Annotated in this window: 52 protein-coding genes, 1 tRNA gene, 2 pseudogenes and 1 other annotated feature (1 of these 56 running past the window's edge); of the genes and pseudogenes, 35 read left to right on the forward strand and 20 right to left on the reverse strand. The window is 47.2% G+C overall.

Going from position 1 to position 57,671, the window contains the following annotated elements:
* Positions 1–601: 601 nt before the first annotated feature.
* The 3 genes and pseudogenes from ACWP87_RS09650 to ACWP87_RS09660 form a co-directional block, all read right to left on the reverse strand.
* The gene (locus ACWP87_RS09650) at positions 602–2,011 is read right to left on the reverse strand and encodes a 3'-5' exonuclease (protein ID WP_005684271.1); all 1,410 of its coding nucleotides are present in this window, start codon (positions 2,009–2,011) and stop codon (positions 602–604) included.
* Between the two features lie 223 nt (positions 2,012–2,234).
* A pseudogene (locus ACWP87_RS09655) lies at positions 2,235–2,387 on the reverse strand (type II toxin-antitoxin system mRNA interferase toxin, RelE/StbE family); the annotation flags it as partial.
* 60 nt (positions 2,388–2,447) lie between these two features.
* The gene (locus ACWP87_RS09660; RefSeq protein WP_005684270.1) at positions 2,448–2,720 is read right to left on the reverse strand and encodes a type II toxin-antitoxin system RelB/DinJ family antitoxin; all 273 of its coding nucleotides are present in this window, start codon (positions 2,718–2,720) and stop codon (positions 2,448–2,450) included.
* Between the two features lie 112 nt (positions 2,721–2,832).
* Between ACWP87_RS09660 and ACWP87_RS09665 the strand changes: the two genes are divergently transcribed.
* The 4 genes from ACWP87_RS09665 (at position 2,833) to ACWP87_RS09680 (ending at position 5,440) form a co-directional block, all read left to right on the forward strand.
* Complete coding sequence (locus ACWP87_RS09665) at positions 2,833–3,126, forward strand: ArsR/SmtB family transcription factor (protein ID WP_005684269.1); 294 nt, start codon at positions 2,833–2,835, stop codon at positions 3,124–3,126.
* Positions 3,127–3,207: 81 nt separating this feature from the next.
* Complete coding sequence (locus tag ACWP87_RS09670; RefSeq protein ID WP_005684266.1) at positions 3,208–4,371, forward strand: MFS transporter; 1,164 nt, start codon at positions 3,208–3,210, stop codon at positions 4,369–4,371.
* A gap of 153 nt (positions 4,372–4,524) precedes the next feature.
* A complete protein-coding gene (locus ACWP87_RS09675; RefSeq protein WP_014569140.1) occupies positions 4,525–5,100 on the forward strand; it encodes a DNA-3-methyladenine glycosylase I in 576 nt (191 codons plus the stop codon).
* Between the two features lie 121 nt (positions 5,101–5,221).
* Positions 5,222–5,440: an AbrB/MazE/SpoVT family DNA-binding domain-containing protein gene (locus tag ACWP87_RS09680; protein ID WP_014569141.1), complete on the forward strand. Its 219-nt coding sequence runs from the start codon at positions 5,222–5,224 to the stop codon at positions 5,438–5,440.
* Positions 5,441–5,568: 128 nt separating this feature from the next.
* Here ACWP87_RS09680 and fba read toward each other — a convergent pair whose 3' ends face one another.
* Complete coding sequence (gene fba, locus ACWP87_RS09685) at positions 5,569–6,450, reverse strand: class II fructose-1,6-bisphosphate aldolase (protein ID WP_005684263.1); 882 nt, start codon at positions 6,448–6,450, stop codon at positions 5,569–5,571.
* 587 nt (positions 6,451–7,037) lie between these two features.
* Between fba and ACWP87_RS09690 the strand changes: the two genes are divergently transcribed.
* Positions 7,038–8,771: a pyruvate oxidase gene (locus ACWP87_RS09690; protein ID WP_014569142.1), complete on the forward strand. Its 1,734-nt coding sequence runs from the start codon at positions 7,038–7,040 to the stop codon at positions 8,769–8,771.
* A gap of 213 nt (positions 8,772–8,984) precedes the next feature.
* On the opposite strand, the gene ACWP87_RS09695 is transcribed toward ACWP87_RS09690, so the two are convergent.
* The 3 genes and pseudogenes from ACWP87_RS09695 to ACWP87_RS09705 form a co-directional block, all read right to left on the reverse strand.
* Positions 8,985–9,272: a hypothetical protein gene (locus ACWP87_RS09695; RefSeq protein ID WP_005703610.1), complete on the reverse strand. Its 288-nt coding sequence runs from the start codon at positions 9,270–9,272 to the stop codon at positions 8,985–8,987.
* Positions 9,273–9,510: 238 nt separating this feature from the next.
* Positions 9,511–10,488: pseudogene (locus ACWP87_RS09700) on the reverse strand (serine hydrolase domain-containing protein).
* 893 nt (positions 10,489–11,381) lie between these two features.
* Entirely contained in the window at positions 11,382–12,449 is a 1,068-nt protein-coding gene (locus tag ACWP87_RS09705; RefSeq protein WP_005684258.1) for a mandelate racemase/muconate lactonizing enzyme family protein, read from the reverse strand.
* 183 nt (positions 12,450–12,632) lie between these two features.
* Here ACWP87_RS09705 and ACWP87_RS09710 point away from each other — a divergent pair, with 183 nt between their 5' ends.
* The 3 genes from ACWP87_RS09710 to ACWP87_RS09720 all read left to right on the forward strand — a co-directional run bounded on the left by ACWP87_RS09710 (position 12,633) and on the right by ACWP87_RS09720 (position 14,734).
* The gene (locus ACWP87_RS09710; protein ID WP_005684257.1) at positions 12,633–13,367 is read left to right on the forward strand and encodes a class I SAM-dependent methyltransferase; all 735 of its coding nucleotides are present in this window, start codon (positions 12,633–12,635) and stop codon (positions 13,365–13,367) included.
* A 104-nt stretch (positions 13,368–13,471) separates the two neighbouring features.
* Complete coding sequence (locus ACWP87_RS09715) at positions 13,472–13,837, forward strand: hypothetical protein (protein ID WP_005684256.1); 366 nt, start codon at positions 13,472–13,474, stop codon at positions 13,835–13,837.
* Positions 13,838–13,981: 144 nt separating this feature from the next.
* Positions 13,982–14,734, forward strand: a complete 753-nt coding sequence (locus ACWP87_RS09720; protein WP_005684255.1) for a gamma-glutamyl-gamma-aminobutyrate hydrolase family protein — start codon at positions 13,982–13,984, stop codon at positions 14,732–14,734.
* A 129-nt stretch (positions 14,735–14,863) separates the two neighbouring features.
* Here ACWP87_RS09720 and ACWP87_RS09725 read toward each other — a convergent pair whose 3' ends face one another.
* Complete coding sequence (locus ACWP87_RS09725) at positions 14,864–15,139, reverse strand: hypothetical protein (protein WP_005684254.1); 276 nt, start codon at positions 15,137–15,139, stop codon at positions 14,864–14,866.
* A 296-nt stretch (positions 15,140–15,435) separates the two neighbouring features.
* Between ACWP87_RS09725 and ACWP87_RS09730 the strand changes: the two genes are divergently transcribed.
* From ACWP87_RS09730 to ACWP87_RS09740, 3 genes are all read left to right on the forward strand, one after another.
* Entirely contained in the window at positions 15,436–16,779 is a 1,344-nt protein-coding gene (locus ACWP87_RS09730) for a glutamine synthetase family protein (RefSeq protein ID WP_005684252.1), read from the forward strand.
* 210 nt (positions 16,780–16,989) lie between these two features.
* A complete protein-coding gene (locus ACWP87_RS09735; RefSeq protein ID WP_005684250.1) occupies positions 16,990–18,132 on the forward strand; it encodes an amidohydrolase family protein in 1,143 nt (380 codons plus the stop codon).
* A 36-nt stretch (positions 18,133–18,168) separates the two neighbouring features.
* Positions 18,169–19,524 carry an APC family permease gene (locus ACWP87_RS09740; protein ID WP_005684249.1) on the forward strand — a complete coding sequence of 452 codons (1,356 nt, stop codon included), beginning with the start codon at positions 18,169–18,171 and terminating at the stop codon, positions 19,522–19,524.
* Here the strand turns inward: ACWP87_RS09740 and ACWP87_RS09745 are convergent.
* On the reverse strand, positions 19,521–19,658 hold the full coding sequence (locus ACWP87_RS09745; RefSeq protein WP_155404103.1) for a hypothetical protein: 138 nt from the start codon (positions 19,656–19,658) through the stop codon (positions 19,521–19,523). The genes ACWP87_RS09740 and ACWP87_RS09745 overlap by 4 nt on opposite strands.
* Positions 19,633–20,058 carry a MerR family transcriptional regulator gene (locus ACWP87_RS09750; protein ID WP_005684248.1) on the reverse strand — a complete coding sequence of 142 codons (426 nt, stop codon included), beginning with the start codon at positions 20,056–20,058 and terminating at the stop codon, positions 19,633–19,635. The genes ACWP87_RS09745 and ACWP87_RS09750 overlap by 26 nt, the downstream gene beginning before the upstream one ends.
* A 177-nt stretch (positions 20,059–20,235) precedes the next feature.
* On the opposite strand from ACWP87_RS09750, the gene ACWP87_RS09755 reads away from it, so the two are divergent.
* On the forward strand, positions 20,236–21,102 hold the full coding sequence (locus tag ACWP87_RS09755; RefSeq protein WP_005684247.1) for an aldo/keto reductase: 867 nt from the start codon (positions 20,236–20,238) through the stop codon (positions 21,100–21,102).
* Between the two features lie 525 nt (positions 21,103–21,627).
* Here the strand turns inward: ACWP87_RS09755 and ACWP87_RS09760 are convergent.
* On the reverse strand, positions 21,628–22,650 hold the full coding sequence (locus ACWP87_RS09760) for a zinc-binding alcohol dehydrogenase family protein (RefSeq protein WP_005684246.1): 1,023 nt from the start codon (positions 22,648–22,650) through the stop codon (positions 21,628–21,630).
* Between the two features lie 103 nt (positions 22,651–22,753).
* Between ACWP87_RS09760 and ACWP87_RS09765 the strand changes: the two genes are divergently transcribed.
* Positions 22,754–23,098, forward strand: a complete 345-nt coding sequence (locus ACWP87_RS09765; protein ID WP_005684245.1) for a winged helix-turn-helix transcriptional regulator — start codon at positions 22,754–22,756, stop codon at positions 23,096–23,098.
* A 73-nt stretch (positions 23,099–23,171) separates the two neighbouring features.
* On the opposite strand, the gene ACWP87_RS09770 is transcribed toward ACWP87_RS09765, so the two are convergent.
* A complete protein-coding gene (locus ACWP87_RS09770) occupies positions 23,172–23,924 on the reverse strand; it encodes a sulfite exporter TauE/SafE family protein (RefSeq protein ID WP_014569147.1) in 753 nt (250 codons plus the stop codon).
* A 225-nt stretch (positions 23,925–24,149) separates the two neighbouring features.
* Between ACWP87_RS09770 and ACWP87_RS09775 the strand changes: the two genes are divergently transcribed.
* The 10 genes from ACWP87_RS09775 (at position 24,150) to ACWP87_RS09820 (ending at position 37,148) form a co-directional block, all read left to right on the forward strand.
* Positions 24,150–25,289 carry a hypothetical protein gene (locus ACWP87_RS09775; protein WP_014569148.1) on the forward strand — a complete coding sequence of 380 codons (1,140 nt, stop codon included), beginning with the start codon at positions 24,150–24,152 and terminating at the stop codon, positions 25,287–25,289.
* Between the two features lie 125 nt (positions 25,290–25,414).
* The gene (locus tag ACWP87_RS09780) at positions 25,415–26,149 is read left to right on the forward strand and encodes an ABC transporter ATP-binding protein (protein WP_014569149.1); all 735 of its coding nucleotides are present in this window, start codon (positions 25,415–25,417) and stop codon (positions 26,147–26,149) included.
* On the forward strand, positions 26,142–27,758 hold the full coding sequence (locus tag ACWP87_RS09785; protein ID WP_014569150.1) for an MFS transporter: 1,617 nt from the start codon (positions 26,142–26,144) through the stop codon (positions 27,756–27,758). The genes ACWP87_RS09780 and ACWP87_RS09785 overlap by 8 nt, the downstream gene beginning before the upstream one ends.
* A gap of 206 nt (positions 27,759–27,964) precedes the next feature.
* Complete coding sequence (locus tag ACWP87_RS09790; RefSeq protein ID WP_014569151.1) at positions 27,965–28,645, forward strand: response regulator transcription factor; 681 nt, start codon at positions 27,965–27,967, stop codon at positions 28,643–28,645.
* Positions 28,633–29,757 carry a HAMP domain-containing sensor histidine kinase gene (locus ACWP87_RS09795; RefSeq protein ID WP_014569152.1) on the forward strand — a complete coding sequence of 375 codons (1,125 nt, stop codon included), beginning with the start codon at positions 28,633–28,635 and terminating at the stop codon, positions 29,755–29,757. The genes ACWP87_RS09790 and ACWP87_RS09795 overlap by 13 nt, the downstream gene beginning before the upstream one ends.
* Before the next feature lie 191 nt (positions 29,758–29,948).
* On the forward strand, positions 29,949–30,848 hold the full coding sequence (locus tag ACWP87_RS09800; protein WP_014569153.1) for an ABC transporter ATP-binding protein: 900 nt from the start codon (positions 29,949–29,951) through the stop codon (positions 30,846–30,848).
* A 12-nt stretch (positions 30,849–30,860) separates the two neighbouring features.
* Positions 30,861–31,988 carry an ABC transporter permease gene (locus ACWP87_RS09805; RefSeq protein ID WP_014569154.1) on the forward strand — a complete coding sequence of 376 codons (1,128 nt, stop codon included), beginning with the start codon at positions 30,861–30,863 and terminating at the stop codon, positions 31,986–31,988.
* Positions 31,948–32,577, forward strand: coding sequence for a hypothetical protein (locus ACWP87_RS09810; RefSeq protein WP_014569155.1), 630 nt, complete (start codon positions 31,948–31,950; stop codon positions 32,575–32,577). Before ACWP87_RS09805 ends, ACWP87_RS09810 begins: the two co-directional genes overlap by 41 nt.
* A gap of 326 nt (positions 32,578–32,903) precedes the next feature.
* Positions 32,904–35,438: a M1 family metallopeptidase gene (locus ACWP87_RS09815; protein WP_014569157.1), complete on the forward strand. Its 2,535-nt coding sequence runs from the start codon at positions 32,904–32,906 to the stop codon at positions 35,436–35,438.
* A gap of 261 nt (positions 35,439–35,699) precedes the next feature.
* Positions 35,700–37,148 (forward strand): amino acid permease, encoded by a 1,449-nt coding sequence (locus ACWP87_RS09820; protein WP_014569158.1) that lies wholly within the window; start codon positions 35,700–35,702, stop codon positions 37,146–37,148.
* A 248-nt stretch (positions 37,149–37,396) separates the two neighbouring features.
* On the opposite strand, the gene ACWP87_RS09825 is transcribed toward ACWP87_RS09820, so the two are convergent.
* The 3 genes from ACWP87_RS09825 to ACWP87_RS09835 all read right to left on the reverse strand — a co-directional run bounded on the left by ACWP87_RS09825 (position 37,397) and on the right by ACWP87_RS09835 (position 40,409).
* Positions 37,397–38,776 carry an MFS transporter gene (locus ACWP87_RS09825; protein WP_154241425.1) on the reverse strand — a complete coding sequence of 460 codons (1,380 nt, stop codon included), beginning with the start codon at positions 38,774–38,776 and terminating at the stop codon, positions 37,397–37,399.
* Positions 38,777–38,890: 114 nt separating this feature from the next.
* Positions 38,891–39,391, reverse strand: coding sequence for a DUF1440 domain-containing protein (locus tag ACWP87_RS09830; RefSeq protein ID WP_014569161.1), 501 nt, complete (start codon positions 39,389–39,391; stop codon positions 38,891–38,893).
* Between the two features lie 124 nt (positions 39,392–39,515).
* Entirely contained in the window at positions 39,516–40,409 is an 894-nt protein-coding gene (locus ACWP87_RS09835) for a LysR family transcriptional regulator (RefSeq protein WP_014569162.1), read from the reverse strand.
* 322 nt (positions 40,410–40,731) lie between these two features.
* Here ACWP87_RS09835 and ACWP87_RS09840 point away from each other — a divergent pair, with 322 nt between their 5' ends.
* From ACWP87_RS09840 to ACWP87_RS09880, 9 genes are all read left to right on the forward strand, one after another.
* Positions 40,732–41,598, forward strand: a complete 867-nt coding sequence (locus tag ACWP87_RS09840) for a sugar phosphate isomerase/epimerase family protein (RefSeq protein WP_014569163.1) — start codon at positions 40,732–40,734, stop codon at positions 41,596–41,598.
* Positions 41,599–41,668: 70 nt separating this feature from the next.
* On the forward strand, positions 41,669–42,502 hold the full coding sequence (locus ACWP87_RS09845; RefSeq protein WP_014569164.1) for an SDR family NAD(P)-dependent oxidoreductase: 834 nt from the start codon (positions 41,669–41,671) through the stop codon (positions 42,500–42,502).
* Between the two features lie 282 nt (positions 42,503–42,784).
* Positions 42,785–43,654: a shikimate dehydrogenase gene (gene aroE / locus ACWP87_RS09850; RefSeq protein WP_014569165.1), complete on the forward strand. Its 870-nt coding sequence runs from the start codon at positions 42,785–42,787 to the stop codon at positions 43,652–43,654.
* A gap of 186 nt (positions 43,655–43,840) precedes the next feature.
* On the forward strand, positions 43,841–45,058 hold the full coding sequence (locus tag ACWP87_RS09855; protein ID WP_014569166.1) for an MFS transporter: 1,218 nt from the start codon (positions 43,841–43,843) through the stop codon (positions 45,056–45,058).
* 15 nt (positions 45,059–45,073) lie between these two features.
* Complete coding sequence (locus ACWP87_RS09860) at positions 45,074–45,985, forward strand: shikimate dehydrogenase (RefSeq protein WP_014569167.1); 912 nt, start codon at positions 45,074–45,076, stop codon at positions 45,983–45,985.
* A gap of 377 nt (positions 45,986–46,362) precedes the next feature.
* Positions 46,363–47,190 (forward strand): homoserine O-succinyltransferase, encoded by an 828-nt coding sequence (locus ACWP87_RS09865; protein ID WP_014569168.1) that lies wholly within the window; start codon positions 46,363–46,365, stop codon positions 47,188–47,190.
* Between the two features lie 12 nt (positions 47,191–47,202).
* Positions 47,203–48,132 (forward strand): cysteine synthase A, encoded by a 930-nt coding sequence (cysK, locus tag ACWP87_RS09870; RefSeq protein ID WP_005684226.1) that lies wholly within the window; start codon positions 47,203–47,205, stop codon positions 48,130–48,132.
* Between the two features lie 143 nt (positions 48,133–48,275).
* Positions 48,276–48,347: transfer RNA gene (locus ACWP87_RS09875), tRNA-Arg, on the forward strand.
* Positions 48,348–48,575: 228 nt separating this feature from the next.
* Positions 48,576–49,349, forward strand: a complete 774-nt coding sequence (locus ACWP87_RS09880) for a hypothetical protein (RefSeq protein WP_014569169.1) — start codon at positions 48,576–48,578, stop codon at positions 49,347–49,349.
* Positions 49,350–49,636: 287 nt separating this feature from the next.
* On the opposite strand, the gene ACWP87_RS09885 is transcribed toward ACWP87_RS09880, so the two are convergent.
* From ACWP87_RS09885 to ACWP87_RS09900, 4 genes are all read right to left on the reverse strand, one after another.
* Complete coding sequence (locus ACWP87_RS09885) at positions 49,637–49,837, reverse strand: hypothetical protein (protein ID WP_014569170.1); 201 nt, start codon at positions 49,835–49,837, stop codon at positions 49,637–49,639.
* A 61-nt stretch (positions 49,838–49,898) separates the two neighbouring features.
* A complete protein-coding gene (locus ACWP87_RS09890) occupies positions 49,899–51,035 on the reverse strand; it encodes a trans-sulfuration enzyme family protein (RefSeq protein WP_014569171.1) in 1,137 nt (378 codons plus the stop codon).
* 94 nt (positions 51,036–51,129) lie between these two features.
* Positions 51,130–51,942 (reverse strand): transporter substrate-binding domain-containing protein, encoded by an 813-nt coding sequence (locus tag ACWP87_RS09895; RefSeq protein ID WP_014569172.1) that lies wholly within the window; start codon positions 51,940–51,942, stop codon positions 51,130–51,132.
* 26 nt (positions 51,943–51,968) lie between these two features.
* Positions 51,969–52,682 (reverse strand): amino acid ABC transporter permease, encoded by a 714-nt coding sequence (locus tag ACWP87_RS09900; protein ID WP_014569173.1) that lies wholly within the window; start codon positions 52,680–52,682, stop codon positions 51,969–51,971.
* Positions 52,683–52,824: 142 nt separating this feature from the next.
* Positions 52,825–53,070, reverse strand: a binding site (T-box leader).
* A gap of 346 nt (positions 53,071–53,416) precedes the next feature.
* On the opposite strand from ACWP87_RS09900, the gene ACWP87_RS09905 reads away from it, so the two are divergent.
* The gene (locus ACWP87_RS09905; protein ID WP_014569174.1) at positions 53,417–54,325 is read left to right on the forward strand and encodes a hypothetical protein; all 909 of its coding nucleotides are present in this window, start codon (positions 53,417–53,419) and stop codon (positions 54,323–54,325) included.
* A gap of 165 nt (positions 54,326–54,490) precedes the next feature.
* Here ACWP87_RS09905 and brnQ read toward each other — a convergent pair whose 3' ends face one another.
* The gene (gene brnQ, locus ACWP87_RS09910) at positions 54,491–55,882 is read right to left on the reverse strand and encodes a branched-chain amino acid transport system II carrier protein (RefSeq protein ID WP_014569175.1); all 1,392 of its coding nucleotides are present in this window, start codon (positions 55,880–55,882) and stop codon (positions 54,491–54,493) included.
* A gap of 911 nt (positions 55,883–56,793) precedes the next feature.
* On the opposite strand from brnQ, the gene ACWP87_RS09915 reads away from it, so the two are divergent.
* Positions 56,794–57,456 carry a WxL domain-containing protein gene (locus tag ACWP87_RS09915; protein WP_014569176.1) on the forward strand — a complete coding sequence of 221 codons (663 nt, stop codon included), beginning with the start codon at positions 56,794–56,796 and terminating at the stop codon, positions 57,454–57,456.
* A 64-nt stretch (positions 57,457–57,520) separates the two neighbouring features.
* Positions 57,521–57,671: the beginning of a DUF916 and DUF3324 domain-containing protein gene (locus tag ACWP87_RS09920; protein WP_014569177.1), read on the forward strand. It continues 872 nt past the right edge of the window; the window shows 151 of its 1,023 coding nt (coding positions 1–151); its start codon is at positions 57,521–57,523; its stop codon lies beyond the right edge, outside the window.

Genomic DNA, 57,671 nt, shown 5'->3' on the forward strand with positions numbered 1-57,671 from the left:
ATTAGCAAAGTCAAATGTCGGAATGAAATTGGCTTCAGACAATGCGGATCTGATTTAGTCACTGTGATTAACTCTTTAAACCCAGATTTTTGCGCAGTGAATTGCGGTAAGTGGAAGAGCATGCGGTTTAACTTACCATTATTGACTTGAGCGTTATTTATTATAAATGCTCATAAAACTACGTGAGCGATTTATACACTGAGCTATCCCCTTAGCGCGTCAGAAATCAATTTATAAGCAATGACGATCAAAATGCAAAAACTACCAAGGCCGAAGATTACCGATATCGCAAGGATCGCACCACTGCCAATTTTCGCATAAAGTAGGCCGAGAAATAAAGCTGCCAAGAATGTTACAAATTCTATAATCCATAGTTTTAGCAAATGTATCCAACCTCCAGTGTTACTTTGTAAACAAGCTGTTCTATGCTATACGGCATGAACAGTTGAAATTGATCATGGTGCTAATTTTAAACTAGATCACCGGTAATATGAATGACTTCTGAAACTTGAGTTATTTCTGACGCGCTCAGACATGATCAAAAGCGGCTACGTAAGGCATTTTTCTGCAATTACAAAAATGTCTTACGTAGCCGAGTAGTTCACGATTTCGGATCAGACTTTTGATCCGGTTCTGGGTCATTAGCGCGTTCTGGTGGGCGTTGAGAAAAACCGATATCACGAGTGATGAGCGGGTGGCCTTGCCAGATGAGGTGTTCCAGCAGCGCCATGGTGGTTTTGGCATCACTGAGCGCGGTGTGGGAGGGCAGGTCGATTCCGAGTGCTTCTTTGTAATGTTGCAGTGACGGGGTGTGTTTTTTGCCGATACCGAATGTTTTGCGCGCCAACACCGCAGCATCAAACGCTTGAATGGGGTCAACTTTGATGGCTAGGCCGGATTGCAGGGCACGAAGATCGTTGCTTAAGGCGAACCCGACAACTAATTCATGCCGCAGCAGCTGTTGCAGTGCAGTTTTAACAAGTGGCAGAGATTGGCCGTATTTTGCCAATAAGTCGTCGGTGATGCCGGTGATTTTAACCGAGAATGGCATGACGTGATGGCCGGCTGGCAGTTGCGTGAAAATATCGAATGTCTGATCAATCCGATGTTGGCGGACGCGCAATAAGCTGATTTCGGTTAAGTCAAGCTGATTGCGATCGGCGACGAATTCGGTGTCGATGACGACATAGTCACCGTGAGCAAGGCGGTCTATGACATCGCGCTGGGTTGTCAACGCTGGCTGATCTGAGGCAAGCTCGGTTACTAAAGTGGGGTTAAGTTGTAATGATTTAGCTGCACGACGCTGGGCTGCTTGAACTAGGGGCATCTCTTCGCGGGCGAATTTTGCAGCAAGCCGCGCCATCAGTTGATCTGCTTGAACTTGCCGCTGATGTTGTAGTGAGACCAGCGATTGATCCGCCGTGCCAAGGGTAATATCAAATAGCCGCGCGAGCCAGATTGCTGCATCAGAAGCCGGAGCGGTAGTGACATACACCCCGTTTATATCGGACAGTGCGAATGCCACTTGCCCGTTTTCCGCCCAGTTGGTTAACCCCAAGGCGAGTAGATGAACCCAATCGCGAAAAGGCCGCATGAAGGCAAACAACTGGCGCTGGCGGTCTAACCGATCTAGACGCTTAGCCGCGGCGGACACAGCTGCGGCCAATTGCAAGGCGAGGCTTTTGCGATGATTGCCAAAGTCTTTGAGCTTAAACTTGACTGGTAAAATGGCACTGCGCGGGCGCAACATATAACGGAGACGGCCACCTTCCGGGAACCAGCGGGCTAGATCAAAGCTGACATCGCCACGAGGAGAGACCTGATTAACGGTGGCCGGCTGTTTAGCAGTTGGGGTACGATGCTGGAGAACCGCCATCAGTTCGTTGAGTCGGGTGCGAACCTCGGCGGCGTTGCGCGGCTTGGTAATCGGATCACGCAGTAAATGATTCAGCTGCCGGCGAGCTTGACGTGGTGAGTGATTTGACTTGCGATGTGGTCTGGACTGCGCCATGATGACAGCCTCCTTTCTTAGCGAAATTAAAGCTAAGAACAGTATACCAAGTGTGGCGGGGATTTACATTTTTGGCTCTTGAGTGATGGTTGAGCAGACACAATGAAAGTACAGATTGGTTTTGCGTATGTTAAAACAAAAACAGCCATCTTCGAACTGAAAGTGAGTCGCGGATGGCTGTTTGGATTGTCTCGTAAAGTTTAAATGTTTGACGAGTTTGATCTTACTCAATGTTCAATGTATCGCGGTGTGTGCCTGTTGCAAGAAACATTAAAATTAACGCTTCAGCATCGACTTTATAAACGAGAAGCCAATCAGGAGCAACATGCAATGCTCGTTCGCCGCTGTGAGCACCCTTTAAAGCATGGTCGTGTAAAGAAGCTAATTTTACACGATCTTGACGCTACAAAGTTGTTGCCTGTCAATATGCATGCAGTTAACCGTCAACATCACTGTATAAATCCTTCATCAAAGCACCAACAGTCTTGAAGCTTTTTATTCGCCCCGCTTTAACATCTGCTTCTGCAAATCGAAGCTGATCGGCGAATGACATTTCAAGTGTAAATGGCAATGCACCGGTGTCACCAATCCGTTTCCAATACATGTTAATAGCCGAGAATCTCTCTAGTCCCAGACGATTAAGAACATGGAGAGCTCGTTTTCTGGTTATTGTGTTAATCCAATTGCGGATACGGGATTCTTTTGCCATGATGATTATCTCCTCCGGGTTATATTACATGAATTGTCGCCAATGAGCTAACATTTTTATCTGACTAAAAATCTCCCTTGTATTGAACCCAAAATTATGCGATAACTGTTGTATGGATATCAAACAATCAGTCATTACCGAGAATTTTAAACAACGGTTGTTCTTTGCGCTGTCTGATCCCGGTCGATATAAAATTGTCCGCATGCTTTACCACGTGGGCCACGAGATGGGCTGCAACGAGTTGAACGAACACGTGGAGATTGACAAATCAACGATGTCATATCATTTGCGAACACTTCGAGAAATCGGCATGATCACCACGCGAACGCAGGGACGGCAAAAGTTTGTCACGTTGAATCGAGAAAAAATTGAAGCAGCGTTTCCGGGATTACTGGAAAGGCTTTAAAAATAAGCAAATCAATGCTTATTTTTTAGCGGTAATTGTTTGATATTTTTAAAACTATAAAATGAACTGGGGGCTTTTTGCATGAAACATCGTCAACTATCTTTACTTTTCTTCTTAGTCATGTTTGTGATCGGGACGGACACTTTCTTAGTTTCACCGCTGTTACCGACACTGACACGTTATTATGGCATTACGACCAGCCTTTCCGGGTTTATTGTCAGCGCCTATGCCATTGGATATATGCTGTCAGCACTGTTGATCGGCCCGATTTCGGATCGCCATGATCGTAAAAAGATCCTGGTTGGTGGATTAGTCGTCTTCACCGTGGCGACTGCGAGTTGTGGATTGGCGAATACCTTTGCGTGGATGTTGATCACGCGCTTTGTTGCCGGAATTGCCGCTGCGACTGCCGGGCCACAGATTTGGGCTGCGATCCCTGTTTTATTCCCGCGTCAGCAAGTGGTTAAAGTGATGGGCTATGCGACCGCTGGCTTGGCAGTGGCGCAAATCGTTGGCGTCCCTTTAGGCAGTTACTTAGCAGTTTGGTCTTGGCGGTTCCCGTTCTTTTTCGTCGGAGCCATTGCGTTGATCCTGACGCTTTTGGTTATGCGCCTAATGCCTAGTTTGAATGACGCAAAAGCCGCACCGGCATCCGAGAGTATTTATCGGCAGCTCATCGGCAATCACCCGGTTATGAAGTTGTTAGCGGCGTACTTATTGTTCCAAACGGCCAATTTCTGCGGCTTTGCGTTTATCGGTACGTGGTTTGCTAAAAGTTTCAACTTATCCGTTGGCGCGATTGGCAGCTTTATTCTGTTAATCGGCGTTGGTCAGTTTGTAGGCAGCCTTCTTGGCAGTCGGCTTGTGACATGGTTAGGTCAACCTCACGCCTTTTTACTTGAATTTATCTTGTTTATCATCGGTTATGTGGTGCTACCGTTTGCCAACTCACCACTTGCGGCCACGATTATTCTGGCGCTCATTTATACTATTGGCGGGGCTTTGTTGCCGCTGTTTATGAGCACGTTACAGGAGCATGCCGGTACAGCTCGCAGCACGATCTCAGCGTTGGCCAATGCGGTGATGTATTTAGGCGAAGCAATTGGCGGCGTCATCGGTGGCGTTTTAATCAAGCAGTTTGCCGGTTTTTCCGGAATCGCAACGTTTACGGCAGTGGTCGCGGTGTTGGCAATGCTGTTATATGCACAGCAGGGATATTTTAAGCAGTTACAGACAAGCAGATAACTTAACTTGCATTGGAAAATAATTCGTCAAGCCCGGTTTCGACATCATTGTTTTACAAATCACGCGTTGACAAGTTGGCGTTGTTTTAACCTGACAGAGATTGTATAATTACAAGGTAGAACATACGTTTGTGTCTTGAGAGGGGAATGTCAATTGCCAGCTAATAAACAAAGATGCGCGTGGGCGGATACCACCAATGATTTAATGCGTCAATATCACGATACCGAATGGGGACGCCCGAGCCATGACAATCGTCACTTGTTTGAGCTGTTGTCACTTGAAATTATGCAAGCAGGATTGAGCTGGCAGACCGTATTAAACAAGCGGGCAGCATTTAAGGCGGCGTTTGCTGATTTCGATTATCAACAAGTCGCACAAATGACGCCGCAAATTCCTATGCTTTTGAAAAATGATCAAATTATTCGGAATCGAATGAAAGTGACGGCGATGATCAAAAATGCCAATGCCGTTGAGCAGTTAGTGGCCAATGGTACGGATTTTGACCATTATGTTTGGAATTTTGTCAGTAACCAACTCATTCAACATCATATTGAGCGGCATGAACAGGTACCGAATACAACCGATTTGGCCAAACGGATGAGTAAGCAGATGAAGAAGGATGGCTTTGCGTTTACCGGTCCGGTGGTTGTGTATTCGTTCATGCAAGCGGCGGGGTTGGTTAATGATCACGAAATAGGTTGCTTTGTTTATCAGCAGCTTGGCCAATAACCGGGCATTCAGATTTTGGATTGACGGAACCATGATTTCACAGCCTTCAAACGGGGAGCGTATTTGATTAAAATACAATAACCCATTTATACTGGTCTAAAACCAAAAAGAGGTCTGATCAATGGAAACGACAATTTGTAAGATTGGAGATTCGGTTGGCGTCATTTTTCCACGAGCATTACAAGCTGAAGTTGGCAAAAAATATAAGATTTCTAAAGTTAAGGATACATTTGTGCTGACACCGCTGCGATCTGATTTATTTGCCGCTGCCGCTGATTGGCAAGGATTCAGAGATGCTGTGACTGATGAAGACCGAGCATGGGATGAGATAGAGGACTAAGCTTACGTCATCCTAAATTCAGTCACAGCGGCAGCACTTATCCTTAACAGCTCAAGTAACGAGAGACGAAAAGAACCCACTCGCAATTTTCAGCGAGTGGGTTCTTTAAATAGTCTTTGATTAAAAAATTAAAGTGCTTCAGGAACCATCTTAACTGGCTTGTTGCCAATCCAGCCGGTGATTTCCTTGAAGGTATCGGTGATCGCATCGGTGCCTGGCTTGAGCATCTTACGAGGGTCAAAGCCCTTGCCTTGTTGATCCTTACCAGCTTCGATGTATTCACGTGTTGCCTTAGCAAAGGCAAGTTGGCATTCGGTGTTGATGTTCAACTTGGAAATGCCCATGGTGATCGCCTTTTGAACTTGTTCTTGAGGGATACCGGAACCACCGTGGAGAACGAGCGGCATCTTAACGGCATCGTTCAATTCTTGTAAGCGGTCGAAGTGCAGACCTTTCCAGTTGTCTGGATATTGGCCGTGGATGTTACCAATGCCGGCTGCCAGGAAGTCGATCCCGGTAGCTGCCAAGGTCTTGGCTTCTTCAACGTCAGCTAATTCACCTTCGCCGACAACACCGTCTTCTTCACCGCCGATGGAACCAACTTCAGCTTCAACGGAAATGCCCTTGGCGTGGGCCAGCTTAACGATTTCCTTGGTCTTTTCCAAGTTATCTTCAAAGTCGAGGTCGTGGCCGTCAAACATAACTGAGTTGTAGCCAGCAGCAATAGCTTCCTTGGCTGCTTCATAGTTACCGTGGTCCAAGTGAATCACAACAGGAACTGTGATGTCCATGGCTTTAACGGCAGCTTCGATCATGGTTTGGCAAAATTCATAGCCACCCATGTACTTAGCAGCACCCATGGAAGTCTGGATGATAACCGGAACGTTCAATTCTTGAGCGCCGGCGAGAATGGCACGAGTCCATTCCAAGTTGTTGGTGTTGAAGGCACCGATACAGTAGTGACCTTTATGTGCAGCTTTTACAAGCTCTGCAGCGTTAACTAATGGCATGTAGATATCCTCCTACGAAATATACAATTCACAACTGTTGTATTCTACCATAAATGACAAAAGAAAAGGTCGAGAAAATGATGAGAACATGACGGTTTTACTGACCGGTTTGAAAGGAAACGGTCACGCTGATAACCCATCGTTACCGAAGCCCAATTAAATTTACCGTAGTTTCGGAAAAAACGCCATTGATTGACTCGGTATTTTCAGAGGTTAGAATCTGCTTACTCAAGCCAACTAGCCAACAATGAAAAAGTTCATGACAATGACGGTGATTAGCGATTGTTACAGGCTAAAATGAGATTTTTCTCATTTTATATTAGATGAATTGCGGGGTAACGTAGTGGATTTCACAAGCTGATTTAAAATGACCGACGCATAAATCGCTTTCTTTAGGGGGTTGTGATGACAGGATCGTCAAAAAATAACTGAATAAAATAGCTTTTCACAAGCTTGTAGTGTCCCCACAAATAAGACCTTGCTTAGAACGATTGACCCTGGAAATCAAAGCACTAAGGTAAAGGTAGTAACAGATTGATAACAATTGAGTTGTTCACACGAATAAATTAACCAAAGGAGATCTTGATATGGCAACAAAAGCAGCGGATCAGTTAGTCAGCGTCTTGATGGATTGGCAGGTTAAGCATGTGTTTGGCTTACCTGGTGACTCCATTGACACCACCGTGGATGCTTTACGGCGCCAACAAGATAAGATCAAGTTCGTTCAGGTACGCCACGAAGAAGTCGCCGCACTGGCTGCTGCATCAACGGCTAAGCTGACAGGTGGCCTCGGGGGTTGCTTGTCAATCGGCGGACCCGGCGCGATTCATCTATTGAATGGCCTGTATGATGCCAAAATGGATCATGTCCCTGTACTGGCGTTATTAGGGCAAGTCACAACCAGTAACTTAAATGAAGGCTTTTTCCAGGAAGTCAACACGCCTAAGCTATTCGATGACGTGGCGGTTTACAACAAAACCGTCATGGCGTCGGATAATTTAGGCCAGATCGTTGACACGGCTATTCGCACCGCGTTCACGGAAAAAGGCGTTGCGGTGTTGACGATTCCCGACGACTTGCCTGATCAAAAGGAAACCACCAGTTATCGCGACAGTGCAGCGGCGTTTGCTTTGAATGTACCGGAAGTGGATCCTAAGCAGTTGGATGATGTGGCTTCGCTTTTGCAAAAGTCCCAGAAACCTTTAGCCTTGATTGGTCGCGGGGCGGAAAAAGCCGGTGAAGCCGTTCAAAAATTTGTCGAAACGAATCACATCCCGTTTATTCAGACCATGCCGGCGAAAGGAACGGTGGCAGACGATCATCCGAATAGCCTCGGTAATGTCGGCAAGCTCGGGACGAAGCCTGCGTATGAAGCCATGAAGGCAACAGATCTGCTGTTCATGATCGGGACCAATTATCCATACACCCCTTATTTACCAGATACAGGGCAGGCTAAGTGTGTCCAGATTGATACGCAGCCGGAGAACTTAGGCAAGCGGTATTCGGTTGATGTTGCCGTGGACGGCGATGTCGGTGCCTTTTTAACCGAACTGAATGCTAAGGGAGCTTTGCGTGATGATGATCGCTTCTTGAAGGCATGCCGGAAGAATATGGAAAGTTGGGACAAATGGATGGCCGAAAAACGGTTACTGGATACGAACCCTGCCTCACCGGAAGCCGTCTTTGCGACAATTGACCAAACGGCACCTAAAGATGCGGTTTACTCGATTGATGTCGGCACGTCAACGTCTTGGGGTGCCCGTTTTCTCAATGTCCAGCCAACGCAGAAGTATACGATTTCTGCGTGGTTAGGGACGATGGGCTGCGGGTTGCCTGGTGCGATTGCGGGTGCCGAGGCATTTCCAAAGCGGCAAAATATCAGCGTGGCCGGTGACGGTGCTTTTGCCATGGTCATGCAGGATTTTGTCACGGCGGTCAAGTATAAGCTGCCAATCATCATGGTGGTTTTGAATAATCAAAAGCTTGCCTTCATTGAATACGAACAACAAAGCGCCGGTCAGTTGAATTATGAAATTGATTTGGCCGACATGGATTACGCCAAAATTGCCGAGGCCGCTGGTGGCGTTGGCTATACCGCACACAGTAATGCTGAATTTAAAGAGGCACTCACCAAAGCCTATCAAGAAACAGACAAGCCGGTTTTGATCAATACCTATGTTCAAGACGACGCGCCACTACCAGGAAAAATTGTTGGTGAAGAAGCGAAAGGCTACATGAAGTATGGCTCCCAGTATCTTGAAAATTATTGGAAGATTCCTTCCATGCCGCCATTGAAAGATATTATGCGGCAATTCTTCTAAAATTTATGGGAGTGCAACAATGAAAACAGGCACGGCTTAAGTTTGAAAGTGACTTAAGCCGTGCCTGTTTTTGTTTGGAGTGGTTGACGAGCAAATAACGGGAATCCGGCAGCTGAACTTGGTCTGCGGATTATGCTAGCTCGTGCATGGGTTATTACATGCTAACGGTATTAACACGCCGCAGCCTTTAACATCACAATTGTGGGTCAAAAATTACAAGCTCAGCGGCCAAAGATTGTTGCCAAGCTGTTTAAACGAGAAGACTTTATCCCAGAGTGCTTTTTCTTCAACAGTAAACGAAAAGCGATCACTCAACTTAACGGAAGGCGCAGAATTGAAAAAAGATTGGAGCGCGCCGGTGAAGGCAGTTCCGTGGCTGTTTTTCAGCTCTTTTAAACTTTTGGCAACGTATCTCGCCGTCTCGGAACTCGGATGGTTGTGGCTCAGCTTTACGCTCAGTTGTTCCATACTGGCGATGACTTCTTCGGGTTGAACTTTCATGAGGCGATCCTCCTGCTTTTCAATAGAATACGCTTACATTATAATTCTAAGGCAAGTTGGATGCAATGCATTTTACTTCTAAAACAGATGGGAATGCCGATGTTTATTGATTTATTTTACTCTTTATGCTAAATATTACACTTTTAATTAATAAATAAACTAATATCAGCTTGCTATCTTGGCGTAAATTATTGCCTTTAAACTATAACGATGTGCGCCAGTTGGCCATCTCCTCTTGTCATTTTTTGAGTGTCTCAACGCCGGGCGACATGTTGGTCAGCGTAATCTGTGCTAATTGCTTTTCAAATGAAACATCAAAAAACGCCCAGTAACCGAAAATATGACCATTGTGACTTAACCAGTGCTGTGTTCGGGATTTCATCCAACCCATGCCGTAAAAGTCGTGGGTCAGCGTCAGTGCCTCATCCCACGCGGATTCCGGCAAAATGCGGCGCTGTAAAACGGCTCGCGCCCAGATGGCCAAGTCTGCGAGTGAACTCACCACCGCGCCATCTCCACCTTGGTAGTGGCCGCGGCCAAGGGCGACTGGTTTGCCATCAGTAAAGTCCAAATCATCGTAACTATTGGCATCAGCATGTTGCGTACCCAGCCGAGTTTTCGTCATTGCCAGCGGCTTAAAGAAGTGTTAGTTGAGAAAATCGCTCAGCGGCTTGTTCGCAACCTGCGTAATAATGTGTCCTAGGAGATAGTAGTTACTATTGGAATAGGCACCTTTTTCATCTGGCGCAAAGTCGAGGGGATGTTGATTGAGCAATTCGATAATCTGCTGAAGGGCGTCACTGCCGTTGAGATCTTCTAGGATGGGATAACTTAAGTGCGATTCGCTCGCATCGGGCATTTTTTTGGCATAGTCGGCCAGCAGTAGCTCCGTATAATCCGGAATCCCACTCGCCATATGTAGCATCTGACGCAAGGTGATTTGTTTGGCGAAACGATATTCAGGCAAGTAGTCCGACAGCGGTGCATCGATATTCAGTTTTCCCGCGGCATTTAGTAATAAGATACTGTTGGCCGTGAACTGTTTGCTCAGTGAGCCTAAGCCGCTGGTGGTGTTGAGCGTAAACGGCTGACGCTTGGCAAAATCAGCCATGCCGTTTTGCCAGTAAGACAGCATACGGTGAGTGTCGACCAAAATAGCGGCGCCGTTTAGTTGATACTTTTTATTAATTAGTTGATAACCTTGAAGATTATGCATGCAGATTCCTCCTCGTCTGGATACTTGAACGTATAAAGAAACAAGATCTTCCTAGCTCATGAAGATACTTTCTACTCTAGGTTAACCGCCCTCTTTGGACAAGGTTAAGAAATGAGAAAGTATAGTTTACATCTATGTCTGATCGCCGTTACGACTTGCCATATGACCCTATACCAAAATTTGCTACATAGCTAGAAATATCTGCTGATCTCTGATGCTTACACCCCAACAAATTTAACAAAGTCCCATTATTTTGAAGTTTTTACAGGAAACGAACATAATAAGCCAATGAAAATGTGAGCAAAGACTCAGGAGGTAGACGACTGTTCAAGAGCATCCATTATAATCGCATAAGTAATATAATATATGGTAAAAAGCATTGACAAAAAATGGAAGCGCATTTATACTTGCGAAAACCAAATAGAAGAGGGGATAACTATTGAAATTGGAAGCAAAAGTCTTCTGCAAATATCATCGGAATGCTAATTGGCGCACACAAAAAGTTTGTGCGATTGCTGGTTAGTGCTATGCCCAATGAGTGGAAAGGTGATTGGAAGGATTATTTGGCCACAGGAATATCATTGTTAATAGCGGGCACAATTGTGATTTTCTTGATTTTGCCATTTCAATTTTTTCAACAACATTTGTTAATTACCGGTATTCTTTTTGCCATAATATACGTTATAATTTTTTTCTTGGTATCTTTACTATTAAAGAAAGAGGAACGTATTAGGCTCAGCAGTTTTTTTAAAAAATCTAAACTGTAATTAACAACGTAACCATATGACAAAGACGTACTTACATTTTCCGATTTTGGTGATGCAAGCACGTCTTTTATTTTTTGCTAATGTGCAAAGAAACTAGAAACAATTTTGAAGATAAGACATTGCCTTCTATAAATGAACTTCAACGCCCAATCCCGGCCGATCAGACAAGGTTAAGGTTTCTCCGTCTGCTTCAAATCCGCCAGTGAGCCAATCGGTTTCTTCTAGCAACATGAAGCTATCAACATCGCCGTAACGGACATTGGCGTGGGCTGCAATAAAATGGGCGGAGGCAGCGGTTCCTAGGCGGGTTTCGGCGTTGCAGCCAACCATGCACCCAATCCCGGCCGCTGCGGCGATGGCATTGATAGCGTTGGCGCCTGCAAAACCGCCTGACTTGGCTAATTTAATATTGATCAGGTCAGCTGCCCCGAGTTTAACCGCCGCACTGGCATCATGTGCGTTGTGAACACTTTCATCAAGCATCAACGGCACCGCGAGTTCTTGGCGAAGTGCTGGGGCTTCCATGAGTTGCCAATCCGGTAATGGTTGTTCGAGGGCGATGAGGTTGGGAAGTTGCAACTGCGCCATGATGCGACGGGTTTGAGCGGCGGCCCAGGCTTGATTGGCATCAACTTTGATGGAAACGTTAGGGCCGACTGCTGCGCTGACCGCTTTGATGGCCGCAATATCGGCAAGTTCATCGTTACCGGCCTTTAACTTTAAGGCGGTGAATCCAGCGTGTACATATTGTTGGGCTGTTGCTGCCATTTCTTCAGCTGAGCCGATGGGAATCGTGATATCGGTGGTAATAGTGTTGCGGTCGCCGCCGAACAATTGCCAAAGCGGCATGCCAGCTGACTTTCCTAAAATATCGCTGCAGGCAACGTCAATCCCGCATTTTAAGGCAGTGTGACCGGCCATCACCGCATCCATCCGCGCATGGACTTGTTCGAGATTGCGCGGATCAGCACCCACAAGTGTTGCGGCAAATGTTGGTAGAGCAGCTTGTTCGGTTTCATTCGTTTCGCCGTTGACCGGTGCATACGGTGATGCCTCGCCAAAGCCGGTCATGCCAGTATCCGTTTCAATTTTAATGATGAGGGTCGTGATCGCACTCAATTCTCCTAAGGCAAGTTTGAACGGGGTTTTGAGTTTAATCGGCCGGGGATGAGCGGTAATCGCAGTAATTTGCATGGCTGCCTCCTATTGATAAGTGTTGAGCCAACGGTAGCATGCATCGTCATGATTTTCAAACTAAAATATCATTGGAATGTAACCCGAATCAAATTTTTGATGGACAGTTTTCTAGCCGTGCGGTTGCGTCACCGCGACAGGACTGCGATGATGGCAATAAGCAGACAACGATGGAGGCAAAACATGACAGCTATTTATGATGATCCCGATTTTTTCAAGGCTTATAGTCAAATGGATCGCTCGAAAAAGGGCTTAGCCGGCGCTGGCGAGTGGCACGAGTTGAAAACGGTGCTGCCGGACTTTACCGGTAAACGGGTACTTGATCTGGGGTGTGGCTATGGATGGCACTGTCGATACGCCGCTGAACATGGGGCCAAAACGGTGCTAGGAATTGATACTTCCGCCAAAATGCTGGCCGAAGCCGCGACGATGACCCACGATCAACACATCGTTTATCAACAAATGGATATGCAGGACATTGATCAATTACCAGGATCTTTTGATGTCATCTTAAGTTCACTGGCCATTCATTACATTGCTGATTATGCCGGGCTGGTTCAAAAAATCAGCGCCAAATTACCTCTGGGCGGCCAGTTTATCATGTCGGTGGAACATCCGGTTTTTACAGCTCAAGGTGACGAGACATGGATCAAAGATGATCGCGGGCACAACCTTTATTGGCCGGTAGATCGATATTTTGCGGAAGGTCAGCGTGAAACCGAGTTTTTAGATCACCGTATTCAAAAATATCACCGGACGTTGACAACTTATTTGAATACGCTGCTTGATCATCACTTACGCTTGGATCGTGTGATTGAACCGACGCCCACTGCCGCGATGGTGCGCGATATTCCCGGTATGGCTGACGAGCTGCGGCGACCGATGATGTTAATTGTGGCTACGACTAAGGTGAGGTGAAGAGCGGCGTTTTACCTAGCCCATAAAATGATGCAGGTAGTAGTGAGTCACACGTTCTGATATATTAGTTTTAACAACGAGCTAATCTCACTGGAGGTATTTTGATGAGCAAAACAACGCGATGCACCTATCTGCTTTTGGGCGCAGTCTTACACGTTTGGATACTGAATAAATTATTGAACCCCTTTTTGGGCCAACAGTATCAAGCGACATACTCCCTGCTGTTCTGCGTATTGTTTGTTATCTCTGCGCTATTGTTGGGTAGTCTGTTGGCCAGTGGCGACAAGCTGCTGAGCCGCGCTGGTTGTTCATTTGTTCTTGAAGTGTTAACCACTGGAAGCATTGAGCTTATGTACTGGAAGAATTTTTTGGAGATCATGCTCTACGCGGTACCTATCCTGCTGATTCAGGGGTTGGTTTTACTCTTTGCGGCCCTATTACGGGAAAAACACGCCAAAGTGATGCATTAAAAGCCCAACGAAACGATGATAAAGCGATGCCTAAGGATTGTTGTGGGTGAAACGACGGCGTATACTCTGGGATATTCTTATTTAAAAATGTGCGCGATTTGGCCAGTGTTTTGGTACCGGCAGTCGCGTTTAAGGAGTGTACGCATGAAACCTAGAATTGGTATTCCCACCGATGAACTCATTGAAATTAATCCTATCATGCCGAACAATCATCCGGCTTATGCACCACATGATGTCAAAGAGGCTTTCATCAAACTAGGCGCGATACCGTTGATCATCGCTTTTCCGGATGATGTCAGCAAGGTTGACCAGCTGGCACAAGATTATGTGCAGCTGATTGACGGCCTGATGTTGCCAGGTGGACCGGATGTGGACCCAACATTTTACGGGGAAGAGCCACATCCGAAGATCGGGATGACGCTGTACCAAAAAGATCGTTTTGAAATTGCCTTGATTAAGGCGGCGTTGGCTGCGGACAAGCCGATTTTCGGCATTTGCCGTGGGATTCAGATTATGAACGTGGCGATGGGCGGGACGCTGTATCAGGATCTTGAGAGTCAGTATCCGGAATTGAAAATCCAACACCCACAAGCCACACTGGGGCAATTTGCGACCCACCATGTTGAATTGACCGCTGGCAGCAAGTTGGCCAAGCTTTACGGACGGTCAACGATTAAAGTTAACTCGCGCCACCACCAAGCTGTTAAAGCGGTGGGAAAGGGATTGAAAGTGACGGCGGTTGCACCGGATGGCGTGGTTGAAGGCATGGAGTCCACGGATACCGATCTCTTCCTCGGCGTTCAATGGCATCCGGAAAACATGTGGCAACAGGAGGATCCGCAGCAGTTAGTTGTCTTTCAGGACTTTCTGGATCGAATCGCTGCTCATCGCAAGTAAATCAGCTGGCCAGCTAGCACACGCATCATGATGAAAATTGAATGTAAAAAGCCGTCTCCAGTTTTTCAGGATGACGGCTTTTTACATTCAATTGCTTATTACTGAACGATATATTCGAGGCTAGTAATCTTACCAGTCTGTCTTTTCCTCAGCTACTGGTTTGATATTATCGAGATCACCGGTTTCTTGAAGCAGGGAACTAAAATCAACGTGATCAAACATGCCATTGAACCATGGATTGTCACTCTTTTTTCGTACATAGATGAGCTTGCTGGCATCAGCACTTGCCATGAGTTCGAACAATTCGCCTTCATGAACAGACAGATTGCTGGGAATAGTTAAAACGAGCTGATTCCCGTGTTTTTGGGCTTTGAAGACACCAAACTGGTTTAGTTTATTTGTCATGAACTTATCCTCCGCAAATTGTTTTTGAGCAAGCAAGTCTGGGGTGCTGGCGGTCTAGTCGTTACATGGTACAAAAATTATAGCATGAAGCCAGCTGATGTGGATAAGCGCTGACTTTAATTTAGAGGCTTGTGATATTGGGCTCAATACTATTTTTAAATTTGTCAGCGCATATAAAGCAATTTTCAGAAATTCTTTCATTTCACCAATAATCATGTAAGATTGAAACCGAGTGATGTTACGTAACGGGTGTTGTTTAAGACGGCGAGCATGATGAAAAGGGGCTGAGGTTAGCAATGAATGAAGAAGCTGTGATTGAGCAATTGACAGAGAAGCAAACCGAGCTGATCGAGTTTCTGTATGTGGATTATAACGGCCTGACACGAGGAAAGGTGATCCCGCTTGCGAGTTTAAAAGCTAAACTGGCAGATGGCATTGGCTTGACCAAGGCAACCTTGAATGTCAGCGAGCGCGATACGATTTTACCGGTGCAGGATATGACGCCAATCGGGGAGTTGCGGCTGGTTGGCGATCCGGCGTCGGCTCATGTGCTGCCATACATGCCGCAAGTAGCCACTTTAATGGGTGACATTTATAACCTCGATAAAACGCCTTATGCATCAGATCCGCGGTCGATATTGAAGCGTGTCGTTGAGCAGCTTGCAGATGCTGGGTTCAGTGTGAAAATGACTTATGAAAACGAGTTTGAGCTATTTACCGGCGACAAGGATCATCGGGAGCCTGCGATGCCGCGGGTTGCTTTTTCAACTGAGTCGATGGACTTTGCTTATCCTTTTATTCTCAAAGCGATTAATCAGCTTCAACAAGTCGGGATTATGCCGAATGCGTATTATCCGGAAGGCGGGATTGGTCAGCATGAATTGAGCATGTTGCCGCAAGATCCGGTAACGGCCGCGGATAATGAGGTGATTTATAAGCGGATTATCAAAAATACGGCTAAGAATTTCGATCTCTATGCATCCTTTGCGCCCAAACCGCTTGTGGATTCGGCTGGCTCTGGAGCGCATATTCACTTTTCGTTGTGGCAAGACCAAAAAGATGCTTTTTTTGATGACGATGCGCCGATGCATTTGTCGCAGACCGGTCAGTATTTTGTGGGTGGCATTTTGAAACACATCCAAGGCTTGCTGGCATTAACCTGTCCGTCAGTCAATTCGTATCAACGCCTCGCCCCGGGACATTGGAGTAGTGCTTATGCGACATATGGTCAGGATAATCGCGAAGCCGCCGTGCGAATCCCGTCAACGGCCTGGAGCGATCCAGCCAGCTCAATGAACATTGAACTAAAAGCGAGTGACGCCACTGCCAATCCATACTTAGCGTTTGCAGGGCTGTTAGCGGCTGGGCTTGATGGCATCACCCACCAACTACAACCCGGTGACTATTGCGATGTTGATCCGGCCAGTCTTAGCGATGCGGAACGCGCGGCAAAAGGTATCCAGCGCTTGCCGCGAACATTAGGCCAAGCAGTTGATGCATTTGTAGCGGATCCGCTATTTCAGAATTTGTTCGGCGCTCAGCTGGTAGATGCTTATGCAAAAATCAAGCGTGAAGATGACCACTATTATGGCAAGTTGGAACTGGAAAAGATTGCGGCATTGCATCGGGAATTGTACTGATTGTAGGAAGATTTTAAGCAGGCGCTGATCCGTACGATTTCATTTACCCGCGCCGGCTCGCGCTCACCATAACGCGTTCACCGGCGCAGAAGTCTGCGTGTAAGGACCTTGGTCGCAATGACCAAACCCGGGCCATCACGCCCAAGGCCACTTACACTCCGACTTCTACCCGCGCGGGTTCACGCTCACTTTCTTTGAGGAGGTTTCATTTTGGACGACTTAACGGAATTTGTCGACCAAGTCCCATTGTTGGACCATCACTGTCACTTTTTGATTAATGGCAAAGTGCCGAATCGGGATGAACGATTGGCACAGGTTTCGACTGAAGCAGATAACGATTATCCCTTAGCCGACACCAAAAACCGCCTTGCTTATCATGGTTTTTTGGCGTTAGCAAAGCAGTTTGCCCTTGATGCCAAGCACCCGTTAGCAGCGATGAATGATCCGGGGTATGCAACCTATAATCAGCGCATTTTTAGCCATTATCATTTTCAGGAGTTGTTGATCGATACTGGATTTGTGCCGGATGATGCGATTTTGGATTTAAATGAAACCGCTAAATTGACCGGGGTTCCGGTTAAAGCCATTTATCGGCTGGAGACGCATGCTGAAGCGCTGATGTTGCAGCATGATAACTTTGCTGCGTGGTGGCAGGCGTTGCGGGATGATATTCGCCAAGCTAAAGAACATGGCTTTGTCGGGTTTAAGTCGATTGCGGCTTACCGCGTGGGCTTGCACATTGAGCCGGTTAATCTGATGGAGGCGGCAGCAGGGTTTGATACCTGGAAACAGTCTGGTGAAACCCGGCTGACGTCAAAGCCGTTGATTGATTACATCTTGTACCACGCGGCGCCGCTAATCATCGCCCAAGACCTGCCACTTCAGTTTCATGTTGGCTATGGCGACGCGGATACGGACATGTATCTAGGTAACCCGCTGTTGATGCGCGACTTTTTAAATGTGTTTGCGAAAAAAGGGCTTAAAGTCGTTTTATTGCATTGTTACCCGTATCAGCGGGAGGCCGGTTATCTCGCCAGTGTCTTTCCAAATCTGTATTTTGATATTTCGTTGTTGGATAATCTTGGTCCCAGTGGCGTGCAGCGGGTGTTCAATGAGGCAGTTGAACTGGCGCCATACACTCGGATACTATTTGCGTCTGATGCGAGCACGTATCCGGAAATGTACGGCTTAGCGGCGCAGCAATTTAAGCAGGCACTCGTCGCGCACTTTTCAACGTTGCCATTTGTCGATCTAGCCCAGAAAAAAGCGTGGATCAACGCCATCTGCTGGGAAACCGCGGCTAAGCTCTACCACCAAGAGGATGAGTTCAAGCCCGCAGATCCGCACCGCTAAAAGCGAGTTTGCTAATAGAGGAGAAACAAACCCATTATGGAAAAGCGTAAAAAATTAACCTTACTTGAGGTCTTTGGTCTTTCGATCGCCATGGTCGCTCCCACTGGCGCCATGTCGTTTAACACCGCAAGTGCTGCCGCCAACGCCGGGATCAACATGCCGATTGCTTTCTTGCTTGGCGGCATTGGTGTCTTGTTTGTGGCCATTTCGTTTGTTGAGCTAGGTAAGCGCATCCCTGGCGATGGTTCGGCATATGCCTACAATGCCAAAGCGCTTGGCGAAAAAGCCGGCTTCATTTCCGGCTGGTTGTTGGTGTTGACCTACGTGACCTTTGTGTTCAGTTCCGGTGCCATTGTCGGAAACTTTGCCAATGTCTTTCTGAGTCACTTAGGCATCCATTTACCAGTCAATTTATACAATATTATCGTCCTGTTGTTAGGGGGCTGGCTCAGTCATAAAGGCATTGAGTTTTCCACTCGTTTGACCTTGGTGCTGGAATTGTTGGCAGTTTTAGTGTTGAGTGTGTTGACCGTCGTGATTATTTTCTCCGGCGGTCGCAGCGGCAATTCGGTGCAGCCGTTGATCCCTCAACCCCACATGGCTACCGGCTTAGGCATGGGGATGGTGTTTGCTCTGATGTCATTTGCTGGGTTTGAAGGTTCAGCAACCATTGCCCCGCGCGCTACGAACCCACGCAAGGCGATCAGTATTGCGCTGCTGGGGGCCGTAAGTTTTGCGGCGATTTTCTATTTCTTGGTTAGTTACGCGGAAGTCATCGGTTTTGGCTCGGCACACATTGGCGATCTTGCCAAAAGTACCGCGCCAATGAACTTTCTGGCGACCCATTATCTCGGCACCAACGCGGCAATCTTTATGGACTTTGCCGCCATGGTGAGCTATTTTGCCTGTTACTTTGGTGCACTTAATGCTGGAGCCTTCATGCTGGAAGCACTTGGGAAAAGTGGGTATCTGCATCCTTGGCTGGCGGAAGAAACCGGGGACAAGCAGACGCCGACGCATGCACTTGATAGCATCACGGGGCTGGCGTTGATTGTGTATGTCATTTTTGCAATCGGCTTGGGCGTTAGTGCCAGTGATATGTACAACTGGTTTGGTACGATTGGGATGCTGGGCTTGCTGACAGTGTATGTGCTGGTGAATATTGGCGCGATTGTTTATTTCCGCAAAGATAAAGGGCGCTCAATGTTCAAACATGTGCTTGCGCCTGTCATTGGGATTCTGGTTCTCATCTATCCGATCTACACCAGTCTTTGGCCCATTCCGGCATTTCCAATGAACACTTTTCCGTACATTGCAATCGCCTGGTTCCTCATCGGCCTCTGGGTGGCAGCAAAAAGGCGTAAGGTCACAACGCGATTAGAAGATTTTTAAATCATTCCTGAATCCATCAAAAAAAGCCTGTCATCATCGCGATGCAGGCGTTTTTTGATCCCATATTGGGTGTCTAAACTAGAAACATTTTCAAAATCGTCAGCGGTTTTAGTCTGTCCCTGCGACTTTTTCATGGGCCGTGCCGGTTTTGACGTATTTTTCCGTGCCATCAGCGACGGCCTGGCGATAATAATGCTGCTTGTATTCAATCGTGTTAAGGGTTTGGTGCAGTTGCTGCATTTGATTTTCAACGGACTCATGAAGATGATTGAAAAAGTCCAGCCGCTTTTCCAGTGTCGTGTCGCCTTCCAGCGTCCACTGCATGAAGGTGCGGATGTCTTTAATCGACATGCCAGCAGTTTTGAGACAGTTGATCATTTCCAGCGCGCCGAGATTGTGGTCGTCAAAACAGCGAACCCCGGCAGGATCTTTCTTGAGATCGGGAATGAGGCCTTCTTTATCATAGTAGCGAATAGTGGGGACGGAGAGATGCGTGATGGCGGCGACTTCGCCAATCGAATAAGATACGGACATATGAACCTCCAATGGTGATGACTAAAGATAATTTAAAAAACAGTTGCCCTAAAGTTGACTTTAGGGACTAGGCTGAGTGTAGCACTTATCAAAACAAGTGCAAAAAAGTTAATCATGCTAGGGTGCTTTTTCAATTCGTTGAAAACACCCGGCGAAAGTCAAAAGAGGGATGAAAACTTGTTAGAAGAAACGTATCTATTAGCCAATGGGGTAAAGATTCCTAAAATCGGTTTTGGCACTTGGATGATTGCAGACAATGCCGCTGCGGCAACGGCTGTTCATGAGGCGATTGACGCTGGTTATCGACATATCGATACAGCCGAAGCGTATGGCAATGAAGTCGGCGTGGGCGAAGGCGTGCGGGCAGCCGGTATTGCGCGGCAGGACATTTTCGTCAACACCAAGCTGGCCGCAGAGATCAAGGAACACGATGCAGCAGTTAAAGCAATTGACGAGTCGCTGCAAAAACTGAATTTGGATTATATCGACATGATGATCATTCACGCACCGAAGCCATGGGCAAAATATGATGAGCCTGATCGTTACTTTGAAGGCAATCTGGAAGCATGGCGGGCGCTGGAAGAAGCATATAAAGCTGGCAAACTGCGGGCGATCGGTGTGTCTAATTTTGATCCCACCGATCTCAAGAATCTGTTGGATCATGCCGAAATTGCACCAATGGTTGACCAAGTGTTAGCACACATTACCCAGACGCCGTTTAAAACGATTGATTTTGCCAAACAACATCACATTCTGGTTGAGGCATATTCACCGTTTGGACATGGTGAAATGTTCAAAAATCAGGCAATTCAGCAGATGGCGGAAAAGTATCACGTTTCAGTGGCACAATTAGGGATGCGATATTTATTGCAACTAGGCCTGTTACCGCTGCCGAAGACGGTCAAACCGGAACATATGAAGGCGAATGCCGAGATTGACTTTGAGATCAATGAAACCGACATGTCAACGCTTGAACACATGAAGCCATTGACAGACTATGGTCAGTATCAGTCTTTCCCGGTTTATAGTGATCGGTTAAGTTGAGGGCAGGGCATTGATTGCGTACAGGTCAAGATACTGAGACATAATTCTATCTCAGGATGTGATGCACACTAAAATCCGAATACTATAGCTGAGAAAGTAGCTAAAGTAGTTCCGTGTCGTGCCAAACTCCGCACTCTCCGGCCAGATGGGGCTGGAACGCTGTGACGGCGCTTGGAGCCTGCAAGCCCGGCAGTCTCCAAGTCGCCTAACAACATCAGCGACAAAACCCGGTCGCTGTGTTGTTCCACGGCTGAGCCCCATCAGGCCTACGATTGCTCCGCTTTGGCACTGGGAGCATTAAAGCTCATTTATACTAATAAGAAAAAGTCAAAACGCGTACTACTTTCTGAAAAAATCAGAAATAGTACGCGCTTTATATTGGAGCGGTGAATTATGGCCCAGCCTCTTGTTGGTCAACTTTAGACGCATACACTAACTCTTGTGAAGTTTTAAATACTGTTTCACCCGCAATGCTTAGCGATTTGGTCCTGCTTTAATCACCCTTAGGCGTCTATATGCCAGCAATTATGCCCACGGTCCGGCAACCACAATCTTACCGATCATGTGTCCGGATTCAACGAGTGCATGTGCCTGACGTAAATTTGTGGCATTGAGCGGCTGTAGTGTTTTGGTTAAGGTGCACTGCAACGTACCCTTGTCGAGAAGCGCGGCAACTTGATCAAGAATGGCACCTTGCGAATCTAGTTCATAGCCATACCAAGACTTTGAGAACATCCACTCCCACACAAATGTGGCCCGCTTCTTAGTGAGTTTCTGCAAGTTGATGCCGTGGCGATTTTCGGTAATAGCCGCGACCCAACCATCAGGACGAATCATGGTGGCGATCTCGGACCAGTGTTCGTCTAGATGCGACAGATTAAGGATATAATCGACATTTTTAAACCCGGCTGCCTTTAGCTGCGGTGGTAATGGCTTGCGGTGGTTTAAAACGTGATCAGCACCATGATCCTGTACCCATTTTTGTGATTCGGGACGTGAAGCGGTTGCCAGAACCTGCAGACCGGCCAGATGCGCTAACTGTGTCGCCATGGAACCGACACCGCCGGAACCGTTGATAATTAAGATCGTATGATGCCGATTTTCTGCAGTTGCATTCAGGGAAATGTGTAACTTTTCAAACAACGCTTCCCATGCGGTGAGACTGGTTAGTGGCATGGCGGCTGCTTGGGCATCGTTCAGGTTCTTCGGCGCGTGACCGACAATGCGTTCATCGACTAACTGATATTCGGCATCGCTTCCGGAGCGTTTATAACTACCAGCGTAGAAGACCCGATCACCAACTCTAAAGCGCGTGACATCTTGACCCACAGCATTGACGGTACCAACAGCATCCCATCCCAACACTTTAGGCTGAGCCAACTGCGCGTGCCCTGCTCCTCGTGTACCTGTGTCAACAGGATTAACAGACACAGCAAGAACATTCACTAGAAGGTCGTGACCAGTGGGGGTTGGCTTAGAAAGGGTCAGATCTTCTAAACTACGAGCATCTTGAATGGGTAAATGTTGCGTAAAACCAATTGCTTTCATTGAAGTAGCTTCCTTTCGCTAAGTTTCACCTTGTATGTTAGCGGGCATGTTCTAAAATAGTAAGTGAGTAAATTGTAAGTAACTTAAAAAAGGAAGTCCTATGATGTCAGGCGAACTTTATGATTGTGCGGCTGGGTGTCCAGTTCAAAATACAGTTGACATTATTTCAGGTAAATGGAAAAGTGTGATCCTATACCATCTTTTTCAGGGTGACGCGACACGGTTCAGTACGCTTAATAAAGCCATCCCATCAGTAACTGAACGAATGTTGGCATTACAATTAGCACAGCTAGAAGCGGATCATGTCATTACTAAAAAGCCAGGTGACGCCGATGGACGAGCCACAGAATACGGACTAACAGAATTCGGGCAGACACTGGCACCTGTGATCCAAGCAATGGCAACTTGGGGCGAGGCTTATCAAGCACGACAAAAAGCGACCGCCTGATTGGACATATTGAAGATGAACATTAAAAAGCATCGTTGGAATTTTTGAGTGGTTCCCAACGATGCTTTTTATGTTATAAATACGCCTGATAGAACAGGAAAACCGCAAGCCCAAGTGCAAAGATGCCGACAGCAGTTTTAATAATGCGAGATGGGATCAAGCGAACAATGACCGGTCCGAGAAAACCACCTGCAAATAAACCGATGCAGACTGGGATTAGAACACCCCAAGCAATTGGCATGGAGAAGATAAACATGATGGATGTCACCAGATTATTCACCAGTGAGGCAAGGTTGCGCATGGCATTGTAGGTGGCATAAGGGCCTTCAACAAGTCGCGAAAGTACGGCCACCATCAACAGTCCGGCACCGGCACCAAAATAGCCAACATAAATACCGACTAACATCACCAGCACATAGCCAAACCACCGCAAGTGCTGACGCGTAGAACTGTTACTGCTTGCGGGTTTGGGTGGCATTAGAATCAAGACGCCAGCCAAAAAAATGATAAACGGGACGACTCGTTTGAATCCCGCATTGGAACTATGAATCAAAATAAGGGCTCCAAAAACGCCGCCAATGGTATTAAGCAACGTAATGACAAGCGCCTGATGCCAGTGACCTTTTAGTTCGTGGCGAGAAGCAGCAACCGCAGATGAGCCGCTAAATAAAAGTCCAATTGTATTCGTAGCGTTAGCGGTAATCGGCGCCACGCCAACTGACAATAGCACCGGATAAAGCGTGAGTGCCGCCATCCCGACAATACCGTTGAGAATGCCGGCCAGTAGACTCATGCCTAGTAAGAAAAGGATGGTTTCGATTGTCATGGATTCGCCTCCTTTTGCTTTAGCAGAGATTATATATCTTTGATACCAGAAATTCGTTAATAGTGCATCTTTTACACATCTGAAAAGGTGATTCAATTGATGTTAGTGTGCGGTCGTTTTGCATGATAAGCAAAATAATTGAATGATACGGACTTCATGACATAATAGATGGAACCCAACTTACGGTTAAATTGAGTAAAACGCATTGACGTCTGAGGAGCTTTTATGACTAAGAAAGTTTACCGCCTTCTCATCCCAACCCTAACCTTTTTCTACCTATGGCTTGCCTTAGGTGGCCTTGATCAAGCTGCAAAACTCTGGCTTAAACTGGTCATCATCGCAATCGGGGCCTTTTTAAGTCTGCTTTGGATTCGAATGGTACGGTTGCCGCCTTTTCGTGAGGTGCGGCACTTGTGGCATCAGATTGAGACGCTGCAGTTTATGATTGTTTCTGATCCGAAGAACCGGCTAGATTTGTTGAAGCGGCGCGTTTTTGCCGATCAGGCGCGTCATTTTCGCGGGTTGGCCGTTTATAGTTATGTCTTGAGTATGCTGTCAGGGCTGATTTTAGATGGGCTGGGATTTGTGCGGGTCAGTGATTTTGTGGTGACGGTGGGATGGACATTAGCGTTGATGGTGCTCATCACGGTGTATATTATTGGCGCCATTCAGGCATTTGCCACGCACTTAATTCGAACCTTTGTGAGTTTGCAGCTGTTTGCCCCGTTGGCTTTGCTGATTGGCCTGAATATAACCGGAATCATGCCTGACTTCAGTGCTTTTCGCGATTATATTCTATATTACCTGCTGTTGAGCATCACGATTTCTGCGGTGATGATTGTGATGGTGCCGAATTATCAGTTGCGGGTGTTGACGAATTATATTCCTGCGATTAATGCGACGAGCACGGTGATCATTTTTCTACTGGCGGAGTTTGGCAATACGGCGATGGCAGGCATTGCGCATCAGATTAGTCACGGGCTTGATTTATCGCCGACACTGACGGCTAGTTTGTTTGGTCCGAAAATGATTGCGGCGATTCGCGAATTGCTAACGCTGATCAGTATTGTGTTTCTCATCAGCGGCAACGTTATTTCCGCGGTGATGACGCATTATCGAGTGAAGAGTGAAAATCAATTGAAGCAAGTGCTGGCTGACATCACGCTTCCGATTTCGTCAACGGATTATCAAGGGTTGCGATCAATTGTTTATCACGGATTAGCTTATAATGCGTTGTTGATTATTGGTCGGCGTGATCTTTATCAGGCTATTCGCACTTATGAACAGCAGCATGGCCTGGAGCCGCCTGCAGAGGAAGCAGCGCAATCCAAACGTCACTGGTTTGAATGGTTCAAACGACATTAGCCTTGGCAGACACCTTGGGTAAAATCACATTCGTTTTTTAAATTAGTTTTGCCATTTAGGCGGTATAGGCAAAAATGGTCTGCTATACTTAGAAAAAATCTTTGGATTGCTAAGAAGGTGAGCCCATGAAACAACTGCAAATTGCACATTTGGATAAGGCGTTTGATCAACAGGTTTTGTTTAAAGATGCTAACTATACGTTTAAACAAGGAAAAATCTATGGCTTGCTAGGGCGCAACGGTTCAGGAAAGTCGACTTTATTTAACATGATTGTGCGTAACTTGCCGCATGATCATGGCACGATCGCAATTGATGCCGATGATGGTCAAGGATTGATCACGGATTATGCGGACACATCGGTGGGCATGGTTTATACCCAACCGCATTTACCGGCGTTTATGACCGGGGTGGAGTTTGTGGATTATTTTATAGCGATTAATCGGCAGCGCCTTGAGCAAACCCACACGAGCGTTAAAGCGGCGGATTTCTTTTCATTGGCGGGGTTGTCGCAGGCAGATGCCAATAAGTTGTTGCGCGATTATTCCGAGGGGATGCGCAATAAGTTGCAGATTGTGGTGTCGTTGATGCTTAAGCCGCCCGTATTATTGTTAGACGAGCCGCTGACGACAGTGGATGTGGTGGCGGCTCATGAAATGCAGCAGATGATTGTCGCGATGAAGGCCGACTCGGTGGTTGTTTTCTCGACCCATATTATGCAGCTAGCACAGGCCATTTGTGACGCGGTGGTGTTGCTGCATGATAAAAAGCTGAGCGAACTGGAGGGCCTGGATATTCACAGTCAGGAATTTGAAGAGGCTGTGATTGCGCGTTTAAGTGATGAGGTGCAGGCAGATGCGTGATGCTTGGCGATATTACTGGTTTCAGGCGCAGGTCAATACAACAACGATGGTGAATGGGTTCATTTACTTCTTGCGGCGAATTCCGTTTCTGGGTAAAAAGATCCCGACAAAATGGTACCGGCCAAGTGCGTTGAAAACGATCATGGCAATTGCAGTTAACTTTTTCACGATTTTGCTAAAACCGGTGACAACGCTTTTGCTGATCGGGCTAGCATTTTTGGTTGGTAGTGCGTATCACGATTATGTGCATCCACTGGCAACCGATCTTTCACTTCGCGTCATGATCGCGGTACTGGTTTATCTGGTGGGTTTTCTCATGTTTCGCGGCTTGGTATTCCGCAATCTGCCGCTGAGTCTCAAGTCGGTTAAACTAGGGGATTATTTTGCCTTGGATCGGCCGGCACTGGTGCGCGGGTTGATGCTGATGGATCAAATCAGCGGCGTTGTACTTGGGCCACTACTGCCTATGTTTGCGCTCGCCTTGTTGACGCAGCATATGTGGCTGTTTTTGGTTGGACTGCCGATTGCCATTATTGGGTGGTTATGGCCGAGTTTCATTCCACGGCTGCTGTGGGCACACTGGCGGCTGGGATTGCTGGTGCAGATTGGGTATTGGCTGAGTTTGCTGGGGCTACCCATTGGCTTAGTAGTAACCGGAAAATTAGCCGCCTTTACGTTTGGCGTTTTTTCGCCGCTGGGCTTTCTGATTGCATGGGCTAGTGTGGTGCTGATTGGGTGGTACATTTACCGTTTTTCGAATGATAATTCGTTAATCATGGCCTCCATTCAGTCTGCAGTGCGGGCGTTAAATCTTGTTGCTTCAGCCAAAAAGCAGCAACTTCTAGCGGCAGGAACTGCAATGCAAAAGAAACTGACGCTGGATACCACCGTGGCCCTCAAGTCTGAAAACCGTTCCGGCAGTAATTATCTCAATGCCTTGTTGTTTGCCCGTTATCGTCGCCAGCTATGGAAAAAGTTGCGGACCCGTCTGCTGTGGGTTATTGGACTTGGCGGTGGGCTTTTGATCGCATTGAAACTTTTCGCTGTCCATAATTTAGGCGATCTGACGCCGATTTATGGTGGTATTTTCTTTTTGATGTATTTGACCTCGCTGGGTGGCCAAATCGTTCAACTGTTATTTGTTAATTGTGACGCGGCAATGTTGTATTATCCTTTTTACCGCCAGCCTAAGACCATTTTAGCCGGATTCTTTTATCGGTTTTGGCACATTGTTCAATACAATGCAGTGACTGGGTTCACGGTTTTCCTGCTGATTTTTGCACTGCAGTTAATCGCACCGGTAGCCGATCAGGTCAACTTTTATCTGGTGTTGTTGCTGGAGATCTGTGGTTTGGTGTTGTTCTTTTCGTTTCATGATCTCTTTATTTATTATCTGATGCAGCCATTTACGGATGATATGGATGTTGTATCGCCGCTGTACCGCTTCTTGTCCTGGGGAATGTATTGGGTGGCTTGGATTTTTACACAAGTTCATTTTTACGGCTATGGTTATGCCATCCTCATTGGAACGATGACGCTGCTTTATGTCGGGATCGGTACCGCGGTGATTTACCGAGTGGCACCTAAGACTTTCCGGATTCGGTATTAATCTGGCCGCGTTTAGAGTGGAATTTAATGTTAGTTCATGAGCACTGCCAGCAGCTGGCAGTGCTTTTTTAATATCACCTAGCAGATGCCTTGTTGCAAGCGGTTGCGGCAACAGGTAGAGTTGAATTAGGAAACACTTATTTTGCAATGAATCATAATCGATATAAGTGCGGAGCTAATAGGCTTGGGGTAATGGAGGGTGAAGGCATGAAGACCAAGGTACTGGCGGTGGATGATGATACTGCTATTTTGGCAATGTTAAAGCGATACTTTGCGTGGCGGCTACCGGAGTTTCGATTACTGACAGCAGATGCAGGGCAAGCAGCCTTGAGTCAATTGGCGCAGCAGCCCGACTTGATTTTGCTGGATGTTAATTTACCGGATATTGATGGCTTTACCTTAACCAGTCGAATTCGTGCGATCACTTCTGTCCCCATTATCTTTTTAACCGCACGTATTACCGATCAGGATAAGGTGCAGGGGTTAGGCGCAGGCGGTGATGATTATGTGACCAAGCCATTTAGTCTGACGGAATTAGGTGCACGCATCAAGGCACATGTCAGACGTGCCCATCAGCCGGACAAACAGGCGCAGATTGCCGTTTTTGGACGGATCATGATTGATTATCATGCGCATCAGGTCTCGGTGGATACGACTTGCCTAAAACTTGAAAATAAGCAATATCAACTGATTGAATGGCTGAGCCTGAATCCGGGGCAGGTGTTTAGCCGCGAGCAGTTGTATGAAAAGATTTGGGGCTACGATGCACAAGGGGATGAGCGGGTGATCACCGAGCACATTCGCCGCATTCGCAAGCTCTTTGATGCCTGTCAGGTAACATCGCCCATCGTAACGGTTTGGGGAGTGGGATATAAATGGCAAAATTAAAAGCACACTTTATGAAGCTATCGATTAAAAAAGCACTTTTACAGATGATTCTGCTGGGAACGATTGTCGCCGGTATCATGATGTTGCTATTTTTACAAGTCTGGCATTTCTTGATGTTTCACTTGACGACAGCTTTAGCGACTCACTGGTTTTTAGGCGGTGTCGGTTTGTATTTTGGCGGAGCGATTATTGGTAGCTTCGCCGTTTTATATGCGGTTATGAATGCAATGGCGCGGATGGTTTATCGGCTTAAGTTTGCACCGCCGTTAGCCCAGTTAAAGGCGGGGGTGGCACATATTCAGGCTCAGGATCTGGATTTTGAACTGCATGCCAAGACAACCGATGAACTGGGGCAATTGGTGGGCGCATTTGAAGCGATGCGCCAAGCCCTTCGTCAAGCACTTGAAGAAGCATGGCAGTTGGTTGAGGATCAAAAACAGGTGAATGCGGCTTTTGCCCATGACCTGCGAACGCCATTGACGGTTTTGCAAGGCAACCTGGAACTTTTGACCATGGCGGATAAGGATGAGCAGCCGGATCAGGCACTCTTGGCTGAGATGCACCAGCAGTTGGATCGGATGACGGCTTTTATCCAAACGATGAGTCATCTTTCCGCGCTTCAAAACCGTCAGCTAACCGGTGAGGCGATGACGCCGGCCACCTTGGAACAACAACTTAAAGAAGAAGCCAGCAAACTTGTTCCGGCCACCAAGACGGTTACTTGGAAGGTCGAGAACCAGCTGACAACAAACGAGTCGCTTGCAATTGCACCAGATGTGGTACTTGAAGTTTTCGATAATCAACTGACCAATGCTTGTCGGTTTGCCGCTGAGCAGGTGGCGATTCACTTAACCGCAACGGCAAACGGGTTGACGATAAAAGTTGATAATGATGGTCCGCCGTTGACGCCGGGTGAACAAGCTAAAGCCAAGTTGCCGTATTTTTCCAGTGATCGTCAAGCCCAACATCTCGGGGTCGGTATGTACATCTGTACGCAATTATGCGCGGCGCATCGGGGTCATTTTACAATTGCCAATCAACCAGATACCCAAGGCGTCAGCACCATTGCCGAATTTGGTTTTTTAACGCCTGCCTCCAGCTCGACTGATTGATCCGATTTTAGGTAAATTGGTTGAGTTGTCAGAAAATTGTCATTTACTTGTTACAGTCTGCTTATCAACATGATGCGTCTGCCAATTTAGAAATTGCAGGTGAGAAAAAACGGGTGCCTTTACTGCACGCGGTTCTCACAGCGCGGTTTTGAACAAACTGGCTCGCTTCATGGATAAGGAGGCTTTTTTTGATGACAACGATTCAGATTGAGCAGTTAGTGAAGCAATATCGTGGCCGACAACAGCCGGCTTTGGATCACGTTTCGTTGGATATCCAGTCAGGAATGTATGGATTATTGGGGAAAAACGGTGCCGGTAAATCCACGTTGATGAAGATTTTGACAACACTTGAGCAACCTACTTCCGGTAAGGTGTTGGTGGATGGCACACCACTTAAAGATGCGCGCAGTATTCGGCGCAAAATTGGGTATCTGCCGCAACAGTTCGGGTTTTATCCAACCATGAAAGTTATTGACGCAATGACCTATTTGGCAATCTTAGCTGAGGTGCCGGCTCGCGAGCAGAAGCGGCGAATTGAGCGGTTACTGGCAGCTGTTCATTTGACAGCTCAGGCGCAAACGAAAGTCAAGGCGTTGTCTGGCGGCATGTTGCAACGGTTAGGCATTGCGCAGGCGCTCGTGAATGAGCCACGGGTTTTGATTGTTGATGAACCCACCGCGGGACTGGACCCGGAAGAACGGATACGATTTCGGAATTTGTTGGCAGATTTTGCTAATGAGCGTTTGGTACTCTTGTCTACCCATATTGTTTCCGATGTTGAGGCAACGACTAATCGTATTGGCATCCTTGATCATGGGCGACTGGCTTTCAATGGGACCACTGACGAGCTTATTGATGCGGCTGCGGGGCATGTTTTTGTCGGTGACTTACCGGTGGCGCAGCTTAAACAGTTTAAGACGCAGTACCAGATTAGTGAACAAACAGCGCACGGGCAGCATATTCGGGTACGCTTTTTAGCTCGTACTCCGTTGGCAACTTGGCAATCGGTTGCGCCAACACTGGAGGAGGCGTATCTGTATTTACAAACCCAGCATCATCAAGCGTTGGTGAAGACGGTAAGCGGTGTGTGAGGAGGGGTCATTGTGAAGCTGCTTTGGATGGAATTTAAGCGGCAGACGCGAAGTTTAACGTTTGTTATTTACACATTTTTAGTCGTGGCATTTATCGTGATGAATGTCTGGCCATTACTTTCACGAAACTTAACCACCCTGCCGAAATCACCAGCGAGCTACGAAAACATCACGGCGACCGATTATCAGACGCTCAAGACAAACAGTCTGGATCAGTTGCACTACGATTATCGGCACAATTTGTATACGACTTATCCGCTGGGGTTTGCAAAACAAGTGACGTTACGCGCGGCAGACCAGGCAAAAGTTCGCCAGTTGATGACTGAGGCGGAGGATGCAGACACGCGCGCACCCTTGGTTAAAACGTTGGCAAAGGTTGACCGGCTCTTGGGTGGACAGTCTGCGTACAGTTCACAAAATATTCAGAATTTTGCTTATCGCCGGATGACGAAAGCCGAAGTCGTCGCGGATCAGCAGCTCATTCGGCAACGTGATCGGGTCACCGGAGCGTTTGCGAGATTGTTTGCGGATATTGCCGGAATCATGATGGGCATTTTACCGACAATTGTGGCCATTGCTTTTTGTACTGCCGATCGCCGGCATCATGCGTCGGCGGTGATTCAAACCAAGGCGATGACCACGTCGCGTTTATTATTGACGCGGTATGTTGCGAGTTTAGGAAGTTTATTTGCGCCAGTGATTGCGATCGCCATTGCGTTGACGATTCAGGTCGCCGTTTTATACCAAGGGATGTCGTTGGATTATCCCGCGATTGTGAAAATGGCTTTTATCTGGGTGTTACCAACGCTCATGGTCAGCAGTGCGGTTGGCTATTTAAGTGCGGCGATCTTTGGTAATTTTATTGGTTTTGGCATTCAAATTGGCTGGTGGTTGGTAACGATGATGGCGGGTGCTCGCCGGGTGAGTGGTAACTACGGATGGTTATTGATCCCGCGGCATAATTCGCTGCACAATGGCGCGTATTACTATGCCCATTTAAACCAGCTGTTGCAAAATCGGCTCGGATACGCTTTGTTGGCGCTTGGACTGATGGCGTTAACTGCTTGGATCTTGGCTGCACAACGGGGAGGTAAACTACATGCGCTCAAGTTTAGGCCGCTTCGTCCGATTAGAAATTAAAACCAACGTCTTGAAAACCAGCCTCATTGCGGTACTCGGCTGGGGGCTCATTCCGATTGTTTTTACGCTGACACCGCAGAGTCTGGCACAAGCAGCGATGCCGACTGAGTTGTGGATGCCGCTGCTAGCGATCTTTTGTTTTGGCAGCTTATTTTTACCGGAGCAAACAACAGGGGTAGCGGCAGTTATCAATAGTAAATCGATCCAATTGTGGACGGTTTACGCGGTGCGGTTTGCTTGGTATTTTGGCGTATTGGCAGTGCTAAACGTTACGCTGCTTGGTCTATATCAGATTCAGGGAACGACATTGGCTGCTGGCGTTCTGTTGGGCAATGCGCTGGTTAAGAGTTTATTTATCGGGAGCATCACGCTTGGTAGTTACTGTTGCTCTCAGTCACTTGCGGTGGCGTATTTAATTCCGACCGTTTACTTTGCGCTTTGTATTGGTAGCAATCAATTAGGGGCGTTAAACTTGTTGACCTTAATGCGTCAGCGACCGTTAAGCGATAATTGGTTACAACTAGGAGTTGCGGCGCTTTTCATGATCATTAGCTTTCTTTTGGCGCGGCGGCGATTGGTAAACAGTTGAAAATAGTTGCTGCATGCAGGCGACTTGAGCGTGTGACTTTCTGCTACAAGCGGTAGGCCACTTGGCGTATAATAAGCGTGATTAACGTTATCATCACGCGTTTGCCGGTGTAGGGGATTAACTGCTTCGGTGCGCGTTTCATCAGCACGCGCTCCGGCTCTCAACCGTGCTGGTTCGCGCTTGATCATAACGCGCTCACCAGCGCAGAAGTCTGCGTGTAAGGACCTCGGTCGCAATGGCCAAAGTGCGGCCATCACGCCCAAGGCCGCTTACACTCCGACTTCTCCCGCGCTGGTTCGCGCTCACACACAAGGAGGAATTGGTGCATGACTGTAGCAACGCATTTTTATCAGTTGTTTCAACCGGAACATTACGATCTTTACTTGGATATTAACCGGGAGACGAAGAAGATTTCCGGGAAGACGACGATTACCGGTGATGCCAAGCAAACCGAAATTGCGGTTCATCAGAAGTATTTGACGGTCAGTGCGGTTCAGGCTGACGGCAAGGATGTTCCGTTTACGGTGGATGATCCTGCCGAAGCGGTGCGGATTACTTTGCCGCAAGCTGGCAAGGTGACGTTGACACTGACGTATACCGCACCGTTGACGGACACCATGATGGGTATTTATCCTTCTTATTACGAAGTGGACGGGGTTAAGAAGCAGATTATCGGGACCCAGTTTGAAACAACGGCTGCACGTCAGGCGTTTCCTAGTGTAGACGAGCCTGAAGCCAAGGCGACGTTTGATTTAGCAATTAAATTTGATGAACATCCCGGCGAAACGATTATCAGTAACATGCCGGAAGTTCGTGAAGAAAATGGCGTTCATTATTTTGACACCACGGTTCGGATGTCGACTTACCTGATTGCCTTTGCATTTGGTGAATTGCAAAATAAGCAGACAACCACCAAAAGCGGCGTTAAAATCGGGGTCTTTGCTACCAAAGCACATCGACCTAATGAGCTTGACTTCGCGTTAGACATTGCCAAGCGCTCGATTGAATTTTACGAAGACTTTTACCAGACGCCTTATCCGCTCCCGCATTCCTGGCAGTTGGCGTTGCCTGACTTTTCGGCTGGGGCGATGGAAAACTGGGGGCTTGTCACTTATCGGGAAGCGTTGCTGACACTGGATCCGGACAACACCTCGCTGGAAACCAAGCAGCGGGTTGCTACCGTTATTGCGCATGAACTGGCGCATCAATGGTTTGGCGATTTGGTGACGATGAAGTGGTGGGACGATCTGTGGTTGAATGAAAGTTTTGCCAACATGATGGAATATGTTGCGGTTGATGCCTTGCAACCGGACTGGCATATTTGGGAGACATTCCAGACGCTGGAAGTACCAATGGCGTTGCAACGTGATGCAACGGATGGGGTTCAGTCAGTTCATGTTCAAGTAGAAGATCCGGCTGAAATCGATTCGCTTTTTGACAGCGCGATTGTGTATGCAAAAGGTGCACGGATGCTGGTCATGGTACGTTCCTTAATCGGTGATGATGCGCTGCGGGCCGGCTTGAAGGCGTACTTCGAAGCTCATCATTTTGGCAATGCTGCCGGTGCTGATTTGTGGGCAGCTTTGGGTAAAGCGGCTAAGTTAGATGTCGGCACCATCATGCAGTCATGGCTGGAACAACCAGGCTATCCAGTGGTGACAGCAGCGGTGATTGATGGCAAACTGACCCTGTCCCAGCAACAATTCTTCATTGGTGCAGGCAAAGATGCAGGTCGGCAATGGCAGATTCCGCTCAATAGCAATTATGCTGCCGCACCGCAGATTTTTGCGGATAAGCAGGTAACTTTGGGCGATTACACCCAGTTGCGCGAAGCAAGCGGTCAACCATTCCGCGTAAATGTGGGCAATAACTCGCATTTCATCGTGAAATACGACGCCACCTTACTCGCCGATATTTTGGCACATCTTGACCAACTCAATGCGATTGATCAACGGCAGGTGCTTCAAGATTTACGGTTACTGGCGGAGGGCCGGCAAAATGCTTATGCCGACATTGTGCCGTTGCTGCCGCGGTTTGCCCAGAGTCACAGTGCCATCGTCATCAACGCCTTGTATCGGGTGGCCAATGACTTGAAACAATTCGTCAACCCGGATTCAGCCGAAGAAACGCAGCTGAAAACCTTCTTCAATCAAATCAGCGCCGACCAGTTCAAGCGCCTAGGATGGACACCAAAAGCCGGCGAATCCAATGATGATCAATTAACCCGTCCTTATGTCCTAAGCATGGCGTTGTATGCTAAGAATAAAGACGCCATTGCGCAAGGTCACGATCTATTTACGGCAAATAAGGATCACCTGCTTCAATTACCGGCCGATGTGCGGATGTTTGTCCTTCAAAATGAAGTGAAAAACTTCGGCAGTGCCACCTTGTTCGATCAGTTGTTAACGGCGTATAAGCAGACAACCGACTCAAGCTACAAAGCCGATATTCTTGCAGCGTTAACCAGCACCCCGGATGCCGCGTTAATCGCTAAAATTGTGGATCAATTTGAAAATGCCGACACCATTAAGCCGCAAGATTTGCGCTCATGGTTCCGCGGCGTCTTGAGTAATCACGCCGGCGAACAAGCAGCATGGGATTGGGTTCGCAACGAATGGGCTTGGCTTGAAAAAACAGTTGGCGGCGACATGGAATTCACCACCTACATCACCGTTATCGCCGGCATTTTCCGCACCACGCAACGACTTGATGAATTCAAGAAATTCTTCGAGCCAAAACTACCGACACCTGGCCTAACCCGGGAAATCACCATGGACACCAGCGTTATTGCCAGTCGCGTCGATCTGATTCAAGCAGAGCAACAAGCTGTGCATGAAGCAGTTGCCAAAGCTGTTAAGTAAAATATTAGCCGTCTTGGCTGATAGCTAAAGAGAAATGACAAAAGGCCGCCACTCAGCGTTACAGTGGCGGTCTTTTTATACCTTCATACTTCCAGTTAATGAGTATCCATACGGCATGAAATAACGAAACCGCAACCGGGCTTTTAGAAAAATCTAATCCTTATCTATACAATTTCACGGGAAAGCGAGGTGGTCAAACCGTTACACTGAAAAGCGAGTAACTGTTCCTAATCGAGCAGGATACCGTTTGGAGGGATGTTTGTGGCAGACACAAAGAAACAACTGCGCTGGTATAACGTGGCCTTAATCGCGTTCGTATCGGTTTGGGGTCTTGGCAATGTGTTCAATAACTATGCACAACAAGGCCTTTCCGTTGTCACTAGCTGGATTCTGATTATGCTGATTTATTTTGTGCCCTATGCTTTGATTGTGGGGCAGCTGGGATCAACGTTTAAAGATCAAGCCGGTGGCGTTAGTTCCTGGATCAAGGAAACCGGCAGTGTGCGATTGGCGTACTATGCGGCGTGGACTTATTGGGTCGTGCACATCCCTTATTTAGCCCAGAAGCCGCAAGCGATTTTGATTGCCTTGAGCTGGCTGTTTAAAGGCAACGGTGATTTTATCAACACCGTCTCGTCCATGACCGTTTCCTTAATCTGTCTGGCGTTATTCTTACTTTTCCTTTGGCTGTCTTCGCGCGGGCTTACCACCTTGAATCGCATTGGCAGCATGGCGGGCACGGCGATGTTTCTGATGTCGATTCTTTTCATTATTCTAGCCGTGACCGCACCGTTGATGGTAAAAGGCGTCCATGTGGCGACTCCGAACATGGGCGACATTCATACTTATTTGCCTAAATTTGACCTCAACTACTTCACGACGATCTCCATGCTAGTCTTTGCAGTTGGTGGGGCGGAAAAAATTTCGCCATACGTCAACAATACCAAGCACGCCTCCAAGGAATTTCCGTTGGGCATGCTGGTGCTGGCGGGCATGGTTGCCTTTTGCGCGTTGCTAGGGTCTTTTGGCATGGGGATGTTGTTTAACAGCCACCACATTCCGACAGATCTCATGGCGAATGGCCCATACACAGCGTTTGCAATGTTAGGTAAGTATTATCACGTCGGCGGTTTGTTTGTCATTTTGTATTCAATCGCCAATGCTTTGGCCTCAATCTCCGCGTTGGCATTTTCCATTGATGCGCCGCTGAAAATCTTGCTGAGTGACGCCGATCCGCATTTTATTCCTAAAAAATTGCGGCGGATCAATCGCAAAGGCACGCCGATTAATGGTTACTGGATGACCGGTATTCTGGTAAGTCTGCTGATCATTATTCCGGCGTTTGGAATTGGCAATATGAACGAGCTTTACAAGTGGCTGCTTAACTTGAACTCTGTGGTCATGCCGTTGCGCTATCTGTGGGTTTTCCTCGCGTATTATTTGCTAAACAAACATCTCGAAAAGTTCCAGGCCGACTATATGCTGGTTAAAAATAAACGCATGGGCATGCTCGTGGGCGGCTGGTGCTTCTTCTTCACTGCCTTTGCCTGCTTATTGGGGATGTTACCGAAGATCAGTTATCTTAATGATCCCGGCACATGGTGGTTCCAGATGGGCTTGAATATTATTACGCCGGTTATTTTGTTGGCATTAGGGCTGATTTTACCTGTTATTGCTCGGCTTCATGAAAATGATCTGGATGCTCAGTGAGATAAAAAAGATTCAACAACTGCCTTTAGGGAAGTCGTTGAATCTTTTTTTGTAAGCGCGAGCCGGCGCGGTTAGAAGTCGGAGTGTAAGTGGCCTTAAGCGTGATGGCCCGGTCTTGGCCATTGCGCTTAAGGTCCTTACACGCAGACTTCTGCGCCGGGGAGCGCGTTATTGCGCGCGAGCCGATGCGGGAAAAACGTATTGGCATGTGAGCGGGCAAAACATTAGCCCATATCATTGCTGGCGGCCTAAGCCTGATGTTTTTCAATCGCAGCTAACATCTGCTTTTCCGGATAAAAGTGAATCAGAAGCAGTAACAGGCCGTACAACAGCAACGGCAACCAAACGTAATTCAGGTTAATCATGCCAAGCGTTGCAGCATTTTGGCTGGTGTTGGGTACGTATCCGGCAAGGTCGAACAATCCAGCGGTGATCAGGCCGCCGATGCCGAGTCCTAAGTTAACGCCGAAATCGTTGCTGGAGGCAAACAAACCTTCAGCTTGAGCGCCGAGAGTAATGCCATAGCGAATCGTATCGGCGAGCATAATCGACACCAAGCCGACAATCATTCCTTGACCGATGCTGTTAATCAGAATGCCAGGAAACAAAATCCACAAGTTCCGCGCATAAACACCGCCTGCAATGACGAACTGGCCGATTAAACCAATGATCATGCCAAGGCGCATCGTGTGTTTATTCCCATGCCGACCTGCAATCGTCCGGATTAATAAAACACCGATCAGCGATGAAAACGTAAAGCTATTGGCCCAGGATACCAAGCCTTGATTGTGTAAAGTGTACTTGAAATAGTAAACCGTGGTCTGATTTTTAATCGCCGTCAACAGCCAGTACGTAAAGATAATGAGCGACAGCAACAACCACGGCCGATTTTTGACGGCAATTTTAGCCACGACTTTTAGCGGTTGGTGGGCGATTTTTTCCTGCGTGAACCGTTCGCGGATATGAATGAACGTATTCAGAATCAGCACCAGCGAGATGCCGGCAAATAGGGTCATGGTTAAGAGAAACCCGCGCTGATCATTGCCGCGGCCGAAGAAAGCAACCAATGGCAACGTGAAAACCGCGACAATGATTTGCACTGAGCTACCAAAGAATTGACGGATGACGCCCAGTAGCGTTAATTCCTGTGGTTGTTGGGTTAACGTTGGCAGTACCGAGGTAATGGGCAGATTCACCGCCGTATATAAGAAACCGAGGACGAGGTAAGTGACATAAGCCCAGATGAGTTTGCCATTTGCCGACCATGCCGGCGTGACGAATGTTAAGACGGCAAAAATGGCATACGGCAAAGCATACCAAAGGAAAAATGGCCGGCTTTTCCCAAAGCGCGAATGAGTACGATCAATCATTAAACCGACAATCGGACTCTCAAAAACATCGGCAATACGCGCAACTAAAAAGAGTAAGGCAACGGCGCCGGCTTGTAAGCCATAAATATCGGTATAAAAAAACAACAGATAGGTGGTCATCACCTGAAACACCAGATTATCTGCTGCATCGCTTAAACCATAGCTAATACGTTCCGGCCATTTGGTTTGCCAAGAAGTAGACGGTTTTGACACAGATACCGCTCCTTTCTTAGATGCGATTGAATGGCGAATCAGCATGCGGGAAAGGTTCAGAGTATGATTGCTGGAGCGAAAATATAAAGTGCGCCATATACTTTTACCCTGACTGGCTCGCACTCACGATCGTCATTGTTTCAATGCCTGCAAAAGAGACTAATCGTGTTTTTCCCGTAGCATGTCACTGATGACGATTTGGTTGACGGTATTCCAGACCATGTGTCCCACTGCTTCGGACAGATGCTCTTCCACTGGCTGATCTTTTGCGTCTGGGACGATATTTAGTGCAGGCATGGCCCATAAATGCGCGCCGGCCCAAACACCAAGTCCCCACATGCTGCCATAACCCAGTTTGAACAGCGGAACATAATGCCCGGCAACTGCGTAAAGTGCGCCTAAGCTTGATGAAAAGCCAAAATGAACCAGTAGACTAACCCAAGGAACTTGATGGCCTGAATAGGTGTAGGTTGCATGCGTCTCTGCTGGCGTTAGGCCATGTTGTTGTAGAAAAGTTTGCGGTGGATTAGTCGCATCGCGTTCCGGTGTGCGCGGCGGCAGGATATTTTCCCACCCTAATTTGACTAAACCAGAAACCAACCCTGCGACAGCGCCAACTGCGGCTAATTTAACGATGGAAGGTGATGTGTGCGTACGCATGATAACGAGACCTCCTTCAAAATTTGAAACTACTTCCATTTTAGAACAAGCCGTACCAATCCGGGAGGGCAGGGACCCAAAAATATAAGAAAATTTTTGTGAGTGCATGCATACTATTATGGCTTCATAAACTTATATTGGCGTGGTGTTGATGGACAAACTCAATGAAATCAGTGGCTGCCGGAGCCTGATAATGGTCATTTAAGGTTGCCATGTAGAAGATTCGTTGCCATGTTGGAAAGCTTAATGGAATCACTTTAAGCGGCAAGGTTTGCAGTAATGGCATGTTAGGAACCACAGCAATGCCAAAACCATTCGCGACCAATCCTGCGACCGCTTCATCTTCCTCAATCGAATAAACACTATGGGGTTGGGCACCGCACTCGGCAAATAACTGGCGAATGATCGGGGCCAGCCCGCTTTTTTTAGAAAAGGTAATCTGATCGAATGGCAGGGTTTCACTTAACTCGATTTGCTTGCGCTGAGCGAGAGGATGATTCACCGGGGTAATCACGACAAGCGCTTGCGAGGCGATGGGAAAATAGGCAATATCTTCCTCTTCGTCAACTTTTGAGCAAAAGCAGATGTCATATTTTTTGGCCCGTAATCCTTGAATAATTTTGGGTGAAAGTCCGTTTTCGTTCGTGAACTCAAAACGAACATCTTGGGACCGAGTTTCCAAGAAATGGCGAACCATACTTGGTACCCACCTTGTACTAAGCGTGCGGAGTGCTGCTAGCTTGATCACGGTTTGACCGTGTGCTTGATGTTGCAGTCGCTCGATACCACTGTCAAGCGTGGCTAGCGTATGACTGACAGTGCGGTTAAACTCTCGACCGGCTGCAGTTAGGATCATGTGACGACCTTGACGCGCAAATAAAGTGACGCCAAGCTCGGCTTCCAAACCGTGAATAGCATTGCTAAGACTGGGTTGCGTGATGTGAAGTTGCTGGGCAGCATGGGTGTAATTTTGCAGTTTAGCCAATGTGGCGAAGTAGCGTAAGTGAAAAAGGTTCATGATTTGCCTCCTGATAGATTAAACCTGAACAATAGCCTAAGACTATAATTACCCTCATTATAATGAATTAGAAGTGACTTGTGTAACCGTATACAATCTTATTTGTAAAGAGATTGAAAAAACAATCACAAGCCCAGCCTGACATGCGGATACACATGGTGCACTGGCTCGCGCTCACCATAACGTGCTCGCCAGCCCAGAAACCTGCACATAAGGACCTTGGTCGCAATGACCAAAGCCCGGTCATCACGCCCAAGGCCGCTTATGCTCCGGTTTCTAACCGGTCTGGCTCGCGCTCACACAAAATGAGGAGGAATTGGTTATGTCACAGTTACATCCTATTACCGTTAGTTCATGGACTTTAGGCGATCAATGCACTTTTGAAGATCGCGTCAAAGCTGCTGCAGCGGCTGGTTACGATGGTATCGGTTTACGGGCTGAGACTTACGTTGATGCTTTGAATGAAGGACTCACCGATCAAGATATTTTGGCGATTTTGGACCGTTATCACGTTCGCTGCACTGAAGTTGAGTACATCGTCCAGTGGTGTGAAGAACCGCGCAGTTATGAGCAAAAATATAAAGAGCAAACATGCTTCCACATGTGTCACTTGTTTGGCGTTGAACATATTAATACCGGTTTAATGGAAAGTTACTCAGTTGAGTTTACAGCGGAGAAATTAAAAGCATTGGCGCATCGGGCTTCGCTGGCTGGTCAACTCATCATAGCCCTTGAGCCGATGCCATATAGCGGCATGCCAGATTTAAAGAAGACTTGGGCGATTTTGCAAGCAGCTGGGGCTCCTAACGTCATGATGTTGCTAGATATGTGGCATTGGGTTCGTGCCGACCAACCCTTTGACCTGCTGACTAAGGAACAGGCCAAGCGAGTCATTTCCATTCAGCTTGATGATGCGTATAAGCGGCCGTATGCGAAGTCAATTTTACGGGATGAATCCATGCACGATCGGCTCGCCCCAGGCACCGGGTTTGAAGATCGTACGGAACGCTTTATCAAAATGATTAAAGCTGCTGGCGTTGATCCGAAAGTCATCGGAGTAGAAGTTATTTCCGATCAATACATGGCAAAAGGAATTGATTGGGTTGCTAAGTACACTTATGACCACACTGTTAAAACGTTACAGACAGCTTGGCCGGAAATTTTACAAGATCCAGTAGCAGCACATTAAACAGTAGCACGCTTTGAAAAAATGAAACGCGTATTTTGGTATCAATATCAGGCACGCAAGGAGGTAAATGATGACAGACTGGTTAGGTTTAAAAGATAAAGTCGTGGTTGTGACGGGCGCTGTTGGCGGCATGGGAACGCATTTTTGCCAGGCGTTTGCAGAACATGGCGCTAAACTCGCATTAGTTGACATCAAGCATGATGCAGTTGCAGCAGCAGCTAATAAGTTAAGCGATCAATATGGCGTGCAAACATTGGCGTTGGCTACCGATACCACTGATGAAGATGAAGTGGATGCGGCGGTTAAAGCGGTCGTTGATACGTTCGGTCATGTAGATGTTTTGGTGAATACGGCGGCGATTTTACGGTTTTCGCCATTTGAAGATTTGCGTTTAGATGAGTGGAAGACAGCGTTGAATGTTAATTTGACGGGTTACTTTTTGATGTCCCAGCGCTTTGGTCGGCAAATGATTGTCCAACGCCACGGGACAATGGTTCACATTTCAACGGTGGCAGCAGTTTTCCCGGAAACTTATAGCGGGGCATACAGTACCACTAAAGCCGCGGTTAATATGCTTTCCAAACAAATGGCTGCAGAATGGGGACAATTTGGCATTCGCAGTAACTGTGTCATGCCATGTCTCGTGAAGACGCCGATGTCAGCTGATTTCTATAAAGATCCAAAAGTTCGCGAAGGGCGGGAACGTTTAGTAGCTAGTCGGCGAATTGGCGATTTGGATGACATTACGAATGCGGTGTTGTATTTGAGTAGTGAACGCTCGGCATATACTAACGGCGGCGAATTACGGGTTGATGGCGGTCTCGGTATCATGATGCAAGACATGATTCCTAAACCAGGTGGCCGGCGTGAATATGCGATTAAGGCACATCAGCCTCAAAAATAGGCAGTAAAAATAAGATAAAACTTGGTGCAAGTTGGCCAAGTTCTTCTTTTGCGGTGGATAGTGAATATATGAACATGCCTTGAACGATGATTTGATGATAGCGCGCTGCGACTTCTAACCGCGCCGGCTCGCGCTCAATATAACGCGCTCCCCGGCGCAGGAGTCTGCGTGTAAGGACCTCAGCCGCAATGGCCAAAGCCCGGCCATCACGCCTGAGGCCGCTTACACTCCGACCCCTAACCGCGCCGGCTCGCGCTCACTTTCTTTGAGGAGGTTTTTTAAATGGAAACTTGGATTTCAGGAACGACGCAATTGCTATGTCTGCTTGGCAGTCCGGTGGGGCATTCCGGTTCGCCGGCGATGTATAACTTTAGTTTTCAAAAGCAAAAGATTGATGCAGCATATGTTGCATTTGATGTTAAGGAGGATCAAATGCCGGATGCGCTGAAAGCAATGCGATTGTTCAGAATGCGTGGCGGCAATGTCACGATGCCATGTAAGAATGTCGCGGCTACTTTGATGGATGAGTTGTCACCAGCAGCTAAGATTATTGGGGCGGTTAACGTCATTGTGAATGAAAATGGCCGTCTGATTGGGCATATCACGGATGGCATTGGATTTGTCCGGAATTTGAAAGAACACGGCGTTAACGTCAAGGGCAAAAAGCTAGTGGTATTGGGAGCTGGCGGTGCAGCAACAGCAATTGAAGTACAGACAGCACTTGATGGCGCTAAGCAAGTTGCCATTTTTAATCGACAAGATGCTTTCTATACGCGTGCAGAGACGACTGCCAAAAAGTTGGCTCAAGCAGCACCAGACGTCACGGTCACGGTAGATCACTTGGAAGACGATGCTAAGCTCAAGGCCGCTATTGCCCAAGCCGATATATTGGTCAATGCCACCACAGTTGGAATGAAGCCCAACGCAGGAACTTCATTGGTCGATCCAGCATATTTGCGGTCGGATTTGGTGGTAGCGGATACCGTTTATAGTCCGTTGAAAACCAAGCTAATTGAAGATGCTGAGAAGTGCGGCGCTAAAACGGCACCAGGTAAAGGCATGTTGCTATGGCAAGGGGCGGCGGGTTACAAGTTATGGACAGGACAAGATATGCCAGTTGTGGAATATCAGGCTTTTGAAGCGAGTCATTAAATGAAATGTTTTGCGTAAACTGACGGTAGTCGCGGAACTTGCTGTCATAGCGCGTTCACCGGCGCAGAAATCTGTGTGTAAGGACCTCGGTCATAATGGCCGAAACCTGGGCCATCGCGCTCAAGGCCGCTTACACTCCGACTTCTAAGTGCGCCGGTTCACGCTCACTAGGAGGTGTATGGATCGATGAGGACCAAACATAATGTGTATTTACCAGGAGCACTGGCTTTGTATTTTTCATATGCCATGCTAGGAGTTGCGTCTTCCATTTTGAGTCAATATAAAGGCCAGTTTGCTTCTAACTGGGGTGCACAGGAGTTGGCGAATGGGACTGTTGATGTCAGTATGGTTGTTTCGGTGATTGCGGCGTTTGGATTGGGTCGGTTGTTAGCTTATCCCTTTGCCGGCCCGGTTTCGGATCATTTTGGACGTAAAGTTTCTGGCACCATAGGGATTGGCTTGTATATCATTTTCTTTGTTGGGATTATCACGGTACATAGTTTTTGGGCAGCCTATGCGATCGGCGTGCTCAATGGGATGGCTAACTCGTTTTTGGATACATGTGTGTCACCAAGTTTGATGGAGATGTTCCCTGAATCAGCTTCAATTGCAAACTTATTGACTAAGTTTGCAGTGGTGATCGCCCAGTTTATCCTGCCGTTCTTTATCGGAGGCGTGGCCGCTGCAGGGTGGTCATTTCAGACAATCTTTATCATTTGCGGCATTGCGTTGGTCATAGATGCGCTCGCTATTTTGCTGAGTCCGTTTCCTAACCGTGACCTACCTAAGACGAATGCTGCCGGACAATCGGAAAAGATGCACTTTTCGCTGGGAGCGGTTGCAGCAATTTTAATTGGGTTTACAAGTTCGACGACATTTATGGTTTGGCTGAATTGTAATCAGGAACTAGGGGCTGCTTACGGTGTGAAGAATCCGGCATCATTACAATCGCTGTATGCAGTCGGCGCCGGGATTGCGGTGTTGCTAACAGCACGTTTAATCAAATTGGGTCTCAAGGAGAGTACAGTTTTAGTCGTTTATCCGGTCATTTCAGTCATCATGTTGCTACTGTGTTACTTTATTCAAACGCCGAGTATTTTGTATATTGGCAGTTTTGTTATTGGTTATGCGGCTGCAGGTGGTGTTTTGCAGTTGGCAACTTCGACAACGATTAACTTTTTTCCGAATCACAAAGGCACTGCCACGTCACTGGTGATGATTGCTTCGAGCATTGCCAATTATGCGGTCCTTTCCGGGGCGGCCGGTTTAACCAAACTCTTTGGCGATGATGCCCCACGCATGATTATTTTGCTGAATGTTGCCATCACCATCTGCGGTATTGGTTTGGCGTTGATAGTTAAAGCACAGGAAAAACGGATACCGGCCTTGTCACAGGCACGCTAGGAAGGAAGAACAAAAATGGCGCAAAAAGATGAAATTGACGGACACACGGTGCTAGCTGGATTGTTAGCCCATCCAGCTGGTCATTCATTATCACCGGCAATGTACAATGCGATGTTTGAAGCCTTGGGATTGAATGATGTTTACTTGTCATTTGATGTGGATGTCCCGGAACTGGGGCATGCTTTGCAATCAATGCGTAGTTTGCACTTTTTAGGCGGAAATTTGTCGATGCCCCACAAACAGCGGGCGCTACCATTATTAGATAAGCTCTCTCCTGCTGCCAAGCTAGTCGGTGCGGTTAACACGATTGTCAATGATCATGGGGTGTTGATTGGTCATATAACGGATGGCACGGGATTCATGCAGGCGCTGACAAATGATGGAATCGATCTTCGGGGTGACAAGCTGACACTGGCTGGAGCAGGTGGGGCGGGAACTGCCATTGCGATTCAGGCGGCATTAGATGGTGTCCGTGAAATCGCTATCTTCAATCGCCGAGATGCTTCGTGGCAAAATGCCCAACGCAACGTGGCGGTGATCAATGACCAGACGTCCGCCCATGCTCAACTGTTTGCTCTGGATAATCATGCTGCATTAAAAGCTGCCATTGCTGACGCGGCGATTTATGTTGATGCAACGGCAGCAGGGATGAAGCCACTGGAAGACGTCAGTAACATACCTGATCCCACATGGCTAAACCCTGAAAAGATTGTCTTTGATACGGTTTACGTACCACGCGAAACTAAATTATTACGCATTGCCAAAAAAGCAGGCGTTAAACATGTTTACAACGGCATCAGTATGTTGATTAATCAAGGTGCTGCCGCGTTTAATTTGTGGACCGGCCTGCAGATGCCAGTTGAAACCATTCGTGAAACTATTTTCGGCGAGTCAGAGGCACCCTTGAAAAATACGGCTACTGCTTAAAAAGTGACCGGTTTGCACCTGAATACAAAGATGAGAACTGTTGATCATTTAAAGGTCGGCAGCTTTTTTATATCCACCTATCACTCACCCTAAAAGGACTAATCTTTCCAAAAGTTTTTACGAATGAATTAAGATGAAAGGTTGCTATCGATCTTACATTTAGTTAGTATATAGTTACTGAAAGGGAGGGTATTAAAATATGGCAAACCTTATTGGTAACAAGCGATGTTGGCGCTATCAGCTTTATCAGGATATCCTCCTGATGTGTTCGTGCAGGTGAGACATCGGCAAGTACCTTGCTTAACGGTGTCTGCAGGCAATCGTTTCAAAATTTTGCCGGTTCATGCGAGTCAATTGGCCGGGTTGGGAGGTGAACCTTGACAGAAGCACCACTTAAAATCGGGATTCTCAACGTGATGCACGACAAAGCCGATACCAAAACGCGGCTGCAACACGTTTTGAGCCACACCGATATCCCGGTTGAGTTGCATTTTTACTATCCCATGACCCATTACGCTGGTCGGGAAGTACCGGAAGCGGTGAGCTCGATTCTGGAGCCGCTGGATATTCACGAAGCGGCAACGATGGACGGGTTTATCATCACCGGCTCCCCGATTGAAACGCTGGAATTTGATCAGGTTCACTATATCGCCGAGGTGCGGACGCTGCTAAAGACATTAGGTCAGCATGTGCCCAACCAAATGTACCTGTGCTGGGGCGGGATGGTGGCACTGAATTACTTTTTCGGCGTCAGCAAGTTGATTCTTCCGCACAAGTTATTCGGCGTTTATCCGCAAACAATGCTTGAACCGCACCCATTTTTAAAGGGTTTGAAAGAAGGCTTTAAGTCCCCACATGCTCGGTATGCCGAGATGGATGTACGCGATATTCGCAACGATCCCCGCTTAACGATCAATGCGACAACAACGAAGGGGAAACTCTTCATGGTGACGGAACCGACTGACACCCAAACGTTTATCTTTTCGCATATTGAATATGACCGGTGGGGCTTGGATTCGGAATACAAGCGGGAAGTGGCCGCACACCCTGAGATTAGCTATAAACGGGCTAAACACTATTATCATCACAAGAACGATTATGACCATCCGAAGTTTAATTGGAAGAAAACGCAGCGAACGATTTTTGACAATTGGATTCGCCACATCGCGGATCATCGCAATGAAAACCGTTCGCCGATTATTTAGGGAGGCTTTATTATGGTGACAGCAGCAGATAATATTACAGGTTTAATTGGCAATACGCCGCTACTCAAGCTCAATCGCGTTGTACCTGAAGGCGCCGCGGATGTTTATGTTAAGCTGGAATTCTTTAATCCCGGTGGTTCAGTCAAGGACCGGATTGCCTTAGCGATGATTGAAGACGCTGAATATAAAGGCGTCTTGAAGCCAGGCGGCACCATTGTTGAGCCAACGTCCGGCAACACCGGTATTGGTCTGGCATTGGTTGCGGCGGCAAAAGGTTACCACCTCATCATTACCATGCCGGAAACAATGAGTGTTGAGCGGCGAGCATTGATGCGTGGCTACGGAGCCGAACTCATTTTGACGCCGGGTGCCGATGGAATGCCGGGAGCAATTAAAAAAGCAGAAGCATTAAGCAAGGAAAATGGTTACTTCTTGCCAATGCAATTTCAAAACCCCGCCAATCCAGACGTCCACGAACGCACGACCGGACAAGAGATCATTCGTTCATTTGATGGTGGCACGCCGGATGCTTTTGTAGCCGGCGTCGGCACAGGCGGAACACTTACCGGGGTTGGTCGAGCTTTGCGTAAGATCAATCCAGATGTACAAATCTATGCGCTGGAAGCAGCGGAGTCACCAATGCTAAAAGAAGGCCATGGCGGCAAGCACAAGATTCAAGGGATCTCAGCCGGCTTTATTCCAGATGTCTTAGATACGAACCTCTATCAAGACATCATTGAAGTCACCAGCGATCAAGCTATCGACATGGCTCGCCACGTCAGTCATGAAGAAGGCTTCCTACCAGGCATTTCTGCTGGCGCCAACATTTTCGGTGCGATTGAAATCGCCAAGAAACTCGGCAAAGGCAAGAGTGTCGCCACCGTAGCACCGGATAATGGTGAGCGGTATTTGTCGACAGATTTGTTTAAGTTTGATGATTAGTAAAACTATTAGTTATAGGTAAGCAAAATAGAAGCGGCGATCAATTGGGTCAGTTGATCGTCGCTTTTTGTCTTGAGAAAATGAGCGGCAGGGAAGATTGCGTGCGTCAACATTGAACAAGATTGTTATAATGGAATCTGTAAGTCTCCATGGTGCAATGGATAGCATAATGGTCCTCGAAACCACAGATCCGAGTTCGAATCTCGGTGGAGGCATTATTTAGCGTTTATTAGCGTACTTTAGAAATGAAAATGCCTTTATATCAGTGTTCTCATTGATTTAGCTCACCTTAGAAAGTGTCAGGATTACGTTAAGGGGGACAAAAAGGGGACACAACTTGCAAACACGAGATGGAGAAACCGGACTTTGTTAATTCTCGGTTTCGGTAAGATTCGTTATCTTAGCCCATGTCAATATTAACGCGCAAAGGAGTTGTGGTCAGCATGCAACCAGTCTTACTCGCAACGGTTCACCACCCCAATGTGTCTTTGCCGCAGTTAAAACAGGTTCTGGCAGTAGTTAGTGATAGTTTCTCGGCTGCCTATCTGACGGTTAGTACGATTACAGACCTTAAAGTTACCAAGTTACTGCAGACTTTTCCCAGCGTCCATGTTCGCGTCATTGAACCTCGTGGCGCGGCTGATGCGCGGCGGAGGGTACTTGATTTTGGATTGCGTCAGGTTCGTTACCACGCTTCTTTTTTTTACTGCGATTTTGATAAAGTGGTGACAGGGATCGAGGCAAATGTATCTGAGTTTAAGACCTTTATTGCCCAGCTTCGAGTTGATGATGGCTATCAGATTATTGGGCGAAGTTCAGAAAACATGCGGGGTTATCCGGCAACTTGGCGAGAAACCGAGGCAATTACGAATAAGGCGGCTTCTGAAGTGTTTGCCTTGCCTGATCTGGATATTACTGCTGGCTGTTGTGCGGTGAGTCGGATGGCTGCCAGATATATCTTGGCTAATTCGAATGGTTTGCTGACGGATACGGAATGGCCGTTAATCTGTAAGGCGGCGGGATTAACGATCACAGCCAAACGCGTTAACTTTTTACCGTATGTGCCGGCTTTAAACGCAGGTCGGGATGACGATAACTGGCACGGTTACACGAGCAGGTTGCGACTTGCATTGCAGGCGTTGCAATCGCTTGAAACAGATGGGACGGCTGATCTTAACCAACCAGTTTCAATTGGATGGCCATATAATGAAGATTAGTATCGATTGATAAGATATCTAAACGAACGCTAAAATGTGCCCTGTTTATCACTGTTAGCGTAGCAGTGATAGACAGAGCACATTTTTACGTCCGCTGATGTATTTGGCCAGATCCGACTGCAAGTGAACTAACTAGATGTTTCTGTTGAGTATGGTTGAATGTGGGCACTCTTCAAACTTTGAATGGCTTATGCCAAATTCGTTTCAAAATATGTCAAAGTTGAGAATGTCGTTGTTAGTTGATTATGCTATATTCTGCGGAATGGTAATTAAGAAAGGGCAACGCATTATTTCGTCTTTTTGTTGGTTGTAAAGTATTTAGCTATTTTTACTGCCAGCCAAGCAATCAGAAAAACAGCGATGAGACGAATGTAGGTTGCTGATGGTCCCACCCACGTGCTTATCATATAAGCAATCGGACTGAGAATGATAATCGTACAGAAAACGATCAACCAGTATTTCAAACTTAATGACTGAGCCTGTTTCACTTTTTCACCTCGCGTCTATTTAGCAAAAGTAATAGATATTCTTTTTGTATTCTTTTTGCTGCTATTTTTCCGCTGCTGCCAGTGCCTGCTTTAGATCGTCAATCAAGTCCTGCTGATCCTCCAAGCCAATTGCAATCCGGACATGTTGCGGTGTCAAACCAGAATCGGCGCGTTTGTCTTCCGGGAGCTTAAACCAAGGTAGTTTGACCAGACTGGAGATGGTACCAAGTGAGTCGGCAAAGTCGAAAATTTTGGTGCTGTTAACGAACTTTAAGGGATCAATGTTGTCGGCTAGTTTGATCGTTAAGAGTCCGCTGGCACCCGTGGTTTCTTTTTGGGCTAATGCGTAACCGGGATCGGTTTTAAGTCCGGGGTAGTAAACGTGGGCAACGTCTGGGTGCTGCGCTAGAAATTCGGCGACGGCTTGGGCGTTTGCAGTTTCACGATCAAGGCGAACGGAGAGGGTGGCAATGCCGCGGGTGACGAGGCTACAGTCAAGCGGGCTTAAAATGGCACCGATCGTGTTTTGCAGGAAAGCGAGCTTCTCGCTGAGGTCGGGGTGAGCGGAGACAACGAGGCCGGCAATGAGGTCACCGTGGCCGCCGAGGTATTTGGTGGCGCTGTGTAGAACAATGTCGGCACCGAGGTCAAGTGGCCGCTGGTAATAAGGGGTTAAGAACGTGTTGTCGACAATCGTTAGCAGATCATGGGTTTTGGCGAGGGCACTGATGGCCTTGACGCTGCTGACTTTGAGGAGCGGATTGGAAAAAGTCTCAAAGAAAATTGCTTTAGTTTCGGGGCGGATGGCGGCTTCCACCGCTGCCAGATCACGCGTATCCACCGGTGTAAAGGTCAGGCCGTGTTGAGAAAAATACTGGTTAATGAGGCGATCGGTGCCACTGTAGAGCGAATCACCAATAATGAAGTGACTGTGGTCGGGAAAAATCGCGAGCACCGTTGCAATCGCTGCAACGCCGCTGGAAAACGCAAAGCCGGCATCACCATTTTCTAGCGTAGCAATCTGACGTTCCAAGTATTCGCGGGTCGGGTTACCACTGCGCGCATAGTCCCAGTGGGTTTCCTGACCATCAGGAGCAAAGCGGAACATGGCACTTTGGTATACAGGTGGCACGATAGCACCGGCTTGGTCGACATTTAGTTGTGGTCCATGAACGAGTTTGGTATTGAATTGGGTCATTGAAACCCGACCTCCTTTAATGAATAGTGTTCTTTTATGTATGCCCGTCAATGAAACAGGTTGACGGGCAATGTTTGATGGCTGAATGGCATGATTACTTGGTGGTTAAATCGGTGCCAAAATATTTTTGCGACAGTTTTTTCAACGTGCCGTCTTTGCGTAGTTCTTGAATGCCCTTTGAAAGTGCGGCTTGTAGTTTAGGCGATTTTTTGCTGACCATGCCAGCTACTTCATCGGGTTTAACGACACTATCTTTGAGGGTTTGACTCTTTAAGCCCGCGGTTGAGTTATTTTTGGCAAAGGCATACCATGCAGCCGAGGCGTTGATGGTTCCGTCTGCCCGCTTTTCTTTCACAAGGCTAAGCGATACGGTAAAGTCGCCAGACGGGGTGATCTTAGCGCCGTATTTTTTGGCTAAAGCGGCATTGGGTGTACCGGTGCCTTCAACAAATGTTTTGCCTTTAATATCGGCAAGCGATTTGATGGTGGTGTTATCGCTGCGGGTTATTAAGGCATAACGCGAGTACATGTACGGAGTGGTGAAGTTGTAGACCTTTTTGCGTGCGGGCGTTTCACTAATATCATTCAGTACGAGATCAAATTTCTGGCTGCCTAATCCTGCAATCAGCGAATCCCATTGGGTGGGCACGAATTTTGCCTTAACCCCGATTTTCTTGGCTAAGGCTTTCCCCAGTTCCACTTCGAAGCCTTCAAGTTTGCCATCTTTGCGATAAGAAAATGGCGCATAAGTACCTTCAAGGCCGATGGTAAGCTCATTTTTGTTGATGAGTTCGGCGGTGACGTCACTGTTTTTTGACGTGTCAGATGACGTGCCGGTGCAAGCGGTGAGCGTGAAGGTTACCAAGGCCACAAGCGGCAACAGGAACCACAACTTTTTCTTTAACATAGCTTTCTTCCTTTCAAAATGGCGGATTATAATTGCGTGGTTTGTGCATTGGCATTGTAGCGTGATGTGAATTTTTCGAGATACCGCTGACCCCAAGCTAAGAAAGTGCAGACAATGGCATACAGAAGCGCAACGATTGAGTACATCAGTAATGGTTGGTAATTTTCCGCCGCGATTTGTTGGCTGACTTGAAACATTTCGACAATGGTGATCGAGGCAGCAAGGGATGTGTCTTTGATCAGGCTGATGAAACTATTTGACAGTGGCGGGATGGCCGTTCGTAGTGCTTGAGGAATAATGATTTCGCGCAGCACCAGTCGCCGCGGCAATCCAATTGCATAAGCCGCTTCCCATTGCCCGGAATCAATCGACAACAGCGAGGCGCGGATCGTTTCGGCACAATACGCCCCCGTGTTAAGCGAGAATGTTATAATTCCCGCGGCCACTGGATCTAGCTTGATACCATGCGGGAAAATACCCGGGATGATGAGGCTGGGTAAGCCGAAGAAAACGATGAATAACTGTACCAGCAAAGGCGTTGAGCGAAAGAGCCAAACGTAAAAAACGGCGATTCCTTTTGCGATTCGGATCAAAACACCTTTACGAACCGATATGCGCGTCAATGCGGTTACAAGTGCGATGATCAGGCCGATCGCAAATGACACGAGTGCAATTGGAATGGTGTATTTAATGCCGGCTGCTATCATTTGCGGAACTGCATCGGTAATAATTTTCCACATAATGTTCCTCCCAAAATAACAATATATGCAGATGTTGATACTCAAGCGAATTCTTTAGTCGGGCAACCCGATATAGCATTTTGACTTCAAACTTCATTGAGGCCGAGGAGGGAACAAAAAATCCGCCCTTGCCTATTTAATAGACAAGGACGGATTCTTTCCGCGTTACCACCTTGATTAGTCGAAATGCTCGACTCGCTCTAAGTACGACACATCTTGATGTGTGATACTCTAACTCAGTAACGGGAGTGCCCGTCAGTTGCTTGCGGTCGCCGTTTGCAACTGAATGCTTTAAAAGACCATCTTCACCAGTTCCCGATCATTGTCTTTCACCAAAATGACAACTCGCTGAGGATCTTCGCCTGGGTACTCATCTTTTCGCTTCTAAGATATTGACATCACATTAGGCTAAAAAACAACTGTTGTCAATAGCCGGTGACAAATCGTAAGCTGTACAAGGTTGATATACGATGAGAACTGCTTTGACGAGGGCTTAGGCAAAAATGCGCTTTTCTCATTAAACGATGTACATCGGTGACGGCTACCCACTAGTCAGTTGACGGATGATCATCCAAAAAGGCGAACTTGGCAGATGGTTGATCCAAACTAAAGCATAAAGCCGTGGCACATTTTTAGGCCTAAAGTCCAGTGACTTTGTTTGTAAGATGCGGTATATTAATGTCGGAGTAGTTAAAAGGGATATTAATATTTTAGTGTTTAAGCGGAGGGTTAAGATGAAAAAGGCATGGGCGTTCGGCTTAGCTGCCATGCTTGGCTTGGGTGTATCAACGGTAATGGCTGATCAGGCATCGGCTTTTGCTGCATCAGCGCCGCCAACAGCAGCGGACACAACCACACAAAAGATTGATACTGACCAAAAGAATACGGACGATCAAACTTGTGTACAAGATGATATATCATCGGAAGCTAATCAAACGCCGGTGATTACCGTAGCAGAGACCAGCGAATCGGTTATCAATGACAGCTCGGCATCAAATTCCGGCAGTCAACAAGATGAGCAGGCATCGGAGAGCAGTCAAGTGTCTGAGAATTCCTCAGCCACGAGTAGCAGGGATGCGAACGCAACAACAGAAGCTGGGTCTAAAAAGACAGATGCCAAGAGTGAAGCATCTAGCAGTTCAGTACCTACAATTAAAACTGAGCAGGAGAGCAATAAAGGTTCCAACCAACCGAAGACGAAACATACTGCTGAAGAACAAGCTATGGTGGTAGCAGCGCAGGCAGCGACGCACGACAACATTCATGTGAAGATGGATCAGGGGGTTCAGGCTGTTACCCAGGGAACTGATGACTTCACGATTTCTGATAAGCCGCATAATACATTGGAGCGACTGTGGCAGGCGTTAATCGAATCCGTTGCACACCGGCAACAATGCCCAATCAGCTTTGAAAATCGGTTGATCATGACCACGCCGACGACTAATCTTGCCTTTATAAAAGATTCATTGACGCCGGTTAAGAAGCACATTAAGGCAACCTTTTCTGATGATATGCTGAAACGGATGCTTCAAAATGATTTTTTGAAACCGCTTCAGCTAACGTTTAAGGACGTTACCAAGACGCTTAACCAAATAATGTTAGTTCTTGTCATCATGCCAGATAGTTCAACTTCGCAAGAATAAAGAAGCTTTGAAGGATTATGATAGCAGGTAAAAGGCAGGTACCGAAGACTTAGAAGTGCAGTCTTCGGTACCTGCCTTTTTATGGATTTAGCGTTTGTAGACAATATCCGGTCATCAGCTTGGAATTAAGCTGGCTTTTGGGTTGATCGGATATCGTGTACTAGCTTAGTTTTGTTCAGCTTCGAGATGAGTTGCTGCGACTGCTCTGCGAACTTTGACGGCATGTGCGACGAGGCCAAGGACGAGACCCACACCAGCCGGCACGAGCCAGCCGAGACCCATTGCGGAAAATGGTAGAAAATGAAGCTGGAAGCTATGCAGTGCCAAGCCTAACGAACTTTGACTGACAATGGCGGGAAAAGCTGCAAACATGTCGAGCACAGCCGGAACGACGGTGAATGCTACAACGATTCGGTAAACCAGCGGATCGTGATGGAACGCTTTGCCAAAGACCGATAGTAAGATGAGAACCATTGAGAAAGGATATAGGAACATCAGCATTGGAACGGACCATGCAATGATTTGTTCAAGTCCGAAGTTGGCGGTTAAGAATGACAGAAAACTTGTCAATCCAAGCCAGACCTGATAGCTGACTTTAGGGAAATGCCGGTGGAAGTCCTGCGCGAATGCCGCGACCAAACCTACCGCGGTGGTCAAACAGGTCAGCGTTAGCAAGGTTGCCAAGACAGCGTGGCCAGCAGTACCAAAGTAGAACGTAACCACCTGATTAAAAGCAGTTCCCCCTTCAGCACTAAGCTTAAAGTGGGCCAGAGACATACTTCCTAAGACGATCAAGGCAACGTAGATTAACGCGATCCAACTCGTAGCCATGACCCCAGCCTTAGCCGTTGCTTTGGCGACATGATCATCGTTTTTCAAGCCTAAACCGCGAACCGCCGTTACGACAGTCACACCAAAGGCTAAGGCAGCAAGCGCGTCCATGGTATTGTAACCCTGCAGGAAGCCGCTCATGAAACTGCCGCCATTTTTGTATGCGGCCGTTACCGTTTGGGCAGCCGGATTCCCCATTGGATGTAAGAAACCGATGAAGAAGACGAAGAATAACAATAGTAAGAAGACGGGATTTAAGACTTTACCAACAGCTGTGGTGATTTTGCGTTCCTTGTATGACAGGAAAAAAGCAGCCCCAAAGAATAAAGCCGAAAAGACAAGCAAGCCGCCTTGTTGCCAGGCTTTTGGTAACATCGGTAAGACGCCGGTGGTGAAGGAAACAGTGGCAGTCCGCGGCGTGCCGAACATTGGCCCGATCGTGGCATGAATGAGCACCATGAACGCTAAGGCGAAAAAGCGGCCAAGTGGACGGCCAATATCATAGACACCTTCAGCATGCGTTGCGGCGATGGCCAAAACGCCTAGTAATGGTAATGCAACGGCGGTGACCAAAAATCCGAGCATTGCCGGGAACCAATTGGCCCCAGCCAGTTGCCCTAAATGTAACGGGAAAATTAAATTGCCGGCGCCAAAGAAAAGGCCAAACAAAAGCGATGCAATGACGACATAATCACGTGTTTTGAGTTTCTTTTCAGATAATTCCATTGAACTGCCTCCAATAAAAATGTTTTAAGTTGCGTAACGTTTAAAGCGTTTGTCATCGGTTTAATGTGACTAATGTCAGATTCCAATTGCATCACTTCCTTAATTGAGATACGTGAACGGTTCAAGCTTGTTCCCACAACGGAGATAGACGAAAAAAGCCGCCCTTAGCATTTGCTAAGGGCGACTTTGCGCGGTACCACCTTAATTCACCATAGCCAAAAATGGCCTAGTCTTCATCGCATACGGTCAAATGACGATATGCTAGCACTGTAATGGGTGCCCCCATGACACGTTACTGAAGGTTCGGTGTCCTGCTTGAAAGGGATATTCGCTATGCCCTGAATGCTTCCTCACACCAACCGAAGCTCGCTGAATCCATGAACACAACTACTTGTCTTTCGCGTTGCATTTGTATTTGATTTTCAGTCTAGCATGATTTGGTTTCATGTCAATCACTAATTGAAAATTAATTTTGAAAGCAAAATTGAAAAAAGGGCAAAAGTTGTGAAATATCAAAGATTTTGAAGCCTTGGGTGGGTAGAAATTTTTGGGTGATCGGAAAGGCGCAGGCAAAAAGATTTACAGAGTCCTAACTGCTACTCGGGTTAATTTCTGCCGAAAGTCCAAATGAGTCGTTTTAAAACAGATGAGTAAAACCGACTTTTCGATTAAACGATAACAAGCGTTAGATAATGCTTAAAATAGTATATTTCGTTTATTTAGTCGCCGTGAAGCTTTCTTAGGGACGATTATTTGTAAAAAATGAGTGATGGGTTAAGAAATACAACGTGATTGGGAACTGAGTTAACAAGTAAACGTATTCTTTGATTGCTCAAACACCATCATGTTATATTTAGGTCAGTAAGATAGATAGTAAACTATAGGCAAAGCAATACGGAGGGAATAAAGTAATGAAGAAAGTTAATTGTATTGCAGCGGGTATTTCCGCTTTGACGCTTGCTGGCATGATGCTCCCTGTTGGACAGGTTTTTGCTGCTGATCAAAGCAAGAAGTCAGTCGCAGAAATAAATGTTGAAGCTGGCGTTTTGACGCTTGAAAAGGTTCCGGACTTAAGGTTTGATAAAGTCAGTATCGCAGAGTTAGCAGGCGACACGGGCGTTACCAAGAATCTGATTGATAATTCAGTGTCAGACCAAGGCCCTGTTAAAACGAGTGGCGCTAATGCTGCTAATGCTGATGGCAATAACACCGGTGAGCTCACTATCACTGATTATCGTGGAAGTGGTCTGGGCTGGGAGCTGACAGCACAGGTTGGCGAAATGATTAACGGCGCTGGACAGAGCTTAGCAGGAAGCATTGTGCTTAAAGGTTCGACACCAGTTGTAGATGGAAGTACGCCTCAGAGTGTAAGCCCTGATACAGAAGTAATTTTACCTATCAATGGTGCGGCAGTCACAATTTGGAAAGCTGCAGCTAAACAGGGACAAGGGAAGAACACTTCAACATTTAAAGCTAACGGTGGTACGAAGATAGAACTAGCTTCCAACAAGACCGCTGTTGCTGGGCGTTACCAAGCTCCAATCACTTGGACCTTGTCCGATGCACCTAAGTAATTAAGCAACTATTTCTGGGGCAGCGGTCAATCGCTGCCCTTTTCATAACCGTGGGGATAAGATTATGAGAAAAAAACTTTTACTAGGTCTGCTGGCCTGCTTGAGCTTCCTGTGGTTTGGCACCCATCAGCAAGTGCATGCAGCTGAAGGCGCAGGTTTTACAATCAGCCCCGCATTACCGCAAAATCAGATTGATCAATCAACGTACTTCAATT

The sequence above is a fragment of the Lacticaseibacillus sp. 22 genome (assembly GCF_055413445.1).

What these genes read in the sequence shown, in the direction of transcription:
- ACWP87_RS09725 (WP_005684254.1), bottom strand. Translation starts at nt 15,139, where the DNA reads ATGACAAATAAACTAAACCAGTTTGGTGTCTTCAAAGCCCAAAAACAC.
- ACWP87_RS09680 (WP_014569141.1), top strand. Translation starts at nt 5,222, where the DNA reads ATGGAAACGACAATTTGTAAGATTGGAGATTCGGTTGGCGTCATTTTT.
- ACWP87_RS09730 (WP_005684252.1), top strand. Translation starts at nt 15,436, where the DNA reads ATGAATGAAGAAGCTGTGATTGAGCAATTGACAGAGAAGCAAACCGAG.
- ACWP87_RS09890 (WP_014569171.1), bottom strand. Translation starts at nt 51,035, where the DNA reads ATGACCCAATTCAATACCAAACTCGTTCATGGACCACAACTAAATGTC.
- ACWP87_RS09815 (WP_014569157.1), top strand. Translation starts at nt 32,904, where the DNA reads ATGACTGTAGCAACGCATTTTTATCAGTTGTTTCAACCGGAACATTAC.
- ACWP87_RS09835 (WP_014569162.1), bottom strand. Translation starts at nt 40,409, where the DNA reads ATGAACCTTTTTCACTTACGCTACTTCGCCACATTGGCTAAACTGCAA.
- ACWP87_RS09790 (WP_014569151.1), top strand. Translation starts at nt 27,965, where the DNA reads ATGAAGACCAAGGTACTGGCGGTGGATGATGATACTGCTATTTTGGCA.
- ACWP87_RS09770 (WP_014569147.1), bottom strand. Translation starts at nt 23,924, where the DNA reads ATGACAATCGAAACCATCCTTTTCTTACTAGGCATGAGTCTACTGGCC.
- ACWP87_RS09705 (WP_005684258.1), bottom strand. Translation starts at nt 12,449, where the DNA reads ATGCAAATTACTGCGATTACCGCTCATCCCCGGCCGATTAAACTCAAA.
- ACWP87_RS09840 (WP_014569163.1), top strand. Translation starts at nt 40,732, where the DNA reads ATGTCACAGTTACATCCTATTACCGTTAGTTCATGGACTTTAGGCGAT.
- cysK (WP_005684226.1), top strand. Translation starts at nt 47,203, where the DNA reads ATGGTGACAGCAGCAGATAATATTACAGGTTTAATTGGCAATACGCCG.
- brnQ (WP_014569175.1), bottom strand. Translation starts at nt 55,882, where the DNA reads ATGGAATTATCTGAAAAGAAACTCAAAACACGTGATTATGTCGTCATT.
- aroE (WP_014569165.1), top strand. Translation starts at nt 42,785, where the DNA reads ATGGAAACTTGGATTTCAGGAACGACGCAATTGCTATGTCTGCTTGGC.
- ACWP87_RS09740 (WP_005684249.1), top strand. Translation starts at nt 18,169, where the DNA reads ATGGAAAAGCGTAAAAAATTAACCTTACTTGAGGTCTTTGGTCTTTCG.
- ACWP87_RS09895 (WP_014569172.1), bottom strand. Translation starts at nt 51,942, where the DNA reads ATGTTAAAGAAAAAGTTGTGGTTCCTGTTGCCGCTTGTGGCCTTGGTA.
- ACWP87_RS09660 (WP_005684270.1), bottom strand. Translation starts at nt 2,720, where the DNA reads ATGGCAAAAGAATCCCGTATCCGCAATTGGATTAACACAATAACCAGA.
- ACWP87_RS09650 (WP_005684271.1), bottom strand. Translation starts at nt 2,011, where the DNA reads ATGGCGCAGTCCAGACCACATCGCAAGTCAAATCACTCACCACGTCAA.
- ACWP87_RS09690 (WP_014569142.1), top strand. Translation starts at nt 7,038, where the DNA reads ATGGCAACAAAAGCAGCGGATCAGTTAGTCAGCGTCTTGATGGATTGG.
- ACWP87_RS09800 (WP_014569153.1), top strand. Translation starts at nt 29,949, where the DNA reads ATGACAACGATTCAGATTGAGCAGTTAGTGAAGCAATATCGTGGCCGA.
- ACWP87_RS09780 (WP_014569149.1), top strand. Translation starts at nt 25,415, where the DNA reads ATGAAACAACTGCAAATTGCACATTTGGATAAGGCGTTTGATCAACAG.
- ACWP87_RS09775 (WP_014569148.1), top strand. Translation starts at nt 24,150, where the DNA reads ATGACTAAGAAAGTTTACCGCCTTCTCATCCCAACCCTAACCTTTTTC.
- ACWP87_RS09665 (WP_005684269.1), top strand. Translation starts at nt 2,833, where the DNA reads ATGGATATCAAACAATCAGTCATTACCGAGAATTTTAAACAACGGTTG.
- ACWP87_RS09900 (WP_014569173.1), bottom strand. Translation starts at nt 52,682, where the DNA reads ATGTGGAAAATTATTACCGATGCAGTTCCGCAAATGATAGCAGCCGGC.
- ACWP87_RS09765 (WP_005684245.1), top strand. Translation starts at nt 22,754, where the DNA reads ATGTCAGGCGAACTTTATGATTGTGCGGCTGGGTGTCCAGTTCAAAAT.
- ACWP87_RS09750 (WP_005684248.1), bottom strand. Translation starts at nt 20,058, where the DNA reads ATGTCCGTATCTTATTCGATTGGCGAAGTCGCCGCCATCACGCATCTC.
- fba (WP_005684263.1), bottom strand. Translation starts at nt 6,450, where the DNA reads ATGCCATTAGTTAACGCTGCAGAGCTTGTAAAAGCTGCACATAAAGGT.
- ACWP87_RS09745 (WP_155404103.1), bottom strand. Translation starts at nt 19,658, where the DNA reads ATGAAAAAGTCGCAGGGACAGACTAAAACCGCTGACGATTTTGAAAAT.
- ACWP87_RS09715 (WP_005684256.1), top strand. Translation starts at nt 13,472, where the DNA reads ATGAGCAAAACAACGCGATGCACCTATCTGCTTTTGGGCGCAGTCTTA.
- ACWP87_RS09855 (WP_014569166.1), top strand. Translation starts at nt 43,841, where the DNA reads ATGAGGACCAAACATAATGTGTATTTACCAGGAGCACTGGCTTTGTAT.
- ACWP87_RS09860 (WP_014569167.1), top strand. Translation starts at nt 45,074, where the DNA reads ATGGCGCAAAAAGATGAAATTGACGGACACACGGTGCTAGCTGGATTG.
- ACWP87_RS09785 (WP_014569150.1), top strand. Translation starts at nt 26,142, where the DNA reads ATGCGTGATGCTTGGCGATATTACTGGTTTCAGGCGCAGGTCAATACA.
- ACWP87_RS09710 (WP_005684257.1), top strand. Translation starts at nt 12,633, where the DNA reads ATGACAGCTATTTATGATGATCCCGATTTTTTCAAGGCTTATAGTCAA.
- ACWP87_RS09825 (WP_154241425.1), bottom strand. Translation starts at nt 38,776, where the DNA reads ATGCTGATTCGCCATTCAATCGCATCTAAGAAAGGAGCGGTATCTGTG.
- ACWP87_RS09795 (WP_014569152.1), top strand. Translation starts at nt 28,633, where the DNA reads ATGGCAAAATTAAAAGCACACTTTATGAAGCTATCGATTAAAAAAGCA.
- ACWP87_RS09810 (WP_014569155.1), top strand. Translation starts at nt 31,948, where the DNA reads ATGCGCTCAAGTTTAGGCCGCTTCGTCCGATTAGAAATTAAAACCAAC.
- ACWP87_RS09880 (WP_014569169.1), top strand. Translation starts at nt 48,576, where the DNA reads ATGCAACCAGTCTTACTCGCAACGGTTCACCACCCCAATGTGTCTTTG.
- ACWP87_RS09830 (WP_014569161.1), bottom strand. Translation starts at nt 39,391, where the DNA reads ATGCGTACGCACACATCACCTTCCATCGTTAAATTAGCCGCAGTTGGC.
- ACWP87_RS09845 (WP_014569164.1), top strand. Translation starts at nt 41,669, where the DNA reads ATGACAGACTGGTTAGGTTTAAAAGATAAAGTCGTGGTTGTGACGGGC.
- ACWP87_RS09915 (WP_014569176.1), top strand. Translation starts at nt 56,794, where the DNA reads ATGAAGAAAGTTAATTGTATTGCAGCGGGTATTTCCGCTTTGACGCTT.
- ACWP87_RS09695 (WP_005703610.1), bottom strand. Translation starts at nt 9,272, where the DNA reads ATGAAAGTTCAACCCGAAGAAGTCATCGCCAGTATGGAACAACTGAGC.
- ACWP87_RS09905 (WP_014569174.1), top strand. Translation starts at nt 53,417, where the DNA reads ATGAAAAAGGCATGGGCGTTCGGCTTAGCTGCCATGCTTGGCTTGGGT.
- ACWP87_RS09670 (WP_005684266.1), top strand. Translation starts at nt 3,208, where the DNA reads ATGAAACATCGTCAACTATCTTTACTTTTCTTCTTAGTCATGTTTGTG.
- ACWP87_RS09760 (WP_005684246.1), bottom strand. Translation starts at nt 22,650, where the DNA reads ATGAAAGCAATTGGTTTTACGCAACATTTACCCATTCAAGATGCTCGT.
- ACWP87_RS09720 (WP_005684255.1), top strand. Translation starts at nt 13,982, where the DNA reads ATGAAACCTAGAATTGGTATTCCCACCGATGAACTCATTGAAATTAAT.